Consider the following 56195-nt stretch of genomic DNA (forward strand, 5'->3'; position numbering starts at 1 on the left):
ATGGCCCTGGTACGAGCGCTGAACAAAATGACGAAAGCAGGTATGCCTGAAAGCGTGCGTATTGCCTGAAAACACAACCCGCTACGGGGGAGACTTACCCGAAATCTGATTTATTCAACAAAGCCGTTTCACGCTGTAATTTTTTCTACTGAAAAGTACTGGTTTAATACATCAGCAATTCCAGTTTCTGTATTGTTACCTATTACTAAATCAGCACACGCTTTCACTTCATCAACAGCGTTACCCATAGCAACACCCAGGCCAGCAGTCTCCAGCATACTTAGATCGTTGAAATTATCACCAAAGGCCATAACCTGGCTCATAGATAAGCCTTGCGATTCTACCCATTGTGCCAGGCGTTTACCCTTACTGTTTCCGGCTTGTGCTATGTCTACTTGGTCGTGCCAAGACCATTCACAAGCAAGGCCAAGCTCACGCTCTACGATCTGACCAAAGCGATGTAGTTTTTCAGTATCAGAATCAGTAAGGGCGAATTTCCATATAGCATCAACATTTTGAGAGGCTTCACTCAGAGAGGGTACTTGTTTGAATACTGGACGTTGTGACTCTGGAAGAGATTTAGCCCAATTTTCTGTACGGATAATATGCCCCGTTGGATTTTGATAAAACATGGCATCATCGGCATACATCAGACTATGAACATTGTAACTATCAAGTAGGTTTACTAATTGAGTAGCTTGTTCTGGTTGTAATGGGTCTGAGGCAATAACTCTTTTTTCGGCGTAATCGTACAATAAAGCACCGTTACAACATATAGCTGGTGTATTCAGTGCTAATGCCTGATAAAAAGGATGGATGGCTACAAAGTGCCGTCCGGTAACTATGACAACCTTTGCCCCTGATTTACGGGCATTCTGTAGGGCAGTTAATGAGGCTGGTAAAATAGTTTTTTCTGGCGTCAATAAAGTGCCGTCCAGATCAAGGGCGATTACCTGATAGTCCATGTAGTGATTCACCTGATTTTGGTATGTAGTTTTTCCGATAGTACACCGCTTTGCGGCTACGACGAAACAAGGTGAAGAGAGTCTTGTTGAGCACTGGAACAACGTTGGATACTGGCGTATTGCCCTGGATTGGTGAAAATGTTGTAATAAGCGTCACACACTCAAATAAGTGCCATTACAACAAATTGCAGGTGTATCTAACGCCAGTGCCTGATAAAAAGGGTGAATGGCAACGTGATGTCGACCCGTTACGATAAGGAGTTGATATCCCGCTTCCTGCGCGCGTTTAAGCGCTTCCAGAGAAGAGGGGAGAAGGGTTTTTTGCGGCGTCAGTAAGGTACCGTCTAAATCCAGAGCAATCACACGCGAGGTCATCTGTTTTCCCGGGTTAATATTGAATTTACGTTTTGATGGGATGGTACACCGAGAGGCGAACGCTTCAAAATTCCTGTCGACAATTCAGCATTCACCGTCAAAAGTTAACTACTTTCATGCGCAGTGAGGAGTGAATATTCATGAAACAAACCGTTTATACCGCCAGTCCTGAAAGCCAGCAGATCCACGTCTGGCGTTTAAATACCGAAGGGACACTCACGCTGGTTCAGGTTGTTGATGTGCCAGGCCAGGTACAGCCGATGGTCATCAGCCCGGATAAACGTTTCTTGTACGTGGGTGTGCGCCCGGAGTTTCGCGTGCTGGCCTATCGCATTTCTCCGGACGACGGCGCGCTGACGTACACTGCTGAAGCCCCGTTGCCGGGCAGCCCAACCCATATCTCAACCGATCGTAAAGGTAACTTTGTCTTCAGCGGCTCGTATAACGCGGGCTGCGTCAGCGTAACGCGTCTGGAGGATGGCATTCCGGTCGAAACCGTGGACGTGGTGGAAGGGCTGGAAGGCTGCCACTCGGCGAATATCTCTCCGGATAACCGCACGCTGTGGGTACCTGCGCTGAAGCAGGATCGTATCTGCCTGTTTACCCTGAGCGACGATGGTCACCTGGTGGCGCAGAATCCAGCTGAAGTTACGACTGTTGAAGGCGCTGGTCCGCGTCATATGGTCTTCCACCCGAACCAGCAGTATGCCTACGTGGTCAACGAACTGAACAGCTCAGTGGACGTATGGGAACTGAAAGATCCAAACGGTCAGATTGAGTGCGTGCAGACGCTGGACATGATGCCGTCTGATTTCTCCGACACCCGCTGGGCGGCGGATATCCACATTACGCCAGATGGCCGCCATCTGTACGCCTGTGACCGTACCTCCAGCCTGATTACCGTCTTTAGCGTCTCTGAAGACGGCAGCGTACTGGCGATTGAAGGGTTCCAGCCAACGGAAACCCAGCCGCGCGGCTTTAATATCGATCACAGCGGCAAATACCTGATTGCGGCGGGGCAGAAATCCCACCACATTGCGCTGTACGAAATTAAAGGCGAGCAGGGACTGCTGGAAGAAAAAGGGCGCTACGCCGTAGGCCAGGGGCCAATGTGGGTGGTAGTTAACGCTCACTAAGCTGCTTAAAACAAAAAACCTCGCAAATGCGAGGTTTTTTTATGCCCGGTGGCACTGCGATTACCGGGCCTGCATCATCTGTAGGCCGAGTAAGGCGAAGCCGTCACCCGGCAAAACAGCTTACTGCTTCGGCTCAGCAACCACTTTGCTACCCAGACCGCGGTTGTTGTATTCCCACATGCGGTTGAAGTTAGCGTCGTTCAGGTTGCGCTGCACGTTCCCTTTATCATCCACCGCACCGGTGTTGCCGGAGAACGGACGTTTGGAGATCGCGGCATCCGCCCACGGTTTCGCCATGTTGAAGCCTTCGTTGATCACGCTGTCGCGGATCACAACCTGACCGTTGGTGGCTGAGTCCACGTCCAGGGAGCGTCCCAGCTGCGCCACGCCGTCACCGGCAGCATTAAAGCGGCTGTTCACGGCCAGGAAGCCGAAGAAGAGGTTCGACTGGGTTGCCGGAGCAAACACGTAACCTTCCTGCTGAGTACGTGAGTTCACCACGCGGAAATCGGTATTATCAAACACCACCGCGCCGCGACCAGACACCAGGTCCACGTCACCTTCAACGTAGCTGTTGGTCACAAGGGTACGGGTCAGACGGTTATTCTGCAGGGTGTTCTGCACGCCGCTGTTGGTCACGAAGAAGGTGTTCTGACGGCCCAGAATGTTGACGTTGTTAATCTGCACCTTATCGCCATCGCTACGCAGCGCAACGGCCTGGTGGTTACCGGCGTCAACGCTGTCACCCAGGGTATTCTGAATGGTCAGGTTCTGCAGCTGCAGACCGTTATTCTGAGACCAGAATACCGCCGAGCACATTACGCCAATGGTGGCGGAACGCTTGCTCTGGCAGTTATCAAACATATACCACGCCGGTTTGCCCGGCATATATTTACCGGCCGGGTTCACCAGGTGACGCCAGGTGTTGCTGTCGATTTCGGAATCAATCGCCAGGCCAATTTTTACGTCAATCGCTTTTTCGCCCAGACCGTAAAGCGTAATGCTGCCAGGGGCCGCCGGAACATACACGGTGCCTTCATATTCACCAGGCAGAATCGCGATGTACTGGCGAGACGCGCTGTGTTTAGTGATGGCAGCATCAACCGCAGCCTGAATTGAGGTATGCGTTACGCCCTGCGCACCCGCCGGGCCAACCACGAAGTCAGGCTGTTTCGGCAGATTAATAGACGACGGGGTCCACGGCGCAGCGTTAGGATCCATCGCTGAGAAGTAGTGTGCACGGTCGAAGTTTTTCGCTTCATCAGCGGACAAAATCGGGCGGGAGGCGGTACCGGGCGCAACCTGCTCAGAAGGTCGCTGATCCGGTGGTGTTGAACTGCAAGCGGATAAGGTCACGCCAAAGGCGAGTGCTAACGCCAGACGGGAAATCCTGGAAATGTTCAAGGTAGAGCTCCTGGGTATGCAAGTCTTTACGGGACAGACGAAATAGCCTGCTTTTTTATACTAAGTTGAGCGAAACGGGAAGATAAAAAGGGTAAAAGTTCCATTTTTAGCCCGAGAGCGGCAAGTAAGTGATCACAAATAACTAACATTTTCCTTCAAGGCGGTTGACAGTAGACGGTGGAAGCAAATAAATGTCTATACAACCTATGACAAGTGGAATGCCCATGCAGCAGATTCATCCCGACGATGTGATATGGCGAAATGCGCGACTGGCTACGATGGTGCCGGACGTATCTGCGCCCTATGGACTGAAAGAGCAACATGCCCTGGTCGTAAGGGGTCAAACTATCCTGGCCGTGATCCCTGAATCTGACATTCCGGCCGGACACCGTCACAGCGTCGATCTCCAGGGGCGTCTGGTCACGCCTGGCCTGATTGACTGCCATACCCACCTTGTATTTGGCGGCGATCGCGCGGCGGAGTGGGAGCAGCGTCTGAACGGCGTCTCTTATCAAACCATCAGCGCCCAGGGGGGCGGAATTAACGCTACCGTGACGGCGACCCGCAGCAGCTCGCCCGAAACCCTGCTTAAGCTGGCGCAGCAGCGGCTTCAGCGACTGATGAATGAAGGCGTCACTACGGTTGAAATCAAGTCGGGATACGGTCTAAACCCCGAGGCCGAAGAGAAGATGCTGCTGGTCGCGCGCCAACTGGGCCTCAATAATCCGATCGATATCAGCCCAACGCTGCTGGCGGCCCATGCGGTTCCGCCGGAATACCGACAGGATCCGGATGCCTACCTCACGCTGGTCTGTGAGGAGATATTGCCCACGCTGTGGCAAAAAGAGTTATATGAAGCAGTAGACGTGTTTTGTGAAAACGTCGGCTTTACCCCGTCGCAAACCGAGCGCCTCTTCAAGTCGGCAACCGCGCTCGGTATTCCGGTGAAAGGGCACGTCGAGCAGCTGTCGAATCAGGGGGGGGCGGCATTGGTCAGCCGGTATAAAGGACTCTCTGCCGATCATATCGAATATCTTGACGACGCAGGCGTTCAGGCGATGGCGCAAAGCGGCACGGTTGCGGTCCTGCTCCCCGGCGCGTTCTATTTTCTGCAGGAACGCCAGCGTCCGCCGGTTGAACAGCTCAGAAAACAGGGTGTGCCGATGGCGGTCGCCACCGACTATAACCCCGGCACCAGCCCGTTTGCCAGCCTGCATCTGGCGATGAACATGGCCTGCGTCCAGTTTGGCCTGACGCCCGAGGAAGCCTGGGCTGGCGTCACGCGCCATGCCGCGCAGGCGCTGGGCCGTGGTGCAACCCACGGTCAGCTGCGGGCCGGGTTTGTCGCTGATTTCATCGTCTGGGATGCTCACCATCCGGTAGAGATGGTCTACGAGCCGGGACGCAACCCGCTGTATCAACGTATTTTCCGTGGGGAGGCAGTATGAAGTTATGGCGGCCCGTTGCAGAAACGGTCTGGCAGGGGCGCGACGACAGCGCCGAGGCCAGCAACGCAACGCGCATTTTCCAGACGATAAAGCAGCAGGGAGAGTTCACGCCGCTGGCATCCGGCATCGCGCTGATAGGGTTTGAATGTGATGCGGGCGTAAAACGCAATCTGGGCAGGCCCGGTGCCGTGCAGGCTCCGGATATGCTGCGTAAGGCGCTGGCGAATATGGCCAGCCATGAGGGACACGATCGGCTGGCGGATATGGGGTCGGTTTACGTTGAAGGTGACGAGCTTGAGGCGGCACAGCAGGCGTTAAGCGATGCCGTGACGTCATGCCAGCGGTCCGGGATGCGTACGCTTGTCTTTGGCGGCGGACACGAAACCGCGTGGGCGCACGGTCGCGGCGTGCTGGACGCCTTCCCGAACGAGCGGGTTGTCATCATCAACCTTGATGCCCATCTCGATCTGCGCAAGGCCGACCGGGCGACGTCCGGCACGCCGTTTCGCCAGCTGGCGCACTACTGCGATGAGCGCGGGCGGGAATTTCAGTACGCCTGCTTTGGCGTGAGCCGGGCGGCGAACACGCTGGCGCTGTGGGATGAGGCCGAACGCCTGAACGTCACGCTGGTGGAAGACCTCCATTTCAGGCGCGATGCGCAATCCGCGCTGGAAAAGGTGCTGGCCCAGGCCGATCGCGTCTACCTGACGATCGATCTGGACGTCCTGCCCGCCAGCGAAATGCCTGCCGTTTCCGCTCCGGCTGCGTTAGGCATACCGGCGCTGGATCTTCTGCCGGTTATCGAACAAATCTGCCGTAGCGGTAAGCTCCAGGCCGCCGATCTGGTAGAGTTTAACCCGCAGTTCGATCGGGACGGGCAGGGCGCAAAGCTTGCCGCCCGTCTGGCCTGGCAAATTGCTCACTGGTGGGCATAACACTATTCAAGGAGTCACGATGTTTTCACGCTCACCCCTGCCGCAGTCGAGCCCTCCCGCGCCTTTCTACGAAAAGGTGAAGCAGGCGATCAGCGAAAAAATCGCCACCGGCGTCTGGCGCCCGCACGACCGCATTCCCTCGGAGGCCGATCTGGTGGCGCAGTTTGGCTTTAGCCGGATGACCATCAACCGGGCGCTGCGCGAGCTGACTGACGAAGGGCTTCTGGTGCGCCTGCAGGGCGTGGGGACGTTTGTGGCGGAACCGAAAGGGCAATCTGCCCTGTTTGAAATCCGCAGTATTGCGGACGAAATTGCCGCGCGTAATCACCAGCACCGCTGTGAGGTACTGGTGCTCGAAGAGACCCAGGCCAGCGCCGAGCAGGCGGTAGAGCTGAATGTTAAAGAAGGCAGCCGGATCTTCCACTCGGTGATGGTGCATTTTGAGAACGACATTCCGGTGCAGATTGAAGATCGCTGCGTGAACGCTGAACGGATACCGGACTATCTGAATCAGGATTACACCCAGACCACGCCGCACGCCTATCTCTCGCTCGTCGCACCGCTAACGGAAGGGGAGCACATTGTGGAAGCCGTGCGCGCGACGCCGCAGGAGTGCGAACGGCTGCGGATTAAAGAGCACGACCCGTGCCTGCTGATCCGCCGTCGAACCTGGTCCTCGTCGCACATTGTGTCGCATGCCCGGCTGCTTTTCCCGGGGAACCGTTACCGGCTGCAGGGCCACTTTATGTCATAAGTTTTATAAGCGTGATCGCTAACGCAATATAACAAAATTGTATCTTTTTTGTTAAATCTGGCCTTGTGTGTGCTTGTCTATACAAGTATATCTAAATGCATCATCTGTCCCGTATGAGGAGCACACAATGTCGTCAGGTAAATACCGCCAGCAGGACGTCCGCGCCGCGCGCGGCACCACCCTTACCGCCAAAAGCTGGCTCACCGAAGCCCCGCTGCGCATGTTGATGAACAACCTTGATCCTGAGGTGGCGGAAAACCCCCACGAGCTGGTGGTGTACGGCGGCATAGGCCGCGCCGCGCGCAACTGGGAATGCTATGACGCAATTGTAAAATCCCTGACCGAACTCGAACACGACGAAACTCTGCTGGTGCAGTCCGGCAAGCCGGTGGGCGTGTTCAAAACCCACAAAAACGCCCCCCGCGTGCTGATCGCCAACTCTAACCTCGTGCCGCACTGGGCCACCTGGGAGCACTTCAACGAACTCGACGCCAAAGGGCTGGCGATGTATGGCCAGATGACCGCCGGGAGCTGGATCTACATCGGCAGCCAGGGGATCGTGCAGGGCACCTACGAGACCTTCGTGGAAGCCGGTCGCCAGCACTACAACGGCTCGCTGAAAGGCCGCTGGGTGCTCACAGCAGGTCTCGGCGGCATGGGCGGCGCGCAGCCGCTGGCCGCCACGCTGGCCGGCGCGTGCTCGCTGAACATAGAGTGCCAGCAGAGCCGCATTGATTTCCGTCTGCGTACCCGTTACGTCGACGAACAGGCCGAGAATCTCGATGACGCGCTGGCGCGCATCAAAAAATACACGTCCGAAGGCAAAGCGGTGTCGATTGCCCTGTGCGGCAACGCGGCGGACATTCTTCCTGAACTCGTCGCCCGAGGCGTGCGTCCGGATCTGGTCACCGACCAGACCAGCGCCCATGACCCGCTGCACGGTTACCTGCCGAAAGGCTGGACGTGGGAAGCCTATCAGCAAAAAGCGGAAACCGATCCGGAAGGCACGGTGCTTGCCGCGAAGCGCTCCATGGCCGAGCACGTCTCCGCCATGCTGGCTTTCAGCCAGATGGGCATTCCGACCTTTGATTACGGCAACAACATTCGCCAGATGGCGAAAGAGATGGGCGTAAATAACGCCTTCGACTTCCCCGGCTTCGTTCCGGCCTATATCCGTCCGCTGTTCTGCCGCGGTATCGGTCCGTTCCGCTGGGTTGCCCTGTCCGGTGACCCGGAGGATATCTACAAAACTGACGCCAAAGTGAAGGAGATCGTCGCCGATGACGAACATCTGCATCGCTGGCTGGACATGGCCCGCGAGCGCATTAACTTCCAGGGCCTGCCGGCGCGTATCTGCTGGGTAGGGCTGGAGTGGCGGCAAAAGCTGGGTCTGGCCTTTAACGAAATGGTGCGCAGCGGTGAAGTTTCCGCGCCGATCGTCATTGGCCGCGACCACCTGGACTCCGGCTCCGTTGCCAGCCCGAACCGCGAAACGGAAGCCATGCGCGACGGCTCGGATGCGGTCTCCGACTGGCCGCTCCTGAACGCTCTGCTGAATACCGCCAGCGGCGCGACCTGGGTGTCACTGCACCACGGCGGTGGCGTGGGGATGGGCTTCTCCCAGCATTCCGGGATGGTTATTGTCTGTGACGGAACGGATGAAGCCGCCGCGCGTATCGCTCGCGTGCTGCACAACGACCCGGCAACCGGCGTGATGCGTCACGCGGATGCGGGTTACGAGATTGCCATTGACTGTGCCAAAGAGCAGGGCCTTAACCTGCCGATGATCCCTGCCACACAAGGAAAGCATGAATGAACGCGTTAACACTCACTCCCGGCTCGCTGACGCTTAAACAGCTGCGTAACGTCTGGCGTCAGCCGGTCACCCTTTCGCTTGATGAAAGTGCCCACGCCGCCATTAACGACAGCGTCGCCTGCGTTGAAGCCATCGTTGCCGAAGGGCGCACGGCTTACGGGATTAACACCGGCTTTGGGCTGCTGGCGCAGACCCGCATCGCGACGCACGATCTGGAAAACCTGCAGCGTTCGCTGGTGCTGTCGCATGCGGCGGGCGTTGGCCAGCCGCTTGACGATGAGATTGTCCGTCTGATGATGGTACTCAAAATCAACAGCCTGGCGCGCGGTTTCTCCGGCATTCGCCTGAGCGTGATCCAGGCGCTGATGGCGCTGGTGAATGCGGAGGTCTATCCGTGGATCCCGGCGAAGGGCTCCGTCGGGGCCTCCGGCGATCTCGCGCCGCTGGCGCACATGTCGCTGCTGCTGCTGGGTGAAGGCAAAGCGCGCTGGCAGGGCGAGTGGCTTCCGGCGAAAGAGGCGCTGAAAAAAGCCGGGTTAACGCCGATCACGCTGGCGGCGAAAGAGGGGCTGGCGCTGCTGAACGGCACGCAGGCATCGACAGCTTTCGCGCTGCGCGGCCTGTTTGAAGCGGAAGATCTGTTTGCCTCGGCGGTGGTGTGCGGTGCGCTGACCACCGAAGCGGTGCTGGGCTCGCGTCGCCCGTTCGATGCCCGCATCCACGAGGTGCGCGGTCAGCGCGGGCAGATCGATGCCGCCGCGATGTACCGTCACGTGCTTACCGACACCAGCGAAATTGCCGATTCACACCATAACTGCGAAAAGGTGCAGGATCCGTATTCCCTGCGCTGCCAGCCGCAGGTGATGGGCGCGTGCCTGACGCAGCTGCGCCAGGCGGCGGAGGTCCTGCTGGTGGAGGCCAACGCGGTGTCCGATAACCCGCTGGTGTTCGCCCAGGAAAACGAGGTGGTCTCCGGCGGTAATTTCCACGCCGAGCCTGTGGCAATGGCGGCGGATAATATCGCGCTGGCGATTGCCGAAGTCGGCGCGTTGTCCGAGCGCCGTATCGCGCTGATGATGGATAAACACATGTCCCAGCTGCCACCGTTCCTGGTGCGTAACGGCGGGGTCAACTCGGGCTTTATGATCGCTCAGGTAACGGCCGCAGCGCTGGCAAGCGAGAACAAGGCGCTGTCGCATCCGCACAGCGTGGACAGCCTGCCTACCTCGGCGAATCAGGAAGATCACGTTTCGATGGCACCGGCTGCCGGGCGTCGTCTCTGGGAAATGGCCTCCAACACCCGCGGCGTGCTGGCGGTGGAATGGCTGGCGGCAAGTCAGGGTATCGATCTGCGTGAAGGGCTAAAATCCAGCCCGCTGCTGGAGCAGGCGCGTCAGGTGCTGCGCGAGCACGTCACGCATTACGATGACGACCGCTTCTTTGCCCCGGATATTGATAAGGCGATGCAGCTTCTGGAAGAAGGGCGGCTGGTGGGGCTGTTACCTTCGGTACTGTGATTTTTTTGCCCGGTGGCGCTGCGCTTACCGGGCCTACGAATGCGAAATCCAGGCCGGGTAAGGCGTAGCCGCCACCCGGCTTTTTTCAGGAATACATCGCCGTAATCGACGCGCTCCCCAGCGAATGGAAATGCACGTTAAACCCGACCATTGCGCCGCTCGCGCCTTCATCGACCTCAATCTTGTCCACATCCAGCGCGTGCACCGTGAAGATATAGCGGTGAGTTTCCCCTTTTGGTGGCGCCGCGCCGCCGTAGCCCGCTTTACCAAAATCGGTGCGCGTCTGAATGGCACCTTCAGGCAGGGCAACCAGGTCTGAACCGGAACCCTGCGGCAGGACGCGCGTGTCGGCAGGGAGGTTCGCCACAATCCAGTGCCACCATCCGGAACCGGTTGGCGCATCCGGGTCGTAGCAGGTCACGACAAAGCTTTTGGTGCCTGCCGGAACCTCGTCCCACGCCAGGTGCGGGGAGATGTTATCGCCCTGATACCCCATGCCGTTGAAAACGTGCCGTTCCGGGAGTTTTTCGCCGTCGCGCAGATCTTTACTGATGATTTTCATACGGTTTACCCTCGTTGATCGCTCGTTCAGCAAGTGTAATGCATTGGGTTAAATCATGAAATGCGCGGGAATGTTAACGGCTGTTACAACCGCGTCGGTTAATTTTCGAAGCTGCTCTGGCGTGATGCTGTACGGCGGCATCAGATAGATAAGCTTGCCGAAAGGCCGCACCCACACGCCCTGGTCCACAAAGAAGCGCTGCAGCGCCGCCATATTCACCGGATGGGTGGTTTCAATCACCCCGATGGCGCCCAGCACGCGCACGTCCGCCACGAAATTCGCGCCCGAGACGGCGCTCAGCTCCGTTTTCAGCTGCGCCTCAATCGCCGCAACCTGCGTCTGCCACTCGCCGCTCTCCAGAATCGCAAGGCTTTCACTCGCCACGGCGCAGGCCAGCGGGTTACCCATAAACGTCGGGCCGTGCATAAAGCAGCCGGCTTCGCCGTCGCTGATGGTGTCGGCCACCTGGCGGGTCGTGAGCGTGGCGGAGAGCGTCATGGTGCCGCCCGTCAGCGCTTTACCCAGACACAGAATATCCGGCGCAATGCCCGCATGTTCGCAGGCAAACAGCTTGCCGGTGCGGCCAAAGCCGGTGGCGATCTCATCGGCAATCAGCAGAATGCCCTCGCGGTCGCACATCCTGCGAATACGCCTCAGCCATTCCGGGTGGTACATCCTCATTCCGCCCGCGCCTTGCACAATAGGCTCAAGGATCACGGCGGCAATCTCATGACGATGCGCCGCCATCAGCCGCGCGAAGCCGACCATGTCCATCTCGTTCCACTCGCCGTCGAAGCGGCTCTGCGGCGCAGGGGCAAACAGGTTTTCCGGCAGATACCCCTTCCACAGGCTGTGCATGGAGTTGTCCGGATCGCAAACCGACATCGCTCCGAAGGTATCCCCGTGATAGCCGTTGCGGAAGGTGAGGAACCGCTGGCGCGTTTCGCCTCTGGCGTGCCAGTACTGCAGCGCCATTTTCATCGCCACTTCCACCGCCACGGAGCCGGAATCTGCCAGGAATACGCACTCCAGCGATTCAGGCGTCATCGCCACCAGACTACGGCATAAATCCACCGCGGGCTGATGGGTGATCCCGCCAAACATCACGTGCGACATCTGGTCAATCTGGGCCTTCATCGCCGCATTCAGGCGCGGGTGGTTGTACCCGTGAATCGCCGCCCACCACGAAGACATGCCGTCAACGAGCCGCTCGCCGCTGGCGAGGTGCAGCTCGCAGCCGTGGGCGGAGGCTACCGGATAGACGGGAAGGGGGCGGGTGGTGGAGGTGTAAGGGTGCCAGATATGCTGCTTGTCGAAGGCGAGATCGTCCTGGGTCATAATCGACTTGTAAACCATTTTGAAAAGTTTTAGGTTTACGAGTATAAACCGAACCGAAAATTAACAAAACCCTTTGGAGAAGCCCGATGGCTCACCACGCACGCTGGACGATGTCGCAAGTTACTGAATTATTCAACAAACCTTTCCTTGAGCTGATGTTCGAAGCCCAACAGGTGCATCGTCAGCATTTCGATCCTCGCCATGTTCAGGTCAGCACGCTGCTGTCGATCAAGACCGGCGCCTGCCCCGAAGACTGCAAATATTGCCCGCAGAGCGCGCGCTACAAAACCGGCCTGGAGTCAGAGCGCCTGATGGAGGTCGAACAGGTCCTTGACTCCGCGCGCAAGGCGAAAAACGCCGGCTCGACCCGCTTCTGCATGGGCGCGGCGTGGAAGAACCCGCACGATCGCGACATGCCGTATCTGGAGCAGATGGTGAAGGGCGTGAAGGAGATGGGTCTCGAAGCCTGCATGACCCTGGGTACGCTCAACGAGGAGCAGGCGCAGCGCCTCTCGGCGGCGGGGCTGGATTACTACAACCACAACCTCGACACCTCGCCGGAATTTTACGGCAACATCATCACCACGCGTACCTACCAGGAGCGTCTGGATACGCTGGATAAAGTGCGTGACGCGGGGATTAAGGTCTGCTCCGGCGGCATCGTGGGCTTAGGAGAAACCGTGAAAGACCGCGCGGGCCTGCTGCTGCAGCTGGCGAACCTGCCGACCCCGCCGGAAAGCGTGCCGATCAACATGCTGGTGAAGGTCAAGGGCACGCCGCTGGCGGACAACGACGACGTGGATGCGTTTGATTTTATCCGTACCATCGCGGTGGCGCGTATCATGATGCCAACGTCTTACGTTCGCCTCTCAGCGGGTCGCGAGCAGATGAACGAGCAGACCCAGGCGATGTGCTTTATGGCCGGAGCCAACTCCATCTTCTACGGCTGCAAGCTGCTGACCACGCCGAACCCGGAAAAGGATAAAGACGTTCAGCTGTTCCGCAAGCTGGGGTTGAACCCGCATCAGACCGAAGTGCTGACGGGCGATAACGAGCAACAGCAGCAGCTGGAGCAGCAGATTTTCAACGCCGACACCGAACAGTTCTACAACGCGGCAGCCGTATGACCTGGCAGGCACGTATCAACTCTGCGCTCGACGACCGTCGGGCGGCAGAGGCATTTCGCGTTCGCAGGGTGGTGGAAAACGGCGCGGGCCGTTTTCTTACCCGCGAGGGGCGGCAGTTTTGTAATTTCTCAAGCAACGATTATCTCGGGCTGAGCCAGCATCCGGCCATCATCCGCGCCTGGCAGCAGGGCGCGGAGCGATTTGGCGTGGGCAGCGGCGGATCGGGGCACGTCAGCGGGTACACTACGGCGCATCATGCGCTGGAAGAGGAGCTTGCCGACTGGCTGGGCTACCCGCGCGCGCTGCTGTTTATCTCCGGCTTTGCCGCCAATCAGGCGATTATTACCGCCCTGATGGAAAAAGAGGACCGCATTGTCGCCGACCGCCTGAGCCACGCCTCGCTGCTGGAGGCTGCAAATTTAAGCCCGGCTCAGCTGCGGCGTTTTGCCCATAACGATGCGGGACAGCTCGCAGCGCTGCTGGATAAACCCTGCGAAGGACAACAGCTGGCTGTCACCGAAGGAGTGTTCAGCATGGACGGCGACAGCGCGCCGCTTGCCGCGCTGCACGAAGCCGCAAAGCGACAGAATGCCTGGCTGCTGGTGGACGATGCCCACGGCACTAGCGTGATGGGCGACGAAGGGCGCGGAAGCGCGTATCAGCAAAACGTGAAGCCTGAACTGCTGATTGTCACCTTTGGCAAGGGCTTTGGCGTTAGCGGCGCCGCCGTGCTGTGCAGCGAATCCGTCGCAGACTATCTGCTGCAGTTTGCCCGGCATTTGATTTACAGCACCAGCATGCCCCCGGCGCAGGCCGTTGCGCTGTCTGCGTCGCTGGCTGTGATACGCAGCGCGGAAGGGGATGAACGTCGCCAGCGGCTGGCAGAGCATGTTGCCCGCTTCCGTCAGGGATTAGCGGCGCTGCCCTTCCACAGCCCCGATTCGCAGAGCGCTATCCAGCCGGTGATTGTCGGAGAAAACGGCCGCGCGCTGGCGCTGGCACAGGCGCTGCGCCAGCGCGGCATGTGGGTCACCGCCATCCGACCGCCAACCGTCCCACTGGGCACGGCGCGTCTGCGCTTAACCCTGACGGCGGCGCATGAGGCGCGGGATATCCAGACGTTGCTGGAGGCGCTCCATGATGCCGGTGAATAAGCAGGCCATCGCGGCGGCATTTGGCCGCGCCGCGCAGAGCTATTCGCAGCATGATGAGCTGCAGCGTCTGAGCGCGCAGGGGCTTCTGGCCGCGCTTGGCGAGAACCGTTTTCCACAGGTGCTGGACGCCGGCTGTGGTCCCGGCAGCAACAGCCGCTACTGGCGCGGGGCGGGAAGCCAGGTGACGGCTATCGATCTTTCAGCCCAGATGCTTGAAGAGGCGCGCCAGCAGCAGGCGGCGCATCGCTATCTGCTGGCCGATATCGAGGCGATCCCGCTGGCGGACGCGCAGTTTGATCTGGTCTGGAGCCATCTGGCGGTTCAGTGGTGCAGCAGCCTGCCGCAGGCCTTGCGCGAGCTTTATCGCGTGGCGCGACCGGGCGGGAAGGTGGCGTTTACCACCCTGCTGGAAAGTTCGCTGCCGGAGCTGAATCAGGCCTGGCAGGCAGTCGATGAACAGCCGCACGCTAACCGGTTTTTATCGCATGAGCAGGTGACGCAGGCGCTGGCAGGCTGGCGCGCTCGCAGCGTAGTGCAGACCATCACGCTCAATTTTAGCGATGCGTTCAGCGCCATGCGTTCGCTGAAGGGCATAGGCGCCACGCACCTGCATACCGGACGCGAGAAAAAACCGCTCACCCGCGGTCAGCTGCAGCGCCTTGAGCTGGCCTGGCCGCAGCAGCGGGATCAATTCCCGCTCTCCTATCAACTTTTTCATGGGATTATCGAACGTGACTGAACGTTATTTTGTCACCGGCACGGACACAGAAGTGGGTAAAACGGTGGCCAGCTCGGCGCTGCTGCAGGCGGCACGGCTGCTCGGGAAAAACACTGCCGGATATAAGCCAGTGGCGTCCGGCAGCGAGATGACGGCGGAAGGGTTACGCAACACCGACGCGCTGGCGCTCCAGCGTAACAGCACGCGTGAACTCGCCTATTCCGCGGTGAATCCGTACACCTTTGCCGAGCCGACCTCGCCGCACATTATCAGCGCCGATGAAGGTCGTCCGATTGATTTCGCCGTGCTGTCCGACGGATTGCGGACGCTGGAAAATCAGGCCGACTGGGTGCTGGTTGAAGGGGCTGGCGGCTGGTTTACGCCGCTTTCGGACACGCAGACGTTTGCCGACTGGGTGAAGTCCGAGCAGCTTCCGGTCATTCTGGTCGTCGGCGTCAAGCTGGGCTGCATCAATCACGCCATGTTGACCGCGCAGGCCATACAGCAGGCCGGACTGCGTCTGGCGGGCTGGATAGCCAACGACGTGGTTGCGCCGGGTAAACGCCATCAGGAGTATCTGGCGACGCTCAGGCGCGTCCTTCCCGCGCCGTGCCTCGGGGAAATCCCCTGGCTTGCTGACGGCGCGGAAAATGCCGAAACCGGGCGTTATCTCGATCTCAGCGTCTTGCTTCCCGCGACATCCAGTGAGCAATAAGCTCTTCATCCAGTTCGTTAACGTGGCCCTGCGCCACGTTACGCCCGCGATAGAGCATACAGAAACGGTCAGCCACCCGGCGGATAAACGACAGCTGCTGCTCCGCTAACAGCACCGTCATGCCTAACTCCCGGTTTAAGCGCACCAGCAGCTGTCCCAGCTTCTGGGCGAAGCTGTGCCCCGCGCCGTGCAGGGGCTCATCGAGGATCAGCAGTTGTGGACGGTTCACCAGCGCATTAGCCAGCGCCAGCTGATACTGGTCGTCCGGAGAGAGCGTGTTGGCACGGGTTTGTCGCACCCCATAGAGCGCCGGAAACAGGTCGTAAACGTCATTTTTTGCGTTCGGGTTAGGTTTCCCCGTCGCGCGCATGGCGATATGCAGGTTCTCCTCAATCGTTAGCTGGGAGAAGATCCGCCTGTCCTGCGAGACATAGCCAATCTCCGGGCCGGAACGCTGTTCTGGCGGCGGGTTTAGCAAATCACGCGGCGGCGCGCCCGCCTCATACCAGATGATGCTGCCGCTTTCGACAGGCACCTTCCCGGCGATGCAATTCATTAGGGTGGTTTTCCCCATGCCCGGCAGGCCAACGACGCCTGTACACATCCCTTGCGGAAAATCTAAATCCACATTCCATAGCGTATGTTGACTTCCGTAAAACTGATTCACAGCACGCAGACTCAACATCTTTCTCTCCTTAAAAATGTGTGTAGGTGAGGCTCGCTGTTGATTCTGCAAAACCCCTGCCATAAAGCGGAAAGTGATTAAAAAAGCGACTTTTTTAGGAATAAGTCACCGGAAAGCGGTTTATAAAAAACCGGATTGCACATTGACGGTGCCGCCGGTGATGAGTTGTGGTGCAGAACCCGAAATGATGAAAATGTGAGCAAGATCCCATCGGTTGGTTATGAATGACGCAACTGTTAATCAGCAAAAAATAGCTATAAAAATTTTTTGTCGCCGTCTCGTGGGAAAATTCGGGAATTTGCAGAGCGCCAGTCTGTATGGGCTGGAAGCAGTTATCCACTATTCCTGTGGATAACCATGTGCATTAGAGTTAGAAAACACGCGATAAGCGAGAGAAGACGCGGCTTTCGCCCAAATTGACGCGAAACGCGGCTTTAGAAAATATCGTTTATTTTTTAATTGCTTAGATAAAAGCAATTCCCGTCATGAAAGTGTCACCGGTTGCCATAAAACTATCATTACCTGGCTTGACAAATGTTAAAAAAGAAAAAGTTCTGGGGATAACCTGACCTGACTGGTGTTTTATGTTGCCACTGTCCAAATTTTGGCCGCTATCGCGCTAATCATTCAGGCGCTATGCTAAATATCCTGACATGCTACTGGTTTTTCATCCAGTGTTTTTTACTGGCATTCCTGGCAACAAGGAGTAAAATTACACACCTGCCGCTTATAACGTCATCAGGTTGTCGCCCATGAGTAAACCGTTCAAATTGAATTCTGCTTTCCGTCCATCAGGCGATCAGCCTGAGGCGATCCGTCGTCTGGAAGAGGGGCTGGAAGATGGGCTGGCGCACCAGACGCTGCTGGGGGTAACCGGCTCGGGTAAAACGTTCACCATCGCCAACGTGATTGCGGATCTCCAGCGCCCAACGATGGTGCTGGCACCCAATAAAACCCTGGCGGCGCAGCTATACGGCGAAATGAAAGAGTTCTTCCCGGAAAACGCGGTGGAGTATTTCGTCTCCTACTACGATTACTACCAGCCTGAAGCCTATGTGCCGAGCTCTGACACCTTCATCGAGAAGGATGCCTCGGTGAACGAACACATCGAGCAGATGCGACTGTCGGCCACAAAGGCGCTTCTTGAGCGTCGTGATGTGGTGGTCGTCGCCTCGGTTTCCGCGATCTACGGTCTGGGCGATCCGGATCTCTATCTCAAGATGATGCTGCACCTGACGCAGGGGATGATCATCGACCAGCGTGCGATTTTGCGTCGTCTGGCGGAGCTGCAGTACACCCGCAACGATCAGGCCTTCCAGCGCGGCACCTTCCGCGTGCGCGGCGAAGTGATCGACATCTTCCCGGCAGAATCGGACGATATGGCGCTGCGCGTCGAGCTGTTTGACGAGGAGGTCGAGCGCCTGTCGCTCTTCGACCCGCTGACCGGACACGTTGAGTCAGTGATCCAGCGCTTCACCATCTACCCGAAAACGCACTACGTGACGCCGCGCGAGCGTATCGTACAGGCGATGGAAGAGATCAAAGTGGAGCTGGCGGAACGCCGTAAGGTTCTGCTGGCGAACAATAAGCTGCTCGAAGAGCAGCGCCTGAGCCAGCGTACCCAGTTTGACCTTGAGATGATGAACGAGCTGGGCTACTGCTCCGGCATCGAAAACTACTCGCGCTTCCTCTCCGGACGCGGGCCCGGCGAGCCGCCGCCGACGCTGTTTGATTACCTTCCGGCCGACGGTCTGCTGGTGATCGACGAATCCCACGTCACGATCCCGCAGATCGGCGGGATGTACCGCGGCGACCGGGCGCGCAAAGAGACGCTGGTGGAGTACGGCTTCCGCCTGCCGTCAGCGCTGGATAACCGTCCGATGAAGTTTGAAGAATTTGAGGCTCTGGCGCCGCAAACCATCTACGTCTCGGCCACGCCGGGCAACTACGAGCTGGAAAAATCCGGCGATGAGGTGGTGGACCAGGTTGTGCGTCCGACTGGATTGCTGGACCCGATTATCGAGGTGCGTCCGGTGGCGACGCAGGTGGACGACCTGCTCTCTGAGATCCGCGCCCGTTCCGCCATTAACGAGCGCGTGCTGGTGACCACGCTCACCAAGCGTATGGCGGAAGACCTCACCGAGTATCTCGAAGAGCACGGCGAGAAGGTGCGTTATCTGCATTCGGATATCGACACCGTGGAGCGCATGGAGATTATCCGCGATCTGCGTCTGGGCGAGTTTGACGTGCTGGTGGGGATCAACCTGCTGCGAGAAGGTCTGGACATGCCGGAAGTCTCGCTGGTGGCGATTCTGGATGCGGACAAAGAGGGTTTCCTGCGTTCCGAGCGTTCGCTGATCCAGACTATTGGCCGCGCCGCGCGTAACGTCAACGGTAAAGCGATTCTGTACGGTGACAAAATTACCCCGTCGATGGCGAAAGCGATTGGCGAGACGGAACGACGCCGCGAGAAACAGCAGCGCTACAACGAAGAACACGGCATTACGCCGCAGGGGCTGAACAAGAAGGTGGTGGATATTCTGGCGCTGGGTCAGAACATTGCCAAAACCAAAGCGAAAGGCCGCGGCAAGGCGCGTTCAGTGGTGGAAGAAGATACCGTCGTGCTGACGCCGAAAGCGCTGCAGCAGAAAATCCACGAGCTGGAAGGGCAGATGATGCAGCACGCGCAGAACCTGGAGTTCGAAGAGGCGGCGCAGATCCGCGACCAGCTTCATCAGCTGCGGGATCTGTTTATCGCGGCATCATAGGTTAGTTTTGCCCGGTGGCGCTGCGCTTACCGGGCCTGCGGGATTCGCGCCTTTTGTCGCTCCGCTAAGCGCAGCGCCACCGGGATTTTTTGTCAGCCCAGCGCCTGAATCGCCTTCTCCAGCGCCTCGCGCAGCAGATGGCGGTCATGGCGATACTTGATGTCTGAGGCCTCCAGCGGCTCCTGAATCACCACACGATCGCCGATGCCGGACACATCTACCTTCGGCCCAACCACCACGCCGTCAATGATCTTCTTACCGACGTAATGCTCCATCAAATTGAGTTTATCCGCCAGCGACAGGCTTGCGGCTGCCGGGCTCAGCTCTCGCCCGAGGTTACCGATGTAAACCATTGGCGCTGGGGTGCGGCGCAGCGCCTGCGCCAGCTCTTTCACCAGCAGAATGGGCATCAGGCTGGTGTAAAAACTTCCCGGACCGATCAGGATAAGATCCGCTTCCCCGATGGCCTCCACCGCTTCTCGCGTGGCGGGCACGCTCGGATAGGTCATCAACTCCGCTGGCGGCAGGATGAGCTGGTCGATATTCACCTCGCCGTAAACTTCATGCCCTTCGGCGTCGATTGCCATCAAGTCAACCGGTTGTTCAGACATGGGGATCAGGAATGCGTCCACTTTCAGCAGATTACGGATCAAGTTGATGGCTTCCAGAGGCCGTACGCTCAGGTGATCCAATGCCTTTAACATCAGATTTCCGAGGTTATGCCCGGAAAGTTCACCATTGCCTCCAAAACGGTACTCAAACATCGCCGATGCGACGCTCGGCTCGGTAATTAACTGGTTCAGGCAGTTGCGCATATCTCCCCAGGCAATGCCGCCTTCGGCACGACGAATGCGCCCGGTTGAGCCGCCGTTATCGGTGGTAGTCACTATCCCTGTCAGCCTTGAGCCGAGCGACGACAAAGAGGACATAACCCGGCCTAAGCCGTGTCCTCCGCCAAGAGCGACCACTCGGTCAAGATCCGCAAAAGTGCGATTGCGCATACGTATTCCTTATCACGTTCGATCGCGTAACAGTAACCTAACTACCCCTAAAAGACGATGCCTCACCCGATACAAAATGACGTATATCAATGTGAAAATGCGGTTTTTAGGTATTCTGTAGCGAAAATGCAGGATTGATTCGCTATATACATAATTATATAGCGAAAAGCGACAATGGCGCCGTGAGAATTTCCGCGCTACTATCGCCCTAACCACGTTTTCAAAAATGAAAACATACACTCTAGCCCTTGTGCCTGTGTCGAAAGATATGGCGCTCTGGCCGTGGCGAATTTGCCACCAGGGTACAGAAAGAAATGACTGTGCCTCCCGATCTGGAAAGGTGTACATGGCTTCACAACTTACTGATGCTTTCGCGCGTAAGTTTTATTACTTACGTCTGTCGATTACCGATGTGTGCAACTTCCGTTGCACTTACTGCCTGCCCGACGGCTATAAACCGGGCAGCGTTACCAATAATGGCTTTCTCTCCGTGGATGAAGTGCGTCGCGTCACGCGCGCCTTCACTGAGCTCGGCACCGAAAAAGTGCGCCTTACCGGCGGTGAACCCTCGCTGCGCCGCGATTTCCCCGACATCATTGCCGCCGTGCGTGAAAACGAACGTATCCGCCAGATTGCGGTGACCACCAACGGTTACCGTATGGCGCGCGACGTGGCGAACTGGCGCGATGCGGGGCTGACGGCGATCAACGTCAGCGTGGATAGCCTGGACGCCCGTCAGTTCCACGCCATCACCGGCCAGGATAAATTCCAGCAGGTCATGGACGGTATCGATGCGGCATTTGCGGCCGGCTTCGAAAAAGTCAAAGTCAACACGGTGCTGATGCGTGATGTAAACCATCACCAGCTCGATACTTTCCTGGCGTGGATCCAATCCCGTCCCATTCAACTGCGTTTTATTGAGCTAATGGAAACCGGCGAGGGCAGCGAGCTGTTTCGCCGCCGCCACATCTCCGGCATGGTGCTGCGCGACGAGCTGCTGAAACGCGGCTGGATCCACCAGATCCGCCAGCGCAGCGACGGTCCGGCGCAGGTCTTCTGCCATCCTGATTACGAAGGCGAAATTGGGCTTATCATGCCTTACGAGAAAGACTTCTGTGCCAGCTGCAACCGCCTGCGCGTCTCCTCCGTGGGCAAGCTCCATCTCTGCCTGTTCGGCGACGGCGGCGTGGACCTTCGCGATCTGCTTGAAGACGATGCGCAGCAGGACGCGCTTGAAGCACGCATTTCTGAAGCGCTGACGCATAAAAAACAGACCCACTTCCTGCATCAGGGCAATACCGGTATTACTCAGAACCTGTCCTACATCGGCGGGTAATCAGGCTTAAGAAGGAATCAGAAGATGAGTCAGGTAAGCGCAGAATTTATCCCGACACGCATTGCTATTCTTACCGTTTCCGACCGCCGTGGCGAAGAGGATGATACCTCCGGCCACTGGCTGCGCGATGCGGCCCATGACGCGGGGCATAGCATCGTTGATAAAGCGATCGTGAAGGAGAACCGCTACGCCATTCGCGCGCAGGTCTCTCAGTGGATCGCCAGCGATGAGGTGCAGGTGGTGCTGATCACCGGCGGCACCGGCTTTACCGCAGGAGATCAGGCCCCCGAAGCGCTAATCCCGCTGTTCGACCGCGAGGTGGAAGGCTTCGGCGAAGTGTTCCGCATGCTCTCCTTTGAAGAGATTGGTACCTCCACGCTTCAGTCGCGCGCCGTTGCCGGGGTGGCTAACAAAACCCTGATTTTCGCCATGCCGGGCTCGACCAAAGCCTGCCGCACCGCGTGGGAAAACATCATCGCCCCGCAGCTGGATGCCCGTACCCGTCCGTGTAATTTCCATCCCCATTTAAAGAAATAAGCTATGTCACAACTGACCCACATTAACGCCGCTGGCGAAGCGCATATGGTGGACGTCTCCGCCAAAGCGGAAACGGTGCGCGAGGCGCGCGCCGAAGCGTACGTCACCATGCTGCCGGAAACGCTGACGATGATTATCGACGGCAGCCATCACAAGGGTGATGTCTTTGCAACCGCGCGCATTGCGGGAATTCAGGCCGCCAAACGGACCTGGGATCTTATTCCGCTGTGCCATCCGCTGATGCTGAGCAAGGTGGAAGTGAACCTGCAGGCGCAGCCGGAGCATAATCGCGTGCGCATTGAGTCACTCTGCCGCTTAACCGGCAAAACCGGCGTGGAGATGGAGGCGCTGACGGCGGCCTCCGTTGCCGCGCTGACCATCTACGACATGTGCAAAGCGGTGCAGAAAGATATGGTGATTGGCCCGGTGCGTCTGCTGGCAAAAAGCGGCGGCAAATCCGGTGATTTTAAGGTGGACAGCCATGATTAAGGTGCTCTTTTTTGCGCAGGTGCGCGAGCTGGTGAATACCGACAGCCTGACGCTGGACGCGTCTTTTGATAACGTCGCTGCCCTGCGCGCGCATCTGGCGGCACAAAGCGACCGCTGGGCGCTGGCGCTCGACGAAGGCAAGCTGCTGGCCGCCGTTAACCAGACACTGGTGGAATTCACCCATCCGCTTAACGCAGGGGATGAAGTGGCCTTCTTCCCGCCGGTGACAGGGGGCTAAGATGGCTGAAACCCGAATTCTGGTGAGTCATGAGCGTTTTAACGTCGGGACCGAATACGGCTGGCTGGCGGAACGCGATGAAGACGGCGCGGTCGTGACCTTTACCGGCAAGGTGCGCAACCACAACCTCGGCGACAGCGTGAAGGCACTGACGCTGGAGCACTATCCGGGGATGACCGAGAAATCGCTGGCGGAGATTGTCGACGAGGCGCGAGGCCGCTGGCCGCTCGGGCGAGTCACGGTTATTCACCGCATCGGCGAGATGTGGCCCGGCGAGGAGATTGTCTTCGTCGGCGTTACCAGCGCCCACCGAGGCAGCGCGTTTGCGGCAGGGGAGTTCATTATGGATTTTCTCAAAACCAAAGCTCCATTCTGGAAGCGCGAAGCCACGCCGGAAGGGGATCGCTGGGTAGAATCTCGCGACAGCGATAAGCAGGCCGCCAGCCGTTGGTAGTTGGTTTACGTGGATGTGTTACTCTTAACGAGTGTGTCTACTTAATCTTAATCAGGAGTGAATCATGGACCGATTTCCGCGTTCCGATTCAATAGTACAGCAGACCCGTAGCGGCCTGCAGACGTATATGGCTCAGGTGTATGGCTGGATGACGGTTGGCCTGCTGCTTACCGCGTTTATCGCGTGGTATGCAGCGAACACGCCGGAGCTGATGATGTTTATCTTCTCCAGCAAAATCACCTTCTTTGGGCTGATTATCGCGCAGCTGGCGCTGGTGTTTGTGCTTTCTGGTCTGGTGCACAAGCTGAGTGCCGGCATGGCAACGACCTTGTTTATGCTCTATTCGGCGCTAACGGGCCTGACGCTTTCCAGCATTTTCATCGTTTACACCTATTCATCCATCGCCAGCACCTTCGTGGTGACCGGCGGGATGTTTGGTGCGATGAGCCTGTACGGTTACACCACGAAGCGCGATCTGAGCGGCTTCGGCAGCATGCTGTTTATGGGGCTGATCGGGATTGTGCTGGCGTCGCTGGTGAACCTGTGGCTGAAGAGCGAAGCGCTGATGTGGGCTGTGACCTATATCGGGGTGGTGCTCTTCGTGGGGTTAACGGCCTATGATACCCAGAAGCTGAAAAACATCGGTGAGCAGATCGACGTGCGCGACAGTTCCAACCTGCGCAAATACTCGATTCTGGGCGCACTGACGCTCTATCTGGACTTCATCAACCTGTTCCTGATGCTGCTGCGGATTTTAGGCAACCGTCGCTAAGGTTGTTTTGCCGGGTGCGGTGCGGTTTGGTGCCCTCACCCTGACCCTCTCCCACGGGTGAGGGAACAAACACTAAAAACGGCAACAAGGTTGCCGTTTTGCTTTTATTTCGCCAGCGCCTTCTCGTTCTTCGCCCGTAACTTCTTCGCCCGGCTCTCCAGCACCAGATAGCAGACCGTTGCCAGCGCCAGCGGCAGGAAGTAATACAGCATGCGGTACGCCAGCAGGGCCGCAATAATCGTTCCCTGAGAGACATGCTCCCCGGCCAGCAGGGCAATAAATACCGCTTCCAGCACGCCGATCCCCGCCGGAATATGCACAATCACCCCGGCAATGCTGCTCACCAGCAGCACGCCCAGCACGAAGAAGTAGTTCACGTCCTCGCCGATTAGCAGCCAGATAATGGCCCCCATCGCCATCCAGTTGGCGCTGGAGACCGCCATCTGCAGCACCGCAAACTTCCACGAGGGCAGCACCAGCTTTTGCCCCTTGATGGTCATATGGCGGCGTTTAGCAAACGCGCAGGCCCACAGATAAACGGCGATAATCAGCAGGAGTACGATGCCCAGAATGCGCAGCGTGGCCTCATCGATATACCAGTGCGCGGGTAGCTGCACCACGCCGATGGTGAAGATCACCCCGCCGAGCAGAATATAGCCCAGCCAGTTGGTGGTGATGCTTAACGAGAAAATGCGCGTGATGGTCCCGCCCGGCAGGCCGAGCTGCGAGTAGAGGCGATAGCGCATGCCAATCCCGCCGACCCAGGTGCTCAGCGTCAGGTTAAAGGCGTAGCAGATAAACGACACCAGCATCACCTGACGTTTGGCCAGCTTATGGCCGCAGTAGGCGCGACCCAGCAGGTCATAGCAGCCGTACATCAGGTAGCTTACGATAACCAGCCCCGTCGCGCCCAGCAGCACCATCCGGTTATAGTTGCGGATAACCTTCCACACCTCTTCCCAGTCAACTTTCTGCGCGTAGACCACCAGCAGAACCGCGACCGCAATAAAAAACAGCCATGTCAGGATCTTTTTTGCCAGCCGCCAGCGTGGATGCGATTTCGACATCAGGGTTTGCCTCCGTCTTCCGCTTCTATGCGGTCCTGGGTTTCCATTTCGGGTTGTACCGGCGGGTCCACCTGCGCCAGCTTCGGCGTATGCGCCGGCAGCCAGCCGACCATCGCCGGGAAATGCCGCAGGAAGTGGAACACCACCACGCTGATGCCCAGGTTCCACCAGGTGCGTTTGGGAACCATGGACTCATCCACACGCACGCAGTCATTGACGATTAGCGCCTGCAGGTTATCCCGCAGGGTCTGATTAAACTGACGATCGTGAATGATCAGGTTAGCTTCAAGGTTAAGCGATAAGCTCAGCGGATCGAGATTGCTGGAGCCCACGGTGGCCCAGTGATCGTCCATCAGCGCGACTTTGCCGTGCAGCGGCCGACGGCGGTATTCGTAGATCTGTACGCCGCCCTTCACCAGATAGTTATAAAGCAGCCGCGCCCCGACTTTGACGATCGGCATATCCGGTTCGCCCTGCACAATCAGCTTCACGCGTACCCCGCGCCTGGCCGCATTGCGCATGGCGTGCAGCAGACGATAGCCGGGGAAAAAGTAGGCGTTAGCAATAATCACTTCGCGCTTCGCGTTGGCGAGCATCTTGAGATAATGACGTTCGATATCGTCCCGGTGCTCGCCGTTATCACGCCAGACGAAAAGGGCCTGCGCTTCGCCGGGCTTCCGGTTCTCTTCCGGGCGATGGCGGCGTCGCCACCAGCGGCGAACGGCCTCTTTCCCCGGCAGGTTCTCCAGCTCAAACAGCAAAATGTCCTGCACTACCGGGCCTTCAATGCGAATGGCGTAATCCTGCTTCGCTTCCGGGCCGTAGTCGGACATATGCTCCGCGGAGTAGTTAATGCCGCCGACAAACGCCACCGTCTCATCCACCACCACAATTTTGCGGTGCATCCTGCGGAAAAGGTTGGTCCGCATGCCGAAAAGGCGAGGGCCGGGATCGTAGTAGCGGAACACCACCCCCGCGGTGGTCAGTTCGTTGACGAACGCATCGCTGAGGTCCGGCGAGCCATAGCCATCCAGCAGCACTTCAATTTTGACGCCGCGCTGGGCGGCGCGCAGCAGCACGCTGTGCAATTGCTTGCCGACGTTGTCTTCGAACCAGATAAAGGTTTCGAGGATCACCTTCTGCTGAGCATTATCAATCGCCTTAAACACGGCCGGGTAATACTCGTCCCCGTTGACCAGCAGCGTGATCCGGTTACCTTCCTGCCAGGAACATTTCATAGGTGGATCTCCGCGCTGAGCGGCGCATGGTCGGAAAGATGCCGCCAGTTGAGGAGCGCCAGGGCGGTTGGGCTGCTGGCGTGGGCATTTTTCACATAGATGCGGTCAAGCCGCAGCAGCGGGAAACGGACCGGAAACGTGCGCGCAGGCCTGCCGTTGGCGCGCGTAAAAATCTCCTCCAGTCCGGCCTCCACCTTCAGCGGATGGTTTGCCCGCTGTCGCCAGTCGTTGAAGTCGCCCGCTACCACCACCGGTTCACCTTCGGGAAGCGCATTGGTCCATTCGGCCAGCATTTTCAGCTGCGCCTGACGATGGGCTTCGCGCAGGCCAAGATGAACACAGCCCACGTGGATGGGCAGCTCAAGGTCGGGCGGGGTAATGCGGCAGTAGAGCAGGCCGCGTTTTTCGCTCTCCCCGACGGAAACGTCGCGGTTTTCATAATGTTCAATGGGATAACGCGACAGCACCGCGTTGCCGTGATGCCCTTCCGGATAGACCGCATTGCGGCCGTAGGCGTAATCACTCCACATTGTGTCGGCCAGAAATTCATAGTGCGGCGTGTCGGGCCAGTTCTCAAAGTGAAGCGGATGCACTTCATGTGCGCCCATCACCTCCTGCAGGCAGACAATATCCGCGCTGACGGTGCGCACCGCGTCGCGCAGCTCCGGTAAAATGAAGCGGCGGTTAAATGCTGTGAAGCCCTTATGAATGTTTATCGTCAGCACCTTAAGCGAGAAATGCTGCATTTTTTTCGTCATAAGCTCCTTCCTGAGTGACTATCCCAATGAAAATAAAGTGTAGTCGGCGTCACAAAAAGATGCGGCGTTACGGAATTTTCCGTAAAGTGCGGTAGTCTGATTAAGCAGAGAAAAATCCTTCAGGAGAGAAGCCATGAAGTGGCAACAACGTGTTCGTGTCGCAACTGGCCTGAGTTGCTGGCAGATAATGTTGCATTTACTGGTCGTGGCCGTACTGGTGATGGGCTGGATGAGCGGCACGCTGGTGCGCGTTGGCCTGGGGCTATGCGTCCTTTACGGCGTCACCGTGCTATCGATGCTGTTCTTACAGCGACACCATGAAGCGCGCTGGCGCGAGGTGGGTGACGTGCTCGAAGAGCTCACCACCACCTGGTACTTTGGTGCGGCGATGATTGTTCTGTGGCTGCTGTCACGCGTGCTGCAAAACAACCTGCTGCTGGCCCTGGCGGGTCTGGCAATCCTCGCAGGGCCCGCGGTGGTCTCGTTGCTGACCAAAGAGAAAAAGCTACGCAATGTTGCGTCTAAACATCGCGTACGCCACTGAGCCCGTCGTGGCCGCGATGACCAGTAGCGGCCACAAACTTCCCCAGACGATATCCAGACTCGCATCCTTCAGATAGATTTGCTTGGTGATGTCCGTAAAGTGTCGAATCGGATTTACCCACGTCAGATCCTGTAACCATACCGGCATGTTCTCGACGGGAGAAACATAGCCCGAGAGCAAAATCGCGGGCATCATAAAGACGAATACCCCGATAAACGCCTGCTGCTGCGTCGAGCAGAGCGCCGAGATCAGCAGCCCAAACCCCACCAGCGACAGCCCGTAAATCACCATCGTGAAGTAAAACAGCGCCAGCGAACCTGCGAACGGGATCTGATAGGCCCAAATACCAACTCCCAGCACGATGGTGGCCTGGAACGTCGCGACGATCAGCGCCGGCACCGCTTTGCCGACGAAAATTTGCCAGGTGGCGAGCGGGGAGACCAGCAGCTGATCCAGCGTGCCCTGTTCACGCTCGCGGGCGACGGAGAGAGAGGTCACAATCATCACCCCGATGGTGGTGATCATGGCGATTAGCGACGGCACCACGAACCACTTGTAGTCCAGATTCGGGTTATACCAGTTGCGCACCACCAGCTCGCTGTTGTTGGGCTTCGGTTTGCCGTCCATCAGCTCCTGCTGGTAATCCTTCACCACCTGCTGCAGATAGTTGGCGGCTATCTGGGCGCTGTTGGAGTTACGCCCGTCGAGGATCAGCTGCATCGGCGCGGTCTGGAAGGTATCCAGATTACGGGAAAAATCCGCCGGGAACCGCACCAGCAGCAGCGCTTTTTGCGTGTCGATGGTGGGCTGGATCTCCTGCGGGCTTTTCAGCAGCAGGATGTGGGTAAAGGCTTTCGCACGCGCAAAGCGCTGCGTTAGCTCGACGGAGTGTTTGCCGTTGTCTTCGTTGTAAATGGCAATGGTGGCGTTGGTCACCTCCAGCGTGGCAGCAAACGGGAACAGTAATATCTGGATCAGCACCGGCAAGACCAGAATGGCGCGGGTTTGCGGCTCGCGCAGCAGGGATTGCAGCTCTTTGCGTATTAACGTCCATAAACGGTGAAACATGCGCACTCCTTAATCTAACCGCCGTTTGGTTTTCATCCACGTCAAACCGATAAACATCACCGCCGACGCCATTAAAAACAGCGTGTTGATAATCAGCACTACCGGAATATTCCCCGCCAGGAACAGGCTTTGCAGCGTGCTCACGAAGTAGCGCGCCGGGATAATGTAGGTCACGGCGCGGATGACGGCAGGCATACTGTCTATCTGGAAGATAAACCCTGAGAGCATGATTGACGGCAGGAAAGCGGCATTCAGCGCCACCTGCGCGGCGTTAAACTGGTTGCGGGTGATGGTGGAGATGAGTAGCCCCATGCCAAGCGTGCTGAGTAAAAACAGGCTGGTGATAAAGAACAGCACGACCAGCGAGCCGCGATACGGCACGCCGAGGATAAAGACTGACACCAGCATACAGAGCAGCATTGCCAGCATGCCGAGGAAGTAGTAGGGAATGAGCTTGCACAGCAGCAGCTCGACGCGCGTCACTTCGGTTGAAAGCAGCGCCTCCATGGTGCCGCGCTCCCACTCGCGGGCGATCACCAGCGAGGTTAGGATCGCGCCAATCACCGTCATGATAATCGTCACCGCGCCCGGAATAATAAAGTGCTGGCTGATGGCGGCGGGGTTAAACCAGTAGCGGGTCTGTACGTCGATCAGCGGTTTAAATTCTTCACCCCGATCTTCCGCCCGCTGCATTTGCCACAGCTGCCAGATCCCCTCCGCGTAGCCCTGCACGAAGTTCGCGGTGTTTGGCTCGCTGCCGTCGGTAATCACCTGGATCGGCGCATCGGTATTTGCCCGCGCCATGTTGGCGGCAAAATCCACCGGAATGACGATCAGACCGCGAATCTTCCCGGCCTGCATCTTCTGGATCAGTTCCTGACGATTGTCGCTGATGGTGGCGTCAATGTAGGGCGAACCGGTCATGGCGTGGGTAAAGTCCAGCGCCTCTTTGCTCTGCTGTTCGAGTAAAATCCCGACCCGCAGCTTGCTGGAATCCAGGTTAATGCCGTAGCCAAAGATAAACAGCAGCAGCAGGGGGATCACTACCGCAATCAGCCAACTGCTGGGGTCACGCACGATCTGCCGCGTCTCTTTAATGCACAGCGCGCGCACCCTGCGCCAGGAAATGGCCTTACTGCGCATGGGCATTCTCCTTATCCCAGTCGTGGATGAGGGTGATAAACGCCTGCTCCATGGTCGGGTCCGGTACCTCATCGTCGGCGGCCTGGTTTTTCAGGTCGTCCGGCGTGCCGTGGGCAATCAGCTTGCCGCGATACACCAGCCCGATGCGGTCGCAGTACTCCGCCTCGTCCATGAAGTGGGTGGTCACCATCACGGTCACGCCTTTTTCCACCATGCTATTGATATGCAGCCAGAACTCGCGGCGGGTAATGGGATCAACGCCAGACGTGGGTTCATCCAGAAACAGAATATCCGGCTCGTGCATCAGCGAGCAGGCCAGCGCCAGCCGCTGCTTAAAGCCGAGCGGCAGCTCGTCGGTGGCGTGTGAAGCAATGTTCGTTAACCCGAAGGCATCGCTCATGCGGCGGATTTTGTCGTTCTGCGCCCGCCCGCGCAGGCCATACACGCCGGAGAAAAAGCGCAGATTCTGCTCGACCGTCAGGTTGCCATACAGGGAGAATTTCTGCGCCATGTAGCCCAGGTGCTGGCGCGCCTTGCCGGAGCTGACCTTCAGGTCCATATCCAGCACCAGCGCCTTGCCGGACGTCGGCACCAGCAGGCCGCACATCATCTTAAAGGTGGTCGATTTTCCCGCACCGTTCGGCCCGAGCAGGCCAAAAATCTCGCCGCGCTTCACGGCAAAATTCACGTTATCGGTGGCGGCGAAATCCCCGAACTTTTTGGTGAGGGATTTGGCTTCGATCACCGTTTCGCCCGGCGTGCCTTCCACCGTGTGCAGAATCGCCCCAAGCGGCGATTCTGACGTGCCCGCGCCGCCCAGCAGGTCGATAAACGCGTCCTCAAAGCGCGGCGCGGTCTCTTCCATCTCTATCGTCGGCATGCCGGGCGCATGGCGAATATCGTCGATTGTGGTCTCTTTTTTGAGGATCACCCGTACCGAGCGGCCCTGAATCATCCCGTCGCTGACCTGCGGCAGTTTGAGCACCCGCTGCAGCAGCCTGCGGTTGGACTCCTGCGGGCTGTGCAGCAGGAAGCTGCGCCCGGCCATGCTCTGCGTCAGCGTCGTAGGCTCGCCCTGATAAAGCAGTTCGCCTTCGTTCATCAGCAGCACGTCACGGCACTGCTCCGCTTCGTCGAGGTAGGAGGTGCTCCAGAGGATCAGCATCCCGTCACCCGCCAGCTCGTGCACCATCTGCCACAGTTCTCGTCGCGAAATCGGATCCACGCCGACGCCGGGCTCGTCCAGCAGCAGCACCTTTGGCTCGCCAACCAGCGTGCAGGCAAGCCCCAGCTTCTGCTTCATCCCACCGGAGAGCTTGCCCGCCAGCCGGTCGGTGAACGGGCCGAGGGAGGTAAACTCCAGCAGGCGGGCGAAGGTTTTCTGTCGCGTTTCGCCGGTAACGCTGCGCAGGTCGGCGTACAGGTTCAGGTTTTCCATCACCGTCAGATCTTCATACAGGCCAAACTTCTGCGGCATATAGCCGAGCATGGCGTGGAGCGCGCCGTCGTCTTTAATCGGATCCAGGCCCAGCACGCTGGCCGAGCCTTCATCCGGCTTCAGCAGTCCCGCCAGCATCCGCATCAGCGTGGTTTTCCCCGCGCCGTCCGGGCCGACCAGCCCGGTCACATAGCCTTTCCGGATAGTGCAGTTCAGCGGCGCGACGGCCGGTTTGTCCATTCCCGCGAAGCGTTTAACCAGATTGTTGAGCTGAATAACCGCGTCATTCATGTCGTTCCCCGTTGTCTACTTTTACGGTGACGGGCATGCCCTGGCGCAGCGCGTCGTCCGCATCGGTCACGATGATGCGCAGGCGATACACCAGGTCGGTACGCAGGTCCGGTGTTTCAACGGTTTTCGGCGTGAATTCGGCGGTAGGGGAGACAAAGCCCACTTTGCCGTGATACGGCTTGTCCGGGCGACCGTCGGTATAGAGCAGCAGCTCGCGGCCCGGCTGCATCTGGCCGAGATTGGGTTCATCAATGTAGGCGCGCACCCAGAACGGGCGAGTCAGAGATAGCGTTAAGACGGTGCTGCCCGCGCTGAGCATGCTGCCCGGCTCCACGGCGCGGGTCATCAGCGTACCGTCAGACGGTGCGATTAAGGTGGTGTCGTGCAGATCGAGCTCTGCCTGCGCCAGCTGCGCCTGCGCCTGTTCAAGGCTGGCTTTCGCCTGGGCGATATCCTGCGGGCGGTTACCGGTGTGGTACTGGCTTAACTTATCCTGCGCGGATTTTAGCGTTGCCTGCGCCTGGTCGCGGGACGAACGCGCATTTTCCAGATCGTTGGCGGAAATGGTGCGGCTTTTCCACAGCCCCTGCTGGCGCGCGTAGAAGTTCTGCGCGTAGACATAGGCGGCCTGCGCCTGCTTAACGGCGGCGGCAGCCTGGGCAATCTCTTCGTCGCGATAGCCGGCCAGCATCAGGTCATACTGTGCCTGGGCGACGGACACGCCTGCTTTGGCCTGCAGCAGCGCATTCTCATAGGGCGCTTTGTCCAGCATCCCCAGCGTCTGCCCGCTTTTAATGGCATCGCCTTCGTCAACGCTCAGCGAGGCGAGACGACCGCCTACGCGGAAGCTCATGTTCACCGTGCGAATATCCACGTTACCGTACAGCGTCAGGCCTTTATCCTGATGGCCTTGATACCACAGCCATCCACCGACGCCTGCGGCAAGCAAAACAACGACCACCAGAATGATGGCGACAGGTTTTTTCATGACTTCAGGCTCCTTTGCGTTAAGCCTTGCAGGATCAGATCGAGATGACAGGCGATCACCTCGCCTATCTGCGCGGCTTTATCCTCATCAAATTGTGTCCAGCCGGTGCGTAACAGGATGGTTTCCCTGCCCAGACGGAAGGCAAGGATTTCACCCAGCAGGGCGTGGGTATGCAAAATTGTCTCGGTATCACTGGCGTCCCGCCCGGTATAGGCGGCGATCAGCCGGGTCAGGTGGGTATGCATCGGAGCAATGACCCGATCGTGTACCCGCTGGTAGGCGGCAGTGGGGGAGAGCTGCTCGCGGGAGATAAACTTGCTCAGGTTGAGCGTATCGTCGTGCGTCAGCAGGCGGATCATGTTGTTACAGGCATTGAGGATCAGCTGGCGGATGGCCTCGCGATCGGGCGACGGCTGGCCGAGCAGCGCGGTGGCTTCCTCTACGTGTGGGTGAAACTGCGTGCCGATAAAATCGGCAATCCACTCGGCGCAGGCGAGATATAAATCTTCTTTTGAACCAAAATAGTAGGTAATAGCCGCAATGTTCTGCCCGGCCAACGCCGCGATATCGCGTGTGGTTGCATGCAGGCCGTACTCACCAAACTGCGCCAGCGCGGCGGCGATAAGCTGGTTTTTGGCCTGTTCACCTTTGGTTGTTGTGGGTGTGGTATTCATGGCGGCATTAAGAATTAATCAATCGATTGATTAAGATTATGCCTGATTCCCGCTAACGTCGAGGGAATGCGGAGGGATATTTTATGCGCCACGTCACAAAAGCTGCTACACTCCGCTCCTTCGCGACATTGTGGTTTTTGTCCTCTCAATTGTTATATCTCCCTGAAAACTACACCTGTGATGGTCGGGGCGGTTCGGAGTTTTTATGTCTTTTGATTCCCTTGGCCTGAACCCGGAAATTCTGCGCGCGATCGCAGAGCAGGGCTACGTTGAGCCAACCCCAATCCAGCAGCAGGCGATCCCCGCCGTTCTTCAGGGACGTGATCTGATGGCCAGCGCCCAGACCGGCACCGGTAAAACCGCGGGCTTTACCCTGCCGCTGTTAGAGCTTCTGGTAAAAAATCAGCCGCACGCCAAAGGCCGTCGTCCGGTTCGTGCCCTGATCCTCACCCCAACCCGCGAGCTGGCCGCGCAGATTGGCGAGAACGTGCGTGACTATAGCCGCTATCTCAACATTCGCTCGCTGGTGGTTTTCGGTGGCGTCAGCATCAACCCGCAGATGATGAAGCTGCGCGGCGGCGTGGACGTGCTCATAGCAACGCCGGGCCGTCTGCTTGATCTCGAACACCAGAACGCGGTGAAGCTCGATAGCATTGAAATTCTGGTGCTGGACGAAGCCGACCGCATGCTCGACATGGGCTTCATCCATGATATTCGTCGCGTGCTGGCCAAGCTGCCTGCGCGTCGTCAGAACCTGCTCTTCTCCGCCACCTTCTCCGACGAGATCAAGGCGCTGGCGGAAAAGCTGCTGCATAACCCGCTGGAAGTGGAAGTGGCGCGCCGCAACACCGCCTCCGAGCAGGTGACGCAGCACGTTCACTTTGTTGATAAAAAGCGCAAGCGGGAACTGCTCTCCCAGATGATAGGCCAGGGCAACTGGCAGCAGGTGCTGGTCTTTACCCGCACCAAGCACGGTGCCAACCACCTGGCTGAACAGCTGAACAAAGACGGCATCCGCAGCGCTGCGATCCACGGTAACAAGAGCCAGGGTGCGCGTACCCGTGCGCTGGCGGACTTCAAGTCCGGCGACATCCGCGTGCTGGTGGCCACCGACATCGCTGCCCGTGGCCTCGACATTGAAGAGCTGCCGCACGTGGTGAACTACGAGCTGCCAAACGTGCCGGAAGATTACGTGCACCGTATCGGCCGTACCGGCCGTGCGGCGGCCACCGGTGAAGCGCTCTCTCTGGTTTGCGTTGACGAGCACAAGCTGCTGCGTGATATCGAACGCCTGCTGAAGAAAGAGATTCCGCGTATCGAAACCCCGGGCTATGAAGTGGACCCGTCAATCAAAGCCGAGCCGATTCAGAACGGTCGCCAGGGCGGTCGCGGTCAGGGCGGCGGCGGTCGCGGCCAGCAGCCGCGTCGTGCCGAAGGTGGCGCGCCGAAGTCATCCGGCAAACCGCCGCGTCGTAGCAACGACGGCAAACCGGCCGGCGAAAACCCTTGGCGCAGCGGCGAAGGCAAGCCGGCAGGGGAAGGGCAGCGTCGACGCCGCCCGCGCAAGCCTGCTAACCCGCAGTAATATGGAAGCCCGGTCGTAAAGCCGGGCTTTTCTTTTTGCGGCAGAGAAGAGAAAGTGCCACAATAGTGGCTGTTTATACAGTGTTTCAGGTTTTCCGATGGCTTTAACCGCTGCGCTGAAAGCGCAAATTGGCGCATGGTATAAGGCGCTACAACAGCAGATCCCCGACTTTATCCCCCGAGCGCCGCAGCGGCAGATGATTGCTGACGTGGCAAAAACGCTCGCCGGGGACGACGGGCGACATCTGGCGATTGAAGCCCCGACCGGCGTCGGGAAAACCCTGTCGTATCTCATTCCCGGCATCGCCATCGCGCGGGAGGAGGACAAAACGCTGGTGGTCAGCACCGCCAACGTGGCCTTGCAGGACCAGATCTTTAGTAAAGATTTACCGCTGCTGCGCAAAATCATCCCCGACCTGCGGTTTACGGCCGCCTTCGGCCGTGGGCGCTACGTCTGCCCGCGTAATCTGGCAGGGCTTGCCAGCAGCGAGGCGTCGCAACAGGATTTGTTGGCGTTCCTCGGCGACGATCTCACGCCAAACAACAAAGCCGAGCAGGAGCTCTGCGCAACGCTTAAAGGCGATCTTGATGGCTATAAGTGGGACGGCCTGCGCGATCACACCGATAAAGCCATCAGCGACGATCTGTGGCGCAGGCTCAGCACCGACAAAGCCAGCTGTCTGAACCGCAACTGTCACTACTACCGCGAATGCCCGTTCTTCGTCGCGCGGCGCGAAATTCAGGAAGCCGAAGTGGTGGTGGCTAACCACGCCCTGGTGATGGCGGCGCTGGAGAGCGAAGCGGTGCTGCCGGAGCCGAAAAACCTGCTGCTGGTGCTCGACGAAGGACACCATCTGCCCGACGTGGCGCGCGACGCGCTGGAGATGAGCGCGGAAATTACCGCGCCCTGGTTCCGCCTGCAGCTGGATCTCTTCTGCAAGCTTGTCGCCACCTGCATGGAGCAGTTCCGCCCGAAAACCACGCCGCCGCTGGCGGTACCGGAGCGTCTGAGCGACCACTGTGAAGAGGTATACAGCCTTATCTCGTCTCTGAACAACATCCTGAATCTTTATCTTCCGGCAACCCAGGAGGCCGAACACCGCTTTGCTATGGGCGAACTGCCGGACGAGGTGATGGAGATCTGCCAGCAGCTGGCGAAGCACCTCGAAAAGCTGCGCGGGCTGGCGGAGATGTTCTTAAACGATCTCAGCGAGAAAACCGGCACCCATGACGTTGTTCGCCTGCACCGTATCCTTCTGCAAATGAACCGTGCGCTGGGGATGTTCGAAGCGCAGAGCAAGCTCTGGCGGCTGGCCTCGATGGCGCAGGCGTCGGGCGCGCCGGTCACCAAATGGGCCACCCGTGAAGTGCGGGACGGCCAGGTGCATCTCTTTTTCCACTGCGTGGGCATCCGCGTGGCCGATCAGCTGGAAAAGCTCATCTGGCGCAGCGTGCCGCATGTGGTGGTGACCTCCGCCACGCTGCGCTCCCTGAACAGCTTCTCGCGGCTGCAGGAGATGAGCGGCCTGAAAGAGAAAGCGGGCGATCGTTTTGTCGCGCTGGACTCGCCGTTTAACCACTGCGAGCAGGGTAAGCTGGTGATCCCGCGCATGAAATTCGAGCCGCTCATCGACAATGAAGAGCAGCACATTGCGGAAATGGCGGCCTACTTCCGCGAACAGGTTGAGAGCAGGAAATACCCTGGCATGCTGGTGCTGTTTGCCAGCGGACGCGCGATGCAGCGCTTCCTGGAGCACGTCACCGATCTGCGTTTATTGCTGCTGGTCCAGGGCGATCAGCCGCGCTACCGGCTGGTGGAAACGCACCGCAAACGCATTGATAACGGCGAGCGCAGCGTGCTGGTGGGATTACAGTCCTTCGCGGAAGGTCTGGATTTGAAGGGCGATTACCTGACGCAGGTGCATATCCATAAAATCGCCTTCCCGCCTATCGACAGCCCGGTGGTGATCACCGAAGGGGAATGGCTGAAAAGCCTCAACCGCTATCCGTTTGAGGTGCAGAGTTTACCTGCGGCATCGTTTAACCTGATTCAGCAGGTCGGTCGCTTGATTCGTAGCCACGGCTGCTGGGGGGAGGTGGTGATTTATGACAAACGTCTGCTCACCAAAAATTACGGCCAACGGCTACTGAACGCTCTGCCGATCTTCCCGATCGAACAGCCGGAGGTGCCCGAGATAAAAAAACGCCCGGCAAAGCCAGCCGCCGGGCGCAAGAAAAGCATCCGTGCTAAGGGGCGCAGTCCTACTGGTAAATGAAGGTTACCTGTACCACGCTGCTGAACGTTCCTGCCGTGACCGGCAATGAGGTGGCGTAATAGCGAGCGGCCAGCGGGAAATCCGCCGTGTGATTGTTCTGGTTGATCAGCACGCTGAAGCTGGCGTCCGGGGCAAGCGAGATCTGATCCTGCGGGTCGGCAAGCTCCAGCGCCAGTCCTTTCGCGGTTCCGGTGCTGGCGAATTTAGTCGGATGAAGGCTGTCTGGCTGACCGTGAAAGGTGGCCGTGGCCAGCACGGAAGTGGTTGGGCATTTTGACAGGGTTAAGTCGAATGATTTCCATTGTCCGGTATCGCCCACATCCTTAAAATCGCCGGTATTCGCGTTGCCCAGATTGACCGTCAGGTTCTGGCTGGCGCTGTCCACCTGGCAGGCGTTGGCGTAAATGTTTCCGCGAACATCGAGTTGAATTTCTTCCGCCAGGCTCTGGCTGGCCACTCCAAGCAGTAAAAGGGTTATTAACGTTTTCATTTGTAGGCTACCGTAATGGTTGCGACGGCATTCGCCGTTCCGGGCGTCACCTCCGAACTGGTTTGTTCGTAAGAGACGCTGAAGGGATATTGCGACTGGACATTGGCATAGGCGGTAAAGGTATTCATATATTGCCCGAAAACAGGTATCTGACCGTTAAAGAGCATTTTCACCCCCACGCCGGTGGCGACGCCGCTTTCCGGCGTTAATTTGATCACGCCGGGAAAATTCGTTTCATAGCCATTGGCACTGGTGATCATCATTTCCGGCTGTACATCCCGATCGCAGAGCATGCCGATATTGAATACCGACTGTGAGACCAGGGTTCCCGGACCGGTAAAACGGCTCACCGGAAAATCACCCAGCGTTACGGTCAGGGATTTAGGTGACACCGAACAGGTCACTGCTTTTACCTGAACATTACCTGAGTAAGAGAGGGTATTAGGGTCACCCAGGGCCTCATTGCGTCCAACTTCAAGGTTGAATTGCGTATTGCTCATCGTCAGTGCGCCTGAAGCCACGGTTTCGCTGGTTTTTACCAGTTCCAGCATCACGTCAAAGCTAAAGGGGATGGTAGAGTCGCTGTTTATCGTACCGGAGACCTGGCCTACGGGCACGTTCGCCGAACAAATCTGGTCCGCCGCGCCAGTCACGCGCTGTCCTTTATCATTTCTTAGCGAGATGCCGATACCAGCAACGCCTGTTTCATAGACGCCAGGGAGCCCGGGGATCTCTTTGCCGAAGCCGTTGTAGCACGCGATGATTGGCTGACCCGCATCTGGCGCGTAGTAACAGTTTCCCGATATTTGCACGGTGCGTTCAGTTCCCGGAATGGTCGAACCTACGGGCAGGCTGGTGGAGACTGAAATCGACGTTAATGATAGTAGCGCGGGCAGGCTCGGCGATTGGCAAGAAGCTTTCGCGTGCGGCATAAAGAGTGCCGCCGTCGCCAGAACTAAAAGTAAGAAAAATGATTTTGCTATCTGCATCATGATCGGTCCGGTGTTAATCAGTGACACTGCGCCGCAGCGTTAATAATGTTGGTGTTATCCTTCTCTTGCATCAGGGCGTAATCGGCGACGCAATGCTCGCTTCCCTCCTTGCCCCAGGAAACGAAAAGGCGTCCGTGCTGCGGCAGTCCGGTGAGATACACCAGTCCATCGTTACCGACGATAAATTCACTGCTCTTATCTTCCGTGGTGACCGTTGCGCCGAAGGGCAGCGGTTTGTCTTTCCTGGCCAGCGTCATTAAGACGCGGTTGCCCACGCGAGTATCGAAGCTGGCGCGAACTATCGCGCCGCGTGTTGGCGTAACCGTCTGCGAGGCGTGCGTCACGTCGGCATCTTCTGGCAGTGTCTCCGTGTCCAGCGAAATTGGGGTGTGATGCCACGGAGTGACAAACGGCACCAGCGTATAGCCGCGATAGTCCGTTTCCACGCCCGTCTGGTTGGCAACGTGTGTGCCATGCGTGCCCGGCGCTTTAATCAGCACCACGTTTTCTCCCAGGGTCTGACCGAAGGTGATGCCGTCAGAGTGGGCGACAATGCCGCCCTGGATCCCGGCGTTCACGGTGTGCTGATGGCTGTCCTGGCTTACGCCGCCGTGCACTTCACCGTAGGTGCCTTTGTAATCCGCATTCATACTGGTGGCGGTGTTGTTATTGGCGCTGTCCAGCCCCTGCTGAACGTTCCAGCTCAGCTTGTCTCCCTCCAGCGCGGTACCATTCAGGCCCAGGTTGTGGGTGGTGCCGTCTTTACTGTTGTTCAGGCTGTAGTTTGCCCAGGTGTTAGGCAGCCAGCGGTCGAGTGGAACCGACACGTTGAGGCCGATTTGTCGGTCATAGCTGATGGATTTACCGTCCTCGTCCGTGTCGTTGCTGTTTTTATTGACGCTGTAGCTCAGGCTATAGCTCACGCCGTGCCAGCTGTTGTTGTAGTTAACGCTCAGGGAGGTCATATCCTGACTCTGGCTCCAGTAACGCTCTTTCACCAGGCTTAGCGTCACCGAACCCCGCTTGTCGCCCAGGGTCTGGTCGATGGTGGCCTCCGCCCGCGAGCGGCGCTGCTGTGGAGCGGACCAGTCGTTTGCACTGGTCCAGGACTCCATGGTGTCCTGCAGGGTATAAAAGCCTTTGCTGTTGTAGCGATAACCCGCCAGCGAAAAGTTAGTGCCGGTCGCGGTAAAATTTTTGCTATAGCGCAGACGAAGGGATTGCCCTTTGCTGGTTTTGCGCTTTTTCAGTAACGCTTTGGCGCGGGTAACGTCCAGGGAGAACGCTCCGAGGTCGCCAAAGTTTTTCCCTGCGCCGAGCGCGGCGGAGTGGTAATGCGAACTCTGTTGCGTACCGCCGTAAACGGTGACGCCGTGTGACAGGCCATAGATGGCGCTGCCCTGGGTGAAAGGTGTCTTCTCAACCTCTTTATCGTATGAACGGTAGCGCCCCGCAGCGACGCTGTACTTCAGGTGTTTTTCCCGCTGCAGCACAGGCACGGAGGCAAACGGAACCACGAAATGACTCTCGCTGCCGTCGGTCTCTTTTACCGTGACGTTCAGATCGCCGCTGCTGCCGGTAGGGTAGAGATCGTTAATCTCAAACGCGCCTGGGGCGACGGTGTTTTGGTAGATAACGTAGCTATTCTGGCGAACCACCACCTGGGCGTTACTGTGCGCCGTACCGCGTACCACCGGGGCATACCCGCGCTCGCTGTCCGGCAGCATGTCGCTTTCGGTAGCCAGCTGTGCGCCAGTGTAAGAGACACTGTCGAAAACGTCGGCCTGGGTGCTGCTCTGTCCCACTGTCAGCTCGCTCTTCAGCCCCACGATATCGCGCTGGGCATAGGTATAGACCGTGTTCAGCTTGCCGTCGTCCTGACCGCCATCCGAATTGTGGTTCCAGGTGCTGTAATTACGCACGCGCCAGGCACCAATGTTAAAACCGGGGCGCAGGTTAATAAACTGGCTGCTGTTGTCCGCTTCCCCTTGCTGGCGAGCGCGGCTTTGGCTGGCGTTAACGCTATAGTTCAGGATGCCCGCGGTGATCCCTTCGTCATACTCTTTCGGATCGATGTAGCCGCGAGGCACCTGGCCCAGAGCCGACTGGGGAATACTCAGCAGTAGTTGCTGGTTTTTGATGCGGAAAGTTGCCGAGGCCGAAGGAATGGCGCTGAGGTCCGCGCATTCCCCTTTTGCCGCCAGCTTTGGATAATCTTTGGTTTTGATGCCCAGACGCGTTAATTCATCCAGACTCAGGCAAGGCTGCAGGGAATCATCTCCCTGGGCATCTTTTTTTAATGTAAAAAGGACGTCACGTGTGTCGATTTTATTGTTATTGACGAACACCGTGACCTGGTATTTACCTGGCGCCTGACCGGGACCTTTTTCATAAACAGAGAGATCGGTCTTTGCCTGTTCTGGATTATCAATATCCAGCAGGGCAGGGTTAAAATAATCATCAGCGTGGGCCTGCAGCGCGCAGCATGTCACCGCTATTCCAAAAAAAGTGGGCAGCATTTCACGCAGTCGACGTAATAGCGGCTTATTTGTGCTGTACATGATTATTCAGGCGTCAACAGAGTATTAACGAACGGATGCAGACCAGGTTTTACTGATGCTTCCGTAATCGGTAATGACCGACCAGCTTACGGTGTTACCGCTCATATTTGTCGGAAGAGCAAAGCGGGTAGAGGTATTTGGCACAGCCCAGGTCGCTTTTGCCACTTTTTGGCCGTTCAGCGTAACGCTCTGGAAATTCATATAGAAAGGCGTGGGGTTGTTTACCACCAGATCATTGCCTTCGCGGTGCCATTCCAGTTTGTCAGCAACTTCTTCGGGTTTGCCTTTAATCGATGCAGGGCGATACAGCAATTTAATTCGGGTATTAATGGCTATTTGTAATGTATTAATGCCCTCTTCATGGCTTGAAGAAGGAATGGCTTTAATATTTAACCAGTACAACGACTCGCGGTCTTCTGGCATATTTCCGCCGGTACGAACCACACGCAACACGTTATCTTCTTTAGCGTTCAGACGGAACAGAGGTGGAGTAATCAGAAATGGCGCTTTACCGCCTTTTTTCAAACCGGTATCTACCCAGGACTGTACCAGATAGTTAATCTCATCCGGATTGGAAATCCCAATCGAAGACTCTTTTTTCTCTCCCTGATAAACCAGTCGAGTGCCATTAATAATCACACCTGCATGGGCTGTTACTGCGGTCAGTAAAAGTGCGCTTAATAAATAACTGTGTCGCATAAATCTGTCTCAATGAAAGAGGAAATATTAGCCTTCGCATGAAGACGAATATCTCCTCATTGGTCGTATCAGTTATAAATCACTGTAAAAGTAGAGGCTGAATTAGCCTGGCCGGCAGTGATCGATGCCTGAGTCTGAATATAACGCGCGCCAAACTCCAGATTATTTACCGTCGTTCCAGCAGCTAAAGGATACTGCTTTGAAGGCGTATATAAACTGACAGGCTGTTCGGAAGAATCAACCAGCTGAATCGCCACGCCAGTTGCAGTCGTCGCACCCGGGGTCAAAGACAGCGTGGTGTTATTGTCCGCATCTGGCGTACCACCGAAATTAATGGCTGCAGACGTGACCGTTTCCGGGCAGTCTTTTAACTGAATATCAAATTTCGTTAAGGTGCTGGTAGAGCCTACACCAGTAAATGTTGTTTTGGATACTTTGCCCAGCGCAACATTCAGCGGACTGCTTAAGCCGTTAACGACCTGACAGGCGGAATCGATAATTTCACCTGTGAAGTTAATTTGCCCTTCACCGGTGGATGCTGCGAACGAAGATGCAGAGCATCCCAGCGCGGCAATAATGAATAAACCTAAAGTGACTTTTTTCATATTTAAACCTGTATATTTCTCCTTTCGACTTCTGCATCACGCATTATTCGAAGTTATGTCTCAACTACTCACCGCTGGTTATTTAATCAGAAAACTCGGGCTGGGAAAGGTCCCGCGCGGCTTCCAAATAATTCAATTAATTCTTGCAAAATAAATTTCCTCAACAAAACAATTAATTATAAAATTCAGCAGGGCGGCCAAAAAAACTAACGGCGGAGTCATTATCAGGGCTATATTGTTGATAACTTGCTGTAAGGAGAAATGTCGTGGATTATCGTAAAATTATCAAAGAGGTAGGGCGTGGGAAGCACCATGCCCGCGACCTGGACCATGAAACTGCTCGCGCGCTTTACACCCGTATGCTTAACGGCGAGGTTCCGGAGCTTGAGTTGGGCGGTATCCTTATTGCGCTGCGTATTAAAGGCGAAGGTGAAGCGGAGATGCATGGCTTCTATGAAGCCATGCAGGCACAAACGCTGCGCTTAACGCCGCCGGTGGCAAAACCTATGCCGATCGTGATCCCGAGCTACAACGGTGCGCGCAAGCAGGCAAATTTAACTCCGCTGCTCGCTATCTTATTACACAAGCTGGGATTCCCGGTGGTGGTGCACGGCGTAAGCGAAGATCCCACCCGCGTGCTGACGGAGACCATTTTCGGGATGTTGGGGATTGAACCAACGCGTCATGCCGGTCAGGCGCAGGCTAAGCTGGATGGCCATCAGCCTGTTTATATCCCGGTCGGCACGCTCTGCCCGCCGCTGGAGAAGCAACTCGATATGCGCTGGCGCATGGGCGTGCGCAACAGCGCGCACACCCTGGCAAAACTGGCCACGCCGTTTGGTGAAGATGCCGCCCTGCGTCTCTCCAGCGTCTCGCACCCGGAATACGTGGCGCGAGTGGGGCAATTCTTTGAGGCAATTGGCGCAAGGGCGCTATTGATGCACGGCACGGAAGGCGAGGTTTATGCGAACCCGCAGCGCTGCCCGCAGGTCATGCTGATTGATTCTTCAGGTACGCGCGCCATTCTTGAGCGTGGGGAAGAGAATACCGGCGTGATATTGCCTGAGGCAAAAGATCCCCATACTACAGCCCACTGGATTGAGCAGTGCCTCGCCGGAAATGTTCCTGTTCCGCATTCGATTAAGCTGCAAATGGCCTGCTGTTTGCTGGCAACCGGCGAAGTGGAATCTGTCCAGGCCGGGCTTGAACGTGTGGCGCAGGCGTTTTAGACAAAAAAAAGCCCGTCCAGTGGCGGACGGGCAAGCAAGGGTAACAACAACAGGGTCAATGAGGGTGGAGCAGCTCACCAGAGGGTATGGCGAGGGGACAGCATTCATTCAGTCGATTACTTGTAGATAACCGCGGTACCGCTCAGCTTGTTATTACCGTTAGCGGAAGTAATGGTGTATCCACTTGCACCAGCAGCAGCGGCTTTTTCAGCCAGTTTGGCTTCCAGGCCGTCCAGCGTGGTGGCGCCATCAGCACTGACCACACCGACTTTATTCATGTTCTGTGCCTGAGTAGAAGAGACAGGCTCGACAGCGAAAGCGCCGAAAGACAGAGCGGACAGGGCAACAGCAGCTACAGCATATTTGATGGTTTTCATAATTAATCTCTCGCAGGTGTTTCTGTTAAGGGGACGATGTTCCGTCGATGTGATAAGTATCACGGTTTTTTTCGAGAGATAAAATCGAAGAGAATTGACGTGGTTGCTCAAAAAAATTGAATGACAAATAACTTATTGAATATTAATAAAATCAAATCACCCCTTTACACTTCTTGCGGATACGCTTTACAGAAGTGAAATGAAGGGCACATTTTGCTACGCGGTTCGCTAAAAATCGTGAGCGTAAAGCTAGGGGAGTGCGCGGTTAGCTTAGGTAAAGGAAAGTCAACGTAGCTGGCTGTCTTTCGAACCTCTGCGATTATATCCCGAGTGCGATGAGTTTTTCGAATCTTTATGCTGCTGACAGGTAATACAAAGCCTTACGCCGGGAATGGCTTTTCGGCGCGCTTCCGGAATGGGGTCTCCGCATTCTTCACATTCAGTTAGGCTTTCGCCGCGCGGAATTTCACCGCGGGCACGCGCAACCGCATCTTCAATAGTACTGTTGATCTGTTCGTTAACAGCGTCGTCATTTGCCCAGCCGGAAGCCATAGCGCCCTCCTGAAATCGGTTTATGGTATACGTTCACTATGGGGTTAAAAAATGAACAATCAAGGCGAAGGGAGAAGAGAACTGCACCCTTGGGCAGATGCAGTCTTGTGGAAGAGAAAGATTATTTATAGATGGTCGCGGTGCCGTACATATGGTTGTCTCCGCCAGCGGAGTTCACCACGAATCCTTTTGCACCCTCCTGGCGGGCTTTTTCAGCAAGTTTAGCCTGTAGATCGTCAAGGTTACTGGCGCGGCTAACCGAAACGGTGCCCGCAGGACGAAGCTGGCTGGTGTCGGTACTCTGGGTCAGCGACTGAACGGCCATGGCAGAAAATGACGCGGTCGTCAGGGCGGCTGCGATAACAGCAAGGGTCAGGTACTTTTTCATAATCACATCCTCATGAGGAAACAACAGGTGATTCCCCTTAAGTTTAGAAGCCTGACGAGTGTGACTTAGCGCAAATATTTGATGATGATCTGCTTATTTTTTGAACGATATAAGTTGACAATTCGCTGACGGATCATAGACATAAAGGTGCTTGATTTATGGCGAGTTTCTAAGCGCCGCAGAGAAAGATTTACCGTTGAGCCAGCACAGGGTATCTTACGCCGCTGTTTAAAGGAGAATGCCATGACTGCCCAAAAGCCGGGATTACACCCGCGAAATCGCCACCGCAGCCGCTACGACATGAACGCGTTATGCCTGAGCTGCCCGCCGCTGCAGGACTACCTAGTTCAGACCCCAGCGGGTGAGCCCTCGGTCAACTTTGCTGACCCGCATGCGGTGAAAATGCTGAACAAAGCCCTGCTGGCGCATTTTTACGGTGTGGCTCAATGGGATATTCCGGAAGGCTTTCTCTGTCCACCCGTACCGGGCCGGGTTGATTACATTCACCACCTTGCCGACCTTCTTGCCGAAGGTAATGAGGGTGTTGTTCCACAGCAGGCCACTATTCTGGATATTGGCACCGGGGCAAACCTGATTTACCCGCTGATTGGCGCGCATGAATACCAGTGGCGCTTTACCGGAAGTGAAATCGGTGACGAGGCCTTTGCCAGCGCCCAGGCGATTATCAACGCTAACCCGGGATTAAGCCGCGCCATTCGCCTGCGTCGTCAGAAAGATACGGCTTCGATCTTCAACGGCATTATTCACAAAAACGAAAGCTATGACGCCACGATGTGCAATCCACCTTTCCATGATTCGGCGGCATCGGCCCGTGCGGGCAGCGAGCGCAAGCGCCGCAACCTGGGTCAGGCTGAGGATGCCGCGCTGAATTTCGGTGGTCAGCAGCAGGAGCTCTGGTGTGAAGGGGGCGAAGTGGCGTTTATCCTGCGCATGATTGCGGAAAGCAAACAGTTTGGCCGTCAGGTTAAGTGGTTCACGACGCTGGTATCCCGCGGAGATAACCTGCCGCCACTTTACCGCGCCCTGACCGAGGCGGGCGCCGTAAAAGTGGTGAAAAAAGAGATGGCGCAGGGCCAGAAGCAAAGCCGCTTTATCGCCTGGTCGTTTATGGACAACAACAAACGCAAAAAGCAGGCCTGAACCCGTAGGCCCGGATCGCTACGCGTCACGGGCAAAAAGACTACAGCGTCGGCTCCTGCGGAGGGAGCGGCGCTGCGGGCGGCGGCAGTACCTGATACGTCTGTACGGGCATCCGCACGTTCGCCAGATCGAAGTGTTTTTTCACCATGCTGTCGAGGGCAAAGCGCACCGTCCACTGCTTCAGCGGCTGGGTGGTGAACGACACGCGCAGGGTAAACGCCGTGTTCGTCAGCCCGACAATGCCGGCAAATGACGGCTCGCCAATCAGCAGCCCGCGAATATCCTCCATCTGCATCAGCTCTTCTACCGCATCGCGCAGCGCCTGCTTCGCTTTATCGGCATCCTCATGACGATCCACATCGTAGTTCGCCACCACGGAACCAATGCCGCGCACAAAGTTGGCGAAGGTGGTTATCGAGGACCAGGGAATGATGTGGTACGCCCCGGTGTCCTGGCGCACGCCAACTGAACGGATGGACATCCTCTCAACGGTGCCGGTTAACGGCCCTATGGTTACCAGATCGCCCGTGTTCATCCCGTTCTCAAACTGGATAAAGATGCCGGTAATAATATCCTTCACCAGCGTTTGCGACCCGAAGGAGATCGCCAGGCCCAGGGCACCGGCACCGGCCAGCAGCGGGGCGATATTCACCCCGATTTCCGACAGCACAATCATGATGGTGATGGTACTGATAATGACCGCCAGCGCGTTACGGAACAACGTTAACAGCGTTCTTGCCCGAGCGCTGGGCAGGGGACGGCCGTGAATATCCGACACCAGACGGTTCTCGATAAGGCTCGCCAGCAGCGTCCAGCCGACGGCAGAGAAGAACAAAATCAACGCGATGCGAATCAGGATGTCGACCGTTTTCTCACCCGCACCGTTGTGCAGCCAGTTCCAGAAATCAAACAGGCTCCAGGCATTCAGGAGCAGCATGATCGCCACGCAGACGGTGAGGATGCGCGCCACCTTCAGCGATACCGACATCCAGCCGTTTACCCGTTTTTGCAGTTCCGGGTAATTACGCTGTACCTGCGGCGACAGGGTGATGGTTTTCGAAATCCAGCGCGACAGCAGCCCCGACACAAACGCCGCGATGCCGATAATGGCGAGGCTTTTGAACGTCGCCCCCATCATAAATTTCAGGCTATTGCCCGGGTCGAACAGCGAGAAGAAGCACAATACGATGAAGTAGGCGCTTGCCAGCCAGTGCCACACCAGGGCGAAAGCGCGGATAAAGAGGCTAAAGAACGAAAGGGAGCGATCGGCCAGATTCAGCAGGCTTTGGGTAATGGTTTTTTTGTTGTGGAAGATAAGATACAGCGACCAGACGGTAATGCAGATCATGATAATGACGTTTGCCAGCGCGCCAAACTGGACGTTCACCTGGTTGGAAATGATTGGCACGGCAACCAGCAGACCGTAGCCAATCAACCCGCTGAGCACGCTCAGACGCAGCGCCCAGTACCTGGCGCTCGCATCGCGAATTGAGAAGGGACGTAGCTCCGGTACGTGCGGACAAAAGAGTAACCGCAGCAGCGCCTTGAAGAACTCGATCAGGGCAAAGGCATTCAGGAAAAGCGACTGCTGAAAGGCGATGGTTTTATTGCCCGCGTTCAGCCTGTCGGCGAGCATCTGGCCTAAAAACAGCGTCAAGGCCAGCAGCAGTAAATCGATGATAAACGCTGAGGCGATCATCAGCGGCAGGTGCAGCCAGCTGCTTTTATGCTGATTCTTCCTTCGTCCCCATTGTCCCATTTTGCGGTACAGCGGCCACGCGCACAGGCGCACCAGCCAGTAAAAAAGAAATACCGCACCGGCCAGCATCAGGAACTGCGTGGCGGCGGCGGTAAACGTGTGTGGGTTAAACGGCTTATGCGGTGATCCAATCAGGTTGCGGTAGAGCTGAGCAAAGCGCGAGGAGAGGGCTTCCCCATAGTGGCGGCTTACGTCGGTGACATTTTCCAGCACCGTTTTTTGCTCCTCCACCTGGGGTGGGGTGATAGCAGGCACCGGCTCCTGCGGCGGCGTGGCGGCCACTTTCCTCAGCTGGCTGATGAGTTCCTGCCGGGAGGTGTCGTTCTCAAGGACGTCGGCGAGGGCGCTGTAGGCGGCTTTTTTCTGTTCGACATCCGGTTCCGGCGGGGGAGTATTTTGCTGGCTGGCGGTTGTTCCGGTGGTCACGCCGGGGATCGCGACGGCGAACGATGGCGCACTAAACAGGCTAATCAACAGCAACAGGATCCACGGCACGGCGTCCTCCGGTGAAAATGTCGAACAAAATGATAAGTATAGAAGTCGGGACGCGGAGGGGAATTTTTGGGAACAATCTGGCGTAAAAAAGCCGGGCATGCCCGGCTTACGTGTAAAGCGAGAGATCAGGATACGTGCTGCAGGAACTCCTGCAAACGCTGACTCGGCGGGTTTGCAATCAATTCCTGCGGGTTACCGTCTTCCGCGATGCGGCCTTTATCAATAAAGATCAGGCGGGACGCCACTTTCTCAGCGAAGCCGATTTCGTGGGTCACGATAACCATCGTCATCCCTTCTTCCGCCAGATCCTGCATGACTTTCAGCACCTCGTGGCGCAGCTCCGGATCGAGTGCGGACGTAGGCTCATCAAACAGCATCAGTTTCGGTTTGACCGCCAGGGCGCGGGCAATCGCCACGCGCTGCTGTTGACCACCGGACAGCTCGGAAGGGTAGTGGTGCGCGCGTTCAGCCAGACCGACTTTCGCCAGCAGGTCTTTTGCCAGCGCTTCCGCTGCCGCTTTGTTGGCACCGCGCACGCGCAGTGGGCCAAACATCACATTTTCCAGCGCCGTCAGGTGCGGGAACAGGTAGAACTGCTGGAACACCATGCCCGCTTCCTGACGAATCAGACGGTCATCCACTTTCGGGTCGCTCACCTTCAGGCCGTCGACAATAAGATCGCCGCTGGTGATCTCTTCCAGCTTGTTGATGCAGCGGAGCAGGGTGGATTTACCGGAGCCGGATGGCCCAATAATCACCACCACTTCACCCTGTTTAATATTCAGATCGATATTGTGCAGCACCTGGGTTGGGCCAAAGTGCTTGGAAACGTTTTTAAATTCAATCACAGGATTTTCATCCTTCTTTCAAGACGACGCAGAACGAAGCTCAGAACCAGAGTAATGATCAGGTAGACAACGGCTACCGCACTCCAGATTTCCAGCGCGCGGAAGTTGCCAGCAATGATCTCCTGACCCTGACGGGTCAGCTCGGCCACGCCGATAACAATGAACAGCGACGTGTCTTTAATGCTAATGATCCACTGGTTGCCGAGCGGTGGCAGCATGCGACGCAGCGCCAGCGGCAGAATAACGTGGCGGATCGTTTCGCGACGTGAAAGGCCTAATGCCAGACCGGCTTCACTGAAACCTTTATGAATCGACAGCACCGCACCGCGGGTGATTTCCGCAATATAGGCACCTGAGTTGATCATAATGGTGACGACGGCTGCGCTGAACGGGTCGATGCGCAGGTCGGTGAATGCCATTGGCAGGGCGAAGTAGATGAACATGACCTGCACGACAATAGGGGTACCGCGGATCACTTCGATGAAAACCAGTGCGATGTGGTTTGCGATCCAGCCGCCGTAGGTGCGAGCGAAACCGGCGACAAGACCGATAATCAACCCACCAACCAGACCCAGGACCGAAATCCACAGAGTCATTTTAGCGCCTTCAAGCAAGATAGGAATGGCAGGCCAGATGGCGCTCCAGTCAAACTGCATGATAATTTCCTGTTACTGTTACCGTGTTTCAAAAATAGCAGGGGCGAAAGGTCGCCCCCGAGTGAACGTCATTTTTACGTCTTATTATTTAGGCTCGGTACCGAACCATTTTTTGTAGATTTCGTTATAGGTGCCGTTCTCTTTCAGCGTTTTCAACGCGCCGTTAACTTTCGTGCGCAGGTCGTCGCTGCCTTTCGGGAACGCGATACCATACTGCTGTGCTTCCAGAGACTCGCCAACGGCTTTGAACTTACCGTTACCGGCTGTTTTGATGAAGTACAGGATGTTAGGCGTGTCGTGAAGAACCGCGTCAGCACGGTTGGTGCCGAGTTCCATGTACGCGTTGTCGATGTTCGGGAACTGGCGCAGGTCTTTGGTTTTGATATTTGCTTTCGCGTAATCAACAGAACCGGTGCCGCTCTTCACCGCAACCACTTTGCCGTCGAGATCTTTCACGCTTTTTACGTCGTTATTATCGGCTTTGACCATGACCAGCAGGCCGCTTTTGTAGTAGCCGTCAGAGAAGTCGATCGCTTTTTTACGTTCATCGGTAATGGTGATACCTGCCAGCGCCAGATCAACATTCTTGGTTTGCAGTGCCGGGATAATGCCGCTGAAGTCCATAGGCTTCAGGGTGTAATCCAGTTTGAGTTCTTTTGCGATAGCGGCCCACAGATCCACATCAAAACCAACGTATTTATCACCCTGTTTGAATTCAAACGGAACGAACGCCGTGTCGGTCGCCACAACCAGTTTGTCGGCAGCCTGAGAGGACACTGCAAAAGCCAGGGTAAGTGCAGCCAGTGAAACTTTTAATACAGACTTCATAGCATTTCCTTTTATATCCACGGGGCGATCCCCTGCGAGAACAGCTGGCACAATGAAAAAATCGTGCCAACTTTACAAGCTATTGTTTTGCAAAGGGGATGATGTCATGCATTGCACAATTAATGGGGCAATGAGGTTTTATTGCACCAAAGTGGAGCACTGTTTTGGTGCGCTTAGTTTGGCTCAACTGACGGGGAGATATTTAGCGTAAATTCTGACGAAAAAACAATCTTCCGTTAACGGTTGTGTGAGGTGATTATTACATTTTTTTCACTTTTGCACTGTCTCAGGCAAAAAACGTGCACCATAGATGTGCAAAACCCTCACCGGAAGGCGAGGGTTGGATAGAAATTTCGTATGAATTATTCGATGTTAGATTCGATGAACCACAGGAATTGATCCAGGTCGCGGGATGCGGCGGTAAAGATATCTGCAGTATCTTCATCTTTGGCTTCGCCAATCGCTTTGCGCACATCGTTTGCCACAATCGCGTAGCGGTCCGCCAGCTCTTTCAGGTGATCCTGAACGGTATGGATATCGAGCGGATAACTCTTCAGAGGCGTTTTGCTGTTGATCACCTGCGTGGTGCCCAGCGCCACGCCGCCTAGCTGAACGGCACGCTCAGCCATCGTATCGAGGTGGGTAACCAGTGCTGTGCGGAAGCCATCCAGCATTTCATGAACGGCAATAAAGTTTGCACCGCGCATATTCCAGTGGGCCTGTTTGGTGATCAGCGAAAGATCGATGAACTGGATCACCTGGCGATTCAGCAACTCAATGGTCGCTTTTTTGTCGCTGTCCGGTACATCGTTACGGGTATAAAGCAGATTAGACGCTTTCGTTTTCACCAGTTTAGCGGTACTCATAATCTCATATCCTCTTGATGTTTATGTCCCAGGTAATTACGAAACTAAGTATAGCACCGGATTTTTTCTCTGCGGTTTGGCTGTGCCTATCGGTTTAATAGCGAGAAGTGGGTTGAGAATTTAACTTATTGAAATTAATGAGTAATTTTTAAATTTATACAGATCAATCTTAATTGCTGGATGGGGACACAAACGTAGAGGGATATTTCGAAAATAGAGCATAGTGTGTAAGAAATTATAACGTCTGTCTTTCTGGCCTTTATTCTGCATGGCGTGGAAGCCATGCAGAATATATGGCCTTAGCTGATATCCACCTTTTCAACTTTAGGTTCCGGGCGCATAGTGAGCGTAGAGCCCATTGAAGCCGCGATAATCGAGCAGAGCGCCAGCGTCTGGGTCAACGTGAGGGTTTCGCCGAGAAACACCATCCCGGAAATGGCAGCAAGAGCAGGCTCCATGCTCATCAGGGTGCCAAATATGCGTGTCGGCAGACGCGTAAGGGCAATCATCTCCAGAGAATAGGGGAGTGCGGTAGAGAGAATCGCGACTGCCAGTCCGATGGGCATGACGGACCATTGCCAGATAGATTCCGTCGCCTGCGCCATGCCGATGGGCACAAATACGATGGCCGCAATCAGAGAACCCAACGCCACCGTTGCCGGACCGTGCTCTTCGCCTGCACGCTGCCCCGTGAGAATATAGACAGCCCAGCAGGCGCCTGCACCCAGCGCCAGCGCGGCGCCCGTCAGATCGATCTCAGCGACACTCTGGCCCAGGGGAAGCAGGAACCATAAGCCCAGAACGGCTAGCACGACCCAGATAAAATCGACCGGACGTCGCGAGGAGAAAAGCGCCACCGCCAGCGGACCGGTAAACTCCAGCGCGACGGCGATCCCCAGTGGTATCGTCTGAATAGAGAGGTAGAACAGATAGTTCATTGCTCCCAGGGAGAGTCCATAAAACAGCAGGGGTAAACGCTGCTCCTTTTTGAAACGCAAACGCCAGGGTTTGAAAATGAACACCAGTATCGCCGTTCCCAGCACAATGCGCAGGGCGGTCACCCCTGGCGCACCGACCAGAGGAAAAAGTGATTTTGCAAGCGAAGCACCGCTTTGAATGGACAACATGGCAATGAGTATCACTGCGACCGGCAACCAGACCGACGATGTGCGGGATAACCCAGGCATCCTTTCTCCTGTCAGCTTATGTCAAATGAGGTAAAGGTTGCAGTGTAAAGGAAATATGCGGCAACGGTTGAGGCGCTGTTGAAAAAAAACCACGTGAAATCCGTAAAATGGTTAAGCGCTGGTGGATTTATCGCCTGTCAGATTAGGAATAATCTGGATGAATGTAACGGCGCAGACGCGCACTATGCGCATTAAGTAGTGAAAATTTCATGTGATTTGAAAGAGATAGCTTAGGCTGGAAACGTTCTGTTACAAGAAAGGTTTCATTAGACATCACGAATCACAAAGAGTTTCGCAAATTTTTTTGATATATTTAAAACTTACGGACTTACTTGAAGCACATTTGAGGTGGTTATGAAAAAAATTGCATGTCTTTCAGCACTGGCCGCTGTACTGGCTGTTTCCGCAGGTACCGCTGTAGCTGCTACTTCTACTGTTACTGGTGGTTACGCTCAGAGCGACTATCAGGGCGTGATGAACAAAGCTAACGGCTTCAACCTGAAGTATCGCTACGAGCAGGATAACAACCCACTGGGCGTGATCGGTTCTTTCACCTACACCGAGAAAGATCGTTCTGAAAACGGCGCATACAACAAAGGCCAGTACTACGGTATCACCGCTGGTCCAGCTTACCGTCTGAATGACTGGGCGAGCATCTACGGTGTTGTAGGTGTTGGCTACGGTAAATTCCAGCAGACTGAAAACCAGAGCGAAAGCCGCACTGCAAGCAACAGCGACTACGGCTTCTCCTATGGCGCAGGCCTGCAGTTCAACCCAATCCAGGACGTTGCTCTGGACTTCTCCTATGAGCAGAGCCGTATCCGCAACGTTGACGTTGGCACCTGGATCGCGGGCGTAGGTTACCGCTTCTAATCACTTCGGTGATTAAATAAAAAATCCGCCCACTGTGGCGGATTTTTTTTGTCTTTTTCCCTCCCCCCGTAGGCCAAGGTGAGAGCATCGAACCGCTACTTACTCTTAATATCAAAAATATCCGTACCCAGATGGTTGTAGTCAACTTTCTGTAACTTGAAGTTGGTAACGTACACTGGGGGAGCTTTCTTGTTAGAGACAAACGGGTAAGCCGTTTTTATCTGTTCGGCTGTAATCCCCGTCCACTGCGAGAAGAACTGCAGGAAATCATTTGCCGAACGGCGCGCTTTAATGACGCGATGCGTTTTATCATCACTCGACAGCACCATAAACGGCACCTGGAAGTTCTGCTGGAACTTGTCATCGTGCGCCAGATACTGCACCTCTTTACCACGCTCTTTAAACGCCAGCCCGTGATCCGAGAAATAGACCATAGAGAAGCTGTCGCCCGTATTGCGTAGCTGATCGTACAGCTTGCTCAGCAGATCGTCGGTTTGCGTCATGGTGTAGAGGTAGCACGAGGTCTCTTTGGACTGCACGAACTCCGCGTACTTCCCGCCAGTCCGATCGCAGGCCTGCGGATGCGACCCCATCAGGTGCAGGACGATCAGCTGAGGCTGCGTGCGCGGGGTGGCGAAGACCTGTGCCGTCATTTTCAGCAGCGCTTCGTCTTTGGTGTTTTTGTCGGCTTCAAAATCGCCGTTTTTCAGGAACTGCACTTCGTCAGCCCGTTTGGCGATGCTGGCGATGGCCGTATCGTATTCGCCAATTTGCCCCTGATTGGAGAACCACCAGGTCTGATAACCTGCACGGTTTGCCAGAGTGACAAAATTATCCTGATACTGCGGTTTACCATCCACCACTCGGTTAAGGGTCAGACCGAGCGATTTCTGCGTTGAGCCGCTGGCCGCGACATAATCGGTAAACAGAGTGCCTTTGACCGAACTCGCAAACGGGGTGTTGTCCCAGTGGCCGCCAAACGCCCCCATTGCATCGCGACGCGCGCTTTCGCCAATCACCACCACATAGGTGTGATATTTCGGCTTAACGGCCAGCACGTTCCAGGTGTCTTTCATATTGGAAAGCTCAGCCATGCGCGCCTGTTCGTCGAGAACCTCTTTATTATTTACAACAACGTCTTTAACGAAGCGGAAAACCGGATAGCCGATATTGATGAGCCTTAACTTACCGTCCCAGGGAATATTCTGGATGGGGGCGACAAACGCCACGGCAATGCTGAACACCAGACAGAGTATTTCGATCTTACCCCAGGATTTTTTCTCGCCCGACTGACGGCGGATGGCAATAACGCCCAACGCGAAGATAAAAAGCCCGACCACATAGCTGTACCACGGGAAGATCGTCAGGATCTCGGTCGACTCTTCCATATTGGTCGAGTGCAGCGCCAGCAGGGTATTAAAGTTTGGCGAGCCGTAAGCCTGACCGAACGGGAAATAGAGTGCAGCAACCAGCGAACAGATCCCGATTACTGTTTTTTGCACGCGCGGGGCGGCTCGCCACAGCACATGCAGAATGCAGGTGAAGGCTACCGCGTAGAGCAGACTAAAGGGATAACCCAGCGCAAAGTTAATCAGTAATGACTGCAAGAAGTAAAAACCCGTCCACGGGCTTAAGGCCCGGCTGCGGGTAACAACGGTATCTATCAGGGTTACATTCATAGGTCACTATCATGGATGAAAACGCCATGTGCTCACCCTGGCGTCAAGGGTCATAACCTGCCTGACAGTGCGTGGAGAGGGAATGAGGGTCCGCTTCAGCGAGCCGCAAATTGTGCAGGGCTGCAAGAAGATAGTGCGAGCGCTAAAGAATATCAACAGTTGCTAAGCAGATGTTTTGCGAAGGGGATTGCAAATCCGTAAAAAAGATCGGGAATAAGGCGGCTGAAAGCCAGTTTACAGCGAGAATGTGACGGGAAAATGAAGCGGCGTACCGCAACGCCGCTTAGTTGGAAGGTTTATCGTCCTGATGCGGTTTGTTGTTAAACATATCGCACAGCATGTTCAGCAGCATTAAGCGCACTTTAAAGGGGGAGTGGGTAAACACGGTCATGCACCTCTTGAATTCGTTCATAAGACCTCCTGAGTTTTGATCCCTTCGATCCATGAAGGGTGACTGCATTACATACAGATATAGCACAGGCTATATTGTATAGCTATGGCTATTTCGTTAATTTTTTGTGCTTGCAGAGCTATGGTTTACAATGTGCGCTCTCGAAACCGGGCGCTGGAAGCGTCACCCCACTGAGGAAGTACAATGAACCGTCGCGCAGGTCATCCGACAATGAGGAAAACGACG

General features: G+C 56.5%; 54 protein-coding genes, 1 pseudogene and 1 riboswitch (1 of these 56 running past the window's edge). Of the genes and pseudogenes, 24 read left to right on the forward strand and 31 right to left on the reverse strand.

Going from position 1 to position 56195, the window contains the following annotated elements; genetic code table 11:
- Window positions 1-128 precede the first annotated feature (128 nt).
- Both ACWYRJ_RS02200 and ACWYRJ_RS02205 read right to left on the reverse strand, forming a co-directional pair.
- Window positions 129-965 (reverse strand): pyridoxal phosphatase, encoded by an 837-nt coding sequence (locus tag ACWYRJ_RS02200; protein ID WP_032674400.1) that lies wholly within the window; start codon window positions 963-965, stop codon window positions 129-131.
- 162 nt (window positions 966-1127) lie between these two features.
- Window positions 1128-1340, reverse strand: a pseudogene (locus ACWYRJ_RS02205) (HAD-IIB family hydrolase); the annotation flags it as partial.
- A 140-nt stretch (window positions 1341-1480) separates the two neighbouring features.
- Between ACWYRJ_RS02205 and pgl the strand changes: the two are divergent.
- Window positions 1481-2476 carry a 6-phosphogluconolactonase gene (pgl, locus tag ACWYRJ_RS02210; RefSeq protein ID WP_008501123.1) on the forward strand — a complete coding sequence of 332 codons (996 nt, stop codon included), beginning with the start codon at window positions 1481-1483 and terminating at the stop codon, window positions 2474-2476.
- 120 nt (window positions 2477-2596) lie between these two features.
- On the opposite strand, the gene ACWYRJ_RS02215 is transcribed toward pgl, so the two are convergent.
- Entirely contained in the window at window positions 2597-3880 is a 1284-nt protein-coding gene (locus ACWYRJ_RS02215; protein ID WP_111963805.1) for a putative acyl-CoA thioester hydrolase, read from the reverse strand.
- A gap of 224 nt (window positions 3881-4104) precedes the next feature.
- Here ACWYRJ_RS02215 and hutI point away from each other — a divergent pair, with 224 nt between their 5' ends.
- From hutI to hutH, 5 genes are all read left to right on the forward strand, one after another.
- The gene (gene hutI / locus ACWYRJ_RS02220; protein WP_111963806.1) at window positions 4105-5328 is read left to right on the forward strand and encodes an imidazolonepropionase; all 1224 of its coding nucleotides are present in this window, start codon (window positions 4105-4107) and stop codon (window positions 5326-5328) included.
- On the forward strand, window positions 5325-6263 hold the full coding sequence (gene hutG, locus ACWYRJ_RS02225; protein ID WP_455507333.1) for a formimidoylglutamase: 939 nt from the start codon (window positions 5325-5327) through the stop codon (window positions 6261-6263). The genes hutI and hutG overlap by 4 nt, the downstream gene beginning before the upstream one ends.
- 19 nt (window positions 6264-6282) lie before the next feature.
- Complete coding sequence (locus ACWYRJ_RS02230) at window positions 6283-7017, forward strand: histidine utilization repressor (RefSeq protein WP_111963808.1); 735 nt, start codon at window positions 6283-6285, stop codon at window positions 7015-7017.
- Between the two features lie 127 nt (window positions 7018-7144).
- A complete protein-coding gene (gene hutU / locus ACWYRJ_RS02235) occupies window positions 7145-8833 on the forward strand; it encodes a urocanate hydratase (protein WP_111963809.1) in 1689 nt (562 codons plus the stop codon).
- Window positions 8830-10350 carry a histidine ammonia-lyase gene (gene hutH, locus ACWYRJ_RS02240; protein WP_032656312.1) on the forward strand — a complete coding sequence of 507 codons (1521 nt, stop codon included), beginning with the start codon at window positions 8830-8832 and terminating at the stop codon, window positions 10348-10350. The genes hutU and hutH overlap by 4 nt, the downstream gene beginning before the upstream one ends.
- Window positions 10351-10435: 85 nt before the next feature.
- Here hutH and ACWYRJ_RS02245 read toward each other — a convergent pair whose 3' ends face one another.
- Together ACWYRJ_RS02245 and bioA are read right to left on the reverse strand one after the other, a co-directional pair.
- A complete protein-coding gene (locus tag ACWYRJ_RS02245) occupies window positions 10436-10912 on the reverse strand; it encodes a kinase inhibitor (protein WP_063143124.1) in 477 nt (158 codons plus the stop codon).
- Window positions 10913-10960: 48 nt separating this feature from the next.
- Entirely contained in the window at window positions 10961-12250 is a 1290-nt protein-coding gene (gene bioA / locus ACWYRJ_RS02250; RefSeq protein ID WP_455507334.1) for an adenosylmethionine--8-amino-7-oxononanoate transaminase, read from the reverse strand.
- Between the two features lie 86 nt (window positions 12251-12336).
- Here bioA and bioB point away from each other — a divergent pair, with 86 nt between their 5' ends.
- The 4 genes from bioB to bioD are packed head-to-tail and all read left to right on the forward strand — an operon-like array spanning window position 12337 to window position 15964.
- Window positions 12337-13377 (forward strand): biotin synthase BioB, encoded by a 1041-nt coding sequence (gene bioB, locus ACWYRJ_RS02255; RefSeq protein ID WP_455507335.1) that lies wholly within the window; start codon window positions 12337-12339, stop codon window positions 13375-13377.
- Complete coding sequence (gene bioF, locus ACWYRJ_RS02260; protein ID WP_455507336.1) at window positions 13374-14531, forward strand: 8-amino-7-oxononanoate synthase; 1158 nt, start codon at window positions 13374-13376, stop codon at window positions 14529-14531. The genes bioB and bioF overlap by 4 nt, the downstream gene beginning before the upstream one ends.
- Entirely contained in the window at window positions 14515-15270 is a 756-nt protein-coding gene (bioC, locus tag ACWYRJ_RS02265; RefSeq protein ID WP_455507337.1) for a malonyl-ACP O-methyltransferase BioC, read from the forward strand. The genes bioF and bioC overlap by 17 nt, the downstream gene beginning before the upstream one ends.
- Entirely contained in the window at window positions 15263-15964 is a 702-nt protein-coding gene (bioD, locus tag ACWYRJ_RS02270; protein ID WP_455507338.1) for a dethiobiotin synthase, read from the forward strand. The genes bioC and bioD overlap by 8 nt, the downstream gene beginning before the upstream one ends.
- Here the strand turns inward: bioD and ACWYRJ_RS02275 are convergent.
- Complete coding sequence (locus ACWYRJ_RS02275; RefSeq protein WP_455507339.1) at window positions 15927-16649, reverse strand: ABC transporter ATP-binding protein; 723 nt, start codon at window positions 16647-16649, stop codon at window positions 15927-15929. The genes bioD and ACWYRJ_RS02275 overlap by 38 nt on opposite strands.
- Before the next feature lie 752 nt (window positions 16650-17401).
- On the opposite strand from ACWYRJ_RS02275, the gene uvrB reads away from it, so the two are divergent.
- Complete coding sequence (gene uvrB, locus ACWYRJ_RS02280; protein WP_008501138.1) at window positions 17402-19417, forward strand: excinuclease ABC subunit UvrB; 2016 nt, start codon at window positions 17402-17404, stop codon at window positions 19415-19417.
- 92 nt (window positions 19418-19509) lie between these two features.
- On the opposite strand, the gene yvcK is transcribed toward uvrB, so the two are convergent.
- Entirely contained in the window at window positions 19510-20418 is a 909-nt protein-coding gene (yvcK, locus tag ACWYRJ_RS02285) for a uridine diphosphate-N-acetylglucosamine-binding protein YvcK (RefSeq protein WP_111963816.1), read from the reverse strand.
- Between the two features lie 225 nt (window positions 20419-20643).
- A riboswitch (molybdenum cofactor riboswitch) is annotated at window positions 20644-20777 on the forward strand.
- Here yvcK and moaA point away from each other — a divergent pair.
- The 6 genes from moaA (at window position 20765) to ACWYRJ_RS02315 (ending at window position 24244) form a co-directional block, all read left to right on the forward strand.
- Window positions 20765-21754: a GTP 3',8-cyclase MoaA gene (gene moaA, locus ACWYRJ_RS02290; protein WP_223581688.1), complete on the forward strand. Its 990-nt coding sequence runs from the start codon at window positions 20765-20767 to the stop codon at window positions 21752-21754. (Overlaps the previous riboswitch by 13 nt.)
- A 24-nt stretch (window positions 21755-21778) precedes the next feature.
- Window positions 21779-22291 (forward strand): molybdenum cofactor biosynthesis protein B, encoded by a 513-nt coding sequence (moaB, locus tag ACWYRJ_RS02295; protein WP_111963818.1) that lies wholly within the window; start codon window positions 21779-21781, stop codon window positions 22289-22291.
- Between the two features lie 3 nt (window positions 22292-22294).
- Window positions 22295-22780 (forward strand): cyclic pyranopterin monophosphate synthase MoaC, encoded by a 486-nt coding sequence (gene moaC / locus ACWYRJ_RS02300; protein ID WP_223581690.1) that lies wholly within the window; start codon window positions 22295-22297, stop codon window positions 22778-22780.
- A complete protein-coding gene (gene moaD, locus ACWYRJ_RS02305; RefSeq protein ID WP_111963820.1) occupies window positions 22773-23018 on the forward strand; it encodes a molybdopterin synthase sulfur carrier subunit in 246 nt (81 codons plus the stop codon). Before moaC ends, moaD begins: the two co-directional genes overlap by 8 nt.
- A 1-nt stretch (window position 23019) precedes the next feature.
- Window positions 23020-23472, forward strand: coding sequence for a molybdopterin synthase catalytic subunit MoaE (gene moaE, locus ACWYRJ_RS02310; RefSeq protein WP_111963821.1), 453 nt, complete (start codon window positions 23020-23022; stop codon window positions 23470-23472).
- A 64-nt stretch (window positions 23473-23536) separates the two neighbouring features.
- A complete protein-coding gene (locus tag ACWYRJ_RS02315; RefSeq protein WP_069719576.1) occupies window positions 23537-24244 on the forward strand; it encodes a Bax inhibitor-1/YccA family protein in 708 nt (235 codons plus the stop codon).
- A 104-nt stretch (window positions 24245-24348) separates the two neighbouring features.
- Here the strand turns inward: ACWYRJ_RS02315 and ACWYRJ_RS02320 are convergent, their stop codons facing one another.
- From ACWYRJ_RS02320 to ACWYRJ_RS02330, 3 genes are read right to left on the reverse strand one after another with little or no spacing between them, the layout of a single operon-like run.
- Window positions 24349-25311: a lysylphosphatidylglycerol synthase domain-containing protein gene (locus tag ACWYRJ_RS02320; RefSeq protein ID WP_455507340.1), complete on the reverse strand. Its 963-nt coding sequence runs from the start codon at window positions 25309-25311 to the stop codon at window positions 24349-24351.
- Window positions 25311-26549, reverse strand: coding sequence for a cardiolipin synthase ClsB (gene clsB, locus ACWYRJ_RS02325; RefSeq protein WP_111963823.1), 1239 nt, complete (start codon window positions 26547-26549; stop codon window positions 25311-25313). Before clsB ends, ACWYRJ_RS02320 begins: the two co-directional genes overlap by 1 nt.
- Window positions 26546-27307 carry an endonuclease/exonuclease/phosphatase family protein gene (locus tag ACWYRJ_RS02330; protein ID WP_111963824.1) on the reverse strand — a complete coding sequence of 254 codons (762 nt, stop codon included), beginning with the start codon at window positions 27305-27307 and terminating at the stop codon, window positions 26546-26548. Before ACWYRJ_RS02330 ends, clsB begins: the two co-directional genes overlap by 4 nt.
- A 133-nt stretch (window positions 27308-27440) precedes the next feature.
- Between ACWYRJ_RS02330 and ACWYRJ_RS02335 the strand changes: the two genes are divergently transcribed.
- Window positions 27441-27851, forward strand: a complete 411-nt coding sequence (locus tag ACWYRJ_RS02335; protein ID WP_014883088.1) for a YbhQ family protein — start codon at window positions 27441-27443, stop codon at window positions 27849-27851.
- On the opposite strand, the gene ACWYRJ_RS02340 is transcribed toward ACWYRJ_RS02335, so the two are convergent.
- Genes ACWYRJ_RS02340 through cecR form a run of 5 tightly spaced genes read right to left on the reverse strand, consistent with a single transcriptional unit; the run spans window position 27813 to window position 33453 of the window.
- Window positions 27813-28919, reverse strand: coding sequence for an ABC transporter permease (locus tag ACWYRJ_RS02340; RefSeq protein WP_455507341.1), 1107 nt, complete (start codon window positions 28917-28919; stop codon window positions 27813-27815). The genes ACWYRJ_RS02335 and ACWYRJ_RS02340 overlap by 39 nt on opposite strands.
- Window positions 28920-28928: 9 nt before the next feature.
- Entirely contained in the window at window positions 28929-30062 is a 1134-nt protein-coding gene (locus ACWYRJ_RS02345; RefSeq protein WP_223581692.1) for an ABC transporter permease, read from the reverse strand.
- Window positions 30052-31791: an ATP-binding cassette domain-containing protein gene (locus tag ACWYRJ_RS02350; protein WP_455507342.1), complete on the reverse strand. Its 1740-nt coding sequence runs from the start codon at window positions 31789-31791 to the stop codon at window positions 30052-30054. Before ACWYRJ_RS02350 ends, ACWYRJ_RS02345 begins: the two co-directional genes overlap by 11 nt.
- Entirely contained in the window at window positions 31784-32779 is a 996-nt protein-coding gene (gene hlyD, locus ACWYRJ_RS02355) for a secretion protein HlyD (RefSeq protein ID WP_455507343.1), read from the reverse strand. The genes ACWYRJ_RS02350 and hlyD overlap by 8 nt, the downstream gene beginning before the upstream one ends.
- Window positions 32776-33453 carry a transcriptional regulator CecR gene (gene cecR, locus ACWYRJ_RS02360; protein WP_455507344.1) on the reverse strand — a complete coding sequence of 226 codons (678 nt, stop codon included), beginning with the start codon at window positions 33451-33453 and terminating at the stop codon, window positions 32776-32778. The genes hlyD and cecR overlap by 4 nt, the downstream gene beginning before the upstream one ends.
- 205 nt (window positions 33454-33658) lie before the next feature.
- Here cecR and rhlE point away from each other — a divergent pair, with 205 nt between their 5' ends.
- Both rhlE and dinG read left to right on the forward strand, forming a co-directional pair.
- Complete coding sequence (gene rhlE / locus ACWYRJ_RS02365; protein WP_133294033.1) at window positions 33659-35038, forward strand: ATP-dependent RNA helicase RhlE; 1380 nt, start codon at window positions 33659-33661, stop codon at window positions 35036-35038.
- A gap of 97 nt (window positions 35039-35135) precedes the next feature.
- Window positions 35136-37313 carry an ATP-dependent DNA helicase DinG gene (gene dinG / locus ACWYRJ_RS02370; RefSeq protein WP_455507345.1) on the forward strand — a complete coding sequence of 726 codons (2178 nt, stop codon included), beginning with the start codon at window positions 35136-35138 and terminating at the stop codon, window positions 37311-37313.
- Here dinG and ACWYRJ_RS02375 read toward each other — a convergent pair.
- The 5 genes from ACWYRJ_RS02375 to ACWYRJ_RS02395 all read right to left on the reverse strand — a co-directional run bounded on the left by ACWYRJ_RS02375 (window position 37300) and on the right by ACWYRJ_RS02395 (window position 42660).
- A complete protein-coding gene (locus ACWYRJ_RS02375) occupies window positions 37300-37803 on the reverse strand; it encodes a fimbrial protein (RefSeq protein WP_111963831.1) in 504 nt (167 codons plus the stop codon). The genes dinG and ACWYRJ_RS02375 overlap by 14 nt on opposite strands.
- Window positions 37800-38792: a fimbrial protein gene (locus ACWYRJ_RS02380; RefSeq protein WP_455507378.1), complete on the reverse strand. Its 993-nt coding sequence runs from the start codon at window positions 38790-38792 to the stop codon at window positions 37800-37802. Before ACWYRJ_RS02380 ends, ACWYRJ_RS02375 begins: the two co-directional genes overlap by 4 nt.
- Before the next feature lie 20 nt (window positions 38793-38812).
- Window positions 38813-41356, reverse strand: coding sequence for a fimbria/pilus outer membrane usher protein (locus tag ACWYRJ_RS02385; protein ID WP_455507346.1), 2544 nt, complete (start codon window positions 41354-41356; stop codon window positions 38813-38815).
- Window positions 41357-41380: 24 nt separating this feature from the next.
- Entirely contained in the window at window positions 41381-42055 is a 675-nt protein-coding gene (locus ACWYRJ_RS02390; protein ID WP_149366208.1) for a fimbrial biogenesis chaperone, read from the reverse strand.
- Between the two features lie 68 nt (window positions 42056-42123).
- On the reverse strand, window positions 42124-42660 hold the full coding sequence (locus ACWYRJ_RS02395; RefSeq protein WP_149366209.1) for a fimbrial protein: 537 nt from the start codon (window positions 42658-42660) through the stop codon (window positions 42124-42126).
- 266 nt (window positions 42661-42926) lie between these two features.
- Between ACWYRJ_RS02395 and ybiB the strand changes: the two genes are divergently transcribed.
- The gene (gene ybiB / locus ACWYRJ_RS02400; protein ID WP_111963835.1) at window positions 42927-43889 is read left to right on the forward strand and encodes a DNA-binding protein YbiB; all 963 of its coding nucleotides are present in this window, start codon (window positions 42927-42929) and stop codon (window positions 43887-43889) included.
- 116 nt (window positions 43890-44005) lie between these two features.
- Here the strand turns inward: ybiB and ybiJ are convergent, their stop codons facing one another.
- From ybiJ to mcbA, 3 genes are all read right to left on the reverse strand, one after another.
- Entirely contained in the window at window positions 44006-44266 is a 261-nt protein-coding gene (gene ybiJ, locus ACWYRJ_RS02405; RefSeq protein WP_023310874.1) for a DUF1471 family protein YbiJ, read from the reverse strand.
- Window positions 44267-44551: 285 nt separating this feature from the next.
- Window positions 44552-44818 (reverse strand): DksA/TraR family C4-type zinc finger protein, encoded by a 267-nt coding sequence (locus ACWYRJ_RS02410; protein WP_115874557.1) that lies wholly within the window; start codon window positions 44816-44818, stop codon window positions 44552-44554.
- Window positions 44819-44939: 121 nt separating this feature from the next.
- Window positions 44940-45206 (reverse strand): DUF1471 family periplasmic protein McbA, encoded by a 267-nt coding sequence (gene mcbA / locus ACWYRJ_RS02415; RefSeq protein ID WP_111963837.1) that lies wholly within the window; start codon window positions 45204-45206, stop codon window positions 44940-44942.
- 243 nt (window positions 45207-45449) lie between these two features.
- On the opposite strand from mcbA, the gene rlmF reads away from it, so the two are divergent.
- Complete coding sequence (gene rlmF, locus ACWYRJ_RS02420) at window positions 45450-46367, forward strand: 23S rRNA (adenine(1618)-N(6))-methyltransferase RlmF (protein WP_455507347.1); 918 nt, start codon at window positions 45450-45452, stop codon at window positions 46365-46367.
- A 40-nt stretch (window positions 46368-46407) separates the two neighbouring features.
- On the opposite strand, the gene ybiO is transcribed toward rlmF, so the two are convergent.
- The 6 genes from ybiO to rhtA all read right to left on the reverse strand — a co-directional run bounded on the left by ybiO (window position 46408) and on the right by rhtA (window position 53006).
- Window positions 46408-48621 (reverse strand): mechanosensitive channel protein, encoded by a 2214-nt coding sequence (gene ybiO / locus ACWYRJ_RS02425; RefSeq protein WP_455507348.1) that lies wholly within the window; start codon window positions 48619-48621, stop codon window positions 46408-46410.
- A gap of 125 nt (window positions 48622-48746) precedes the next feature.
- Window positions 48747-49469: a glutamine ABC transporter ATP-binding protein GlnQ gene (gene glnQ, locus ACWYRJ_RS02430; RefSeq protein WP_455507349.1), complete on the reverse strand. Its 723-nt coding sequence runs from the start codon at window positions 49467-49469 to the stop codon at window positions 48747-48749.
- Entirely contained in the window at window positions 49466-50125 is a 660-nt protein-coding gene (glnP, locus tag ACWYRJ_RS02435; RefSeq protein ID WP_014169254.1) for a glutamine ABC transporter permease GlnP, read from the reverse strand. Before glnP ends, glnQ begins: the two co-directional genes overlap by 4 nt.
- A gap of 84 nt (window positions 50126-50209) precedes the next feature.
- Window positions 50210-50953, reverse strand: coding sequence for a glutamine ABC transporter substrate-binding protein GlnH (gene glnH, locus ACWYRJ_RS02440; protein WP_013097464.1), 744 nt, complete (start codon window positions 50951-50953; stop codon window positions 50210-50212).
- A gap of 362 nt (window positions 50954-51315) precedes the next feature.
- Window positions 51316-51819 (reverse strand): DNA starvation/stationary phase protection protein Dps, encoded by a 504-nt coding sequence (gene dps / locus ACWYRJ_RS02445; RefSeq protein WP_063408106.1) that lies wholly within the window; start codon window positions 51817-51819, stop codon window positions 51316-51318.
- Window positions 51820-52118: 299 nt separating this feature from the next.
- Window positions 52119-53006, reverse strand: a complete 888-nt coding sequence (gene rhtA, locus ACWYRJ_RS02450) for a threonine/homoserine exporter RhtA (protein WP_111963841.1) — start codon at window positions 53004-53006, stop codon at window positions 52119-52121.
- A gap of 354 nt (window positions 53007-53360) precedes the next feature.
- Between rhtA and ompX the strand changes: the two genes are divergently transcribed.
- Entirely contained in the window at window positions 53361-53879 is a 519-nt protein-coding gene (ompX, locus tag ACWYRJ_RS02455; protein ID WP_023310884.1) for an outer membrane protein OmpX, read from the forward strand.
- Between the two features lie 95 nt (window positions 53880-53974).
- Here the strand turns inward: ompX and ACWYRJ_RS02460 are convergent, their stop codons facing one another.
- Both ACWYRJ_RS02460 and mntS read right to left on the reverse strand, forming a co-directional pair.
- Window positions 53975-55558, reverse strand: a complete 1584-nt coding sequence (locus tag ACWYRJ_RS02460) for a phosphoethanolamine transferase (RefSeq protein WP_115874560.1) — start codon at window positions 55556-55558, stop codon at window positions 53975-53977.
- A 283-nt stretch (window positions 55559-55841) separates the two neighbouring features.
- Window positions 55842-55970: a manganase accumulation protein MntS gene (gene mntS / locus ACWYRJ_RS02465; RefSeq protein ID WP_111963843.1), complete on the reverse strand. Its 129-nt coding sequence runs from the start codon at window positions 55968-55970 to the stop codon at window positions 55842-55844.
- 183 nt (window positions 55971-56153) lie between these two features.
- On the opposite strand from mntS, the gene mntR reads away from it, so the two are divergent.
- Window positions 56154-56195, forward strand: the 5' portion of a protein-coding gene (gene mntR, locus ACWYRJ_RS02470) for a manganese-binding transcriptional regulator MntR (RefSeq protein ID WP_023310887.1). The gene runs 432 nt beyond the window's last position; only the first 42 of its 474 coding nucleotides appear in the window; it begins with the start codon at window positions 56154-56156; its stop codon lies off the right edge, out of view.

This window comes from Enterobacter sp., from assembly GCF_977039595.1.

Coding starts and splice junctions, on each gene's coding strand:
- bioF (WP_455507336.1), top strand. CDS start 13,374: ATGACCTGGCAGGCACGTATCAACTCTGCGCTCGACGACCGTCGGGCG.
- hutU (WP_111963809.1), top strand. CDS start 7,145: ATGTCGTCAGGTAAATACCGCCAGCAGGACGTCCGCGCCGCGCGCGGC.
- ACWYRJ_RS02460 (WP_115874560.1), bottom strand. CDS start 55,558: ATGAATGTAACCCTGATAGATACCGTTGTTACCCGCAGCCGGGCCTTA.
- ACWYRJ_RS02230 (WP_111963808.1), top strand. CDS start 6,283: ATGTTTTCACGCTCACCCCTGCCGCAGTCGAGCCCTCCCGCGCCTTTC.
- uvrB (WP_008501138.1), top strand. CDS start 17,402: ATGAGTAAACCGTTCAAATTGAATTCTGCTTTCCGTCCATCAGGCGAT.
- ACWYRJ_RS02315 (WP_069719576.1), top strand. CDS start 23,537: ATGGACCGATTTCCGCGTTCCGATTCAATAGTACAGCAGACCCGTAGC.
- glnH (WP_013097464.1), bottom strand. CDS start 50,953: ATGAAGTCTGTATTAAAAGTTTCACTGGCTGCACTTACCCTGGCTTTT.
- ACWYRJ_RS02330 (WP_111963824.1), bottom strand. CDS start 27,307: ATGACGAAAAAAATGCAGCATTTCTCGCTTAAGGTGCTGACGATAAAC.
- ACWYRJ_RS02245 (WP_063143124.1), bottom strand. CDS start 10,912: ATGAAAATCATCAGTAAAGATCTGCGCGACGGCGAAAAACTCCCGGAA.
- ACWYRJ_RS02375 (WP_111963831.1), bottom strand. CDS start 37,803: ATGAAAACGTTAATAACCCTTTTACTGCTTGGAGTGGCCAGCCAGAGC.
- ACWYRJ_RS02320 (WP_455507340.1), bottom strand. CDS start 25,311: ATGTCGAAATCGCATCCACGCTGGCGGCTGGCAAAAAAGATCCTGACA.
- hlyD (WP_455507343.1), bottom strand. CDS start 32,779: ATGAAAAAACCTGTCGCCATCATTCTGGTGGTCGTTGTTTTGCTTGCC.
- hutI (WP_111963806.1), top strand. CDS start 4,105: ATGCAGCAGATTCATCCCGACGATGTGATATGGCGAAATGCGCGACTG.
- moaE (WP_111963821.1), top strand. CDS start 23,020: ATGGCTGAAACCCGAATTCTGGTGAGTCATGAGCGTTTTAACGTCGGG.
- ACWYRJ_RS02200 (WP_032674400.1), bottom strand. CDS start 965: ATGGACTATCAGGTAATCGCCCTTGATCTGGACGGCACTTTATTGACG.
- moaB (WP_111963818.1), top strand. CDS start 21,779: ATGAGTCAGGTAAGCGCAGAATTTATCCCGACACGCATTGCTATTCTT.
- ACWYRJ_RS02345 (WP_223581692.1), bottom strand. CDS start 30,062: ATGCGCAGTAAGGCCATTTCCTGGCGCAGGGTGCGCGCGCTGTGCATT.
- moaC (WP_223581690.1), top strand. CDS start 22,295: ATGTCACAACTGACCCACATTAACGCCGCTGGCGAAGCGCATATGGTG.
- ompX (WP_023310884.1), top strand. CDS start 53,361: ATGAAAAAAATTGCATGTCTTTCAGCACTGGCCGCTGTACTGGCTGTT.
- pgl (WP_008501123.1), top strand. CDS start 1,481: ATGAAACAAACCGTTTATACCGCCAGTCCTGAAAGCCAGCAGATCCAC.
- ACWYRJ_RS02395 (WP_149366209.1), bottom strand. CDS start 42,660: ATGAAAAAAGTCACTTTAGGTTTATTCATTATTGCCGCGCTGGGATGC.
- dps (WP_063408106.1), bottom strand. CDS start 51,819: ATGAGTACCGCTAAACTGGTGAAAACGAAAGCGTCTAATCTGCTTTAT.
- cecR (WP_455507344.1), bottom strand. CDS start 33,453: ATGAATACCACACCCACAACAACCAAAGGTGAACAGGCCAAAAACCAG.
- ACWYRJ_RS02340 (WP_455507341.1), bottom strand. CDS start 28,919: ATGTTTCACCGTTTATGGACGTTAATACGCAAAGAGCTGCAATCCCTG.
- ACWYRJ_RS02380 (WP_455507378.1), bottom strand. CDS start 38,792: ATGCAGATAGCAAAATCATTTTTCTTACTTTTAGTTCTGGCGACGGCG.
- clsB (WP_111963823.1), bottom strand. CDS start 26,549: ATGAAATGTTCCTGGCAGGAAGGTAACCGGATCACGCTGCTGGTCAAC.
- moaD (WP_111963820.1), top strand. CDS start 22,773: ATGATTAAGGTGCTCTTTTTTGCGCAGGTGCGCGAGCTGGTGAATACC.
- bioA (WP_455507334.1), bottom strand. CDS start 12,250: ATGACCCAGGACGATCTCGCCTTCGACAAGCAGCATATCTGGCACCCT.
- hutG (WP_455507333.1), top strand. CDS start 5,325: ATGAAGTTATGGCGGCCCGTTGCAGAAACGGTCTGGCAGGGGCGCGAC.
- glnP (WP_014169254.1), bottom strand. CDS start 50,125: ATGCAGTTTGACTGGAGCGCCATCTGGCCTGCCATTCCTATCTTGCTT.
- ACWYRJ_RS02350 (WP_455507342.1), bottom strand. CDS start 31,791: ATGAATGACGCGGTTATTCAGCTCAACAATCTGGTTAAACGCTTCGCG.
- ACWYRJ_RS02275 (WP_455507339.1), bottom strand. CDS start 16,649: ATGTTGAGTCTGCGTGCTGTGAATCAGTTTTACGGAAGTCAACATACG.
- ybiJ (WP_023310874.1), bottom strand. CDS start 44,266: ATGAAAACCATCAAATATGCTGTAGCTGCTGTTGCCCTGTCCGCTCTG.
- ACWYRJ_RS02410 (WP_115874557.1), bottom strand. CDS start 44,818: ATGGCTTCCGGCTGGGCAAATGACGACGCTGTTAACGAACAGATCAAC.
- ACWYRJ_RS02390 (WP_149366208.1), bottom strand. CDS start 42,055: ATGCGACACAGTTATTTATTAAGCGCACTTTTACTGACCGCAGTAACA.
- bioB (WP_455507335.1), top strand. CDS start 12,337: ATGGCTCACCACGCACGCTGGACGATGTCGCAAGTTACTGAATTATTC.
- rhtA (WP_111963841.1), bottom strand. CDS start 53,006: ATGCCTGGGTTATCCCGCACATCGTCGGTCTGGTTGCCGGTCGCAGTG.
- dinG (WP_455507345.1), top strand. CDS start 35,136: ATGGCTTTAACCGCTGCGCTGAAAGCGCAAATTGGCGCATGGTATAAG.
- rlmF (WP_455507347.1), top strand. CDS start 45,450: ATGACTGCCCAAAAGCCGGGATTACACCCGCGAAATCGCCACCGCAGC.
- moaA (WP_223581688.1), top strand. CDS start 20,765: ATGGCTTCACAACTTACTGATGCTTTCGCGCGTAAGTTTTATTACTTA.
- mcbA (WP_111963837.1), bottom strand. CDS start 45,206: ATGAAAAAGTACCTGACCCTTGCTGTTATCGCAGCCGCCCTGACGACC.
- ACWYRJ_RS02335 (WP_014883088.1), top strand. CDS start 27,441: ATGAAGTGGCAACAACGTGTTCGTGTCGCAACTGGCCTGAGTTGCTGG.
- ACWYRJ_RS02385 (WP_455507346.1), bottom strand. CDS start 41,356: ATGTACAGCACAAATAAGCCGCTATTACGTCGACTGCGTGAAATGCTG.
- yvcK (WP_111963816.1), bottom strand. CDS start 20,418: ATGCGCAATCGCACTTTTGCGGATCTTGACCGAGTGGTCGCTCTTGGC.
- rhlE (WP_133294033.1), top strand. CDS start 33,659: ATGTCTTTTGATTCCCTTGGCCTGAACCCGGAAATTCTGCGCGCGATC.
- mntS (WP_111963843.1), bottom strand. CDS start 55,970: ATGAACGAATTCAAGAGGTGCATGACCGTGTTTACCCACTCCCCCTTT.
- hutH (WP_032656312.1), top strand. CDS start 8,830: ATGAACGCGTTAACACTCACTCCCGGCTCGCTGACGCTTAAACAGCTG.
- bioC (WP_455507337.1), top strand. CDS start 14,515: ATGATGCCGGTGAATAAGCAGGCCATCGCGGCGGCATTTGGCCGCGCC.